Raw genomic sequence first — 57,671 nt, forward strand, 5'->3', positions numbered from 1 at the left:
CGGAGCCGGTCGATGAGGGCGACGATGACTTCCGCACCAAGGTCACCCGCGATATCGACGAGTCGGTCAAGGTAGGCCAGTTGGATTTGCTCGTCGACGGTGTGGAAGGAGACTGTCTCCTCGTCCGGGCACTGGTAGACGGTGTCGTCGACCTCTAAGGTCCACCGCGGCATCCGGTGGGTTGGATCCGTGATTGTTCGGTCGTCGGTGATGACGGCTGTCCCGAGTAACGCTACGCCTGCGAGGGTCGTTCGCTCCTCGATGTATCCCGGCGTGAACTGGGCTTGGTCGTCTTGGGCTAGCCGCGGACCAGTGCGGCCTTGGTCAGGATCAACGAGTTTCGTGTCATAGATTACGCCCATGACCGCGTGTTCCGTGCCATCGATGACTTTCTTGATGAACACGGGTTGCCCGAACTCGCGCTCGTGGAGCTCTGGCGGCCGGTCACAGTCACGCTCTTTGAAAATCTCGACGACGTAGTCGAGATGGCTGTTCGAGGAAACGATGCTCCCAATCCGGACACACGAATCGAGATCCGGGCTGTCCGAGTCTGTCGCTGATTCTGTCATAGGGTCACCTCCGTAGTGCTGCGTGGTGGTCGAGCGAGCGGTGCGTCAGTCGTCTTGATGGTGATCTCGTTTGTCATCGGCGGCGGAGTTCCTTGCTCAGTGCTTTGGCGTTCCATTCCAACGGGACATCGTTCGATTCGGCCCAGCGCTGTACGACTCGGTGGAACTGCTGGCGGTCCTGGTGATCCAGCACCGCATCGCTGTCCACCTGCTGGAGAATTTCCGGGTAACCGCGCCCGATACCGGCCTCTGCGCGGACGATCTCGACGGTGTACTCGTACATCGACTCGTACTCGCCCGGGCCGTCGCTTCGACACAGCCACCCAGGGAACTCGATACGGTCAAGCCCAGCGCCTGGCGGCACATTCAGGTACGAGAACAAGATGTCATCGCGGAACTCGTACGACTCACCCTCGTAGGTTGCCTGTAAGGCGTCGATACTCCCGTCGCGTTTCGAAATGAACGGGAGTGTCGTGTCACCCCAGGGGCTCATCAACTCTGTCAGCACGTGCGCGTCTGGGATGACGCGATCATCTTCAAACTCCTCACGCCAGAGGAGCCGCGTCATCTTCACCAGCTCCGTTGCGCTCGACCCAGCAACGTACCCCACCAGCGGGATTTCGTGGTGCTGACTCGCGGCAATCACTCGACTCAGCGTCGAGAGGTATCGTTCTCGGGTTTCGGGCTTCAACGGATTTGCAAACGACGCGATCAACGGCCCGTCGTAGAACACGACTGGCGTGTGTTCGATATCGCCCGCATCTCGGGCAGCAGCCAGATCCGACAACTTCTCGATCAGGAGCTGTCCCTCGTGTTCGTAGCGATGATGGCCGACGAGTTGTGAGTCGACAAACCGATAGTCTCCATCCTCCGATTCCTGCGACACTTCGTTGGGTGTGAGCAGTCGCCCCTCGACACCTCGGTCGAGTCGGCCTTCCGAATGATGATGATTCACCGCCCACGCCGACTGGACGTACGCGAGAGGCACGTTGAACTGCGTCGTCGGCGGTAGCTGCGATCCGTCGACGGCCATCACGGGGATGTCGCGGACGATGTTACGTGCCCACTCGTTGACCTCCTCGTGATTCTCCCACCCGTCACTCTCTTCGTGCGGGACGATGATGCTGGCCGCGTCATCGAACGCATCTGTCGGGTACGCGCCCGGATACGACACGTCTTGTAAGGCCGCTCGTATCTCCTCGCTCGTCCACTCCTCCGGGAGGCGCTGGAACGCGTCTTGGTAGCGTTCGACGATTCCAGAGTCGTCTTCCAGGTACGCTTCTATCGTCTCGACGTTGGCCTCTAACTCAGTGGCGACCCCGCGTTTGTCAATCGGCATTAATTCACCGTCACCTCCGACGTCTGCCGGTCTTTCGTCACCGAGATGGTGTAGTCCGTCATCGAATCGAACGTCTCGTCGTGACTGATGACGGTGAGCTGCTCGAAACTATCCAGTTGCTTCAGCTGCGAGACCAGGTTTCGTTTCTTCTCCCGGTCGAGGTTCGCCGTCGGTTCGTCCAGGAACGCGACACCGACGGACGCGAGTTGTTCGAGGATAGCGAGTCGTACGGCGAGCGCGGCTGCCATCTTCTCACCGCCGCTCAGCGTCGAGAACGATTTCGTCACGTCCGCGTCGTGAACGACGATCTCGTAGTCGCTTGTCCACTCAAGCGTCTCGGCAGACGCACCGCGGATCGTCCGGAACAACTCGTTGGCCCGCGCCCCGATCCGGTCGGTGATGATCTCCCGCATCTTCGGCCCGGCCTCCCGAACGTTCTCCCGGACCCAGTCCGCGAACTGCTGATCAGCTTTCAGCTCCTTCAACTGTTGGAGCGTCTCCTGCCGCTCCTCTAACTTCGCCTCCAGACGCTCGATCTCCCCGCGTGCCTCGCGGAGGCTCTCTTTCTTCTCACCCAGGGATCCTTTCGCCCGCTGTATCTCGCCTTTGAGGTCATCGATGTCCGACTCAAGCGTCTGAAGCCGCTCCTCGTCGAACGCTGCTCTCGTCTCTTCGAGTTCGGCTTCCGTCTCGTCGAGAGCCTCTTTGAGCTCGGCCAGTTCCGCTTCCGTCTCGTCAACGGCCTGTTGCCGCTCCTCTACCTGAGACGCCTGTTGCTTGTGCTCGATGTACGTCTGATGCGCCGACTCGGTCTCCTCCAGTGTCTCTTTGACCTCAGACAGTTTCTCGTCCAGCCCTTCGTATTCAGCCAACTCGTCGTTGATTTCCTGCAACTGCGAGTTGGCAGCCTCAAGCTCTGCGCGCTTCTCCTCTAATTCGTCAGGGACGTCCGCGTGCTCCTGCACTCGGAACTCCGCAGTCTCGTATTCGTCATGCGCTTCCTGCAGTTCCTCTCGCTCTGCTTCGAGCTCAGGCAGTTCCGCCAGTTCCTCTTCGAGGCCCTCTAGCGTCTCCTCCGTCTCCGACTTCTCTGACTGGAGGTCCTCGATCTCTGCTTCCAACGACTCGATCTTCTCACGGTGAACCGGGAGCTTGTCGGCGCGGCGCTTGACGTCTCGCGCTTCCTCCCGACGGTCACGCAGATCGGAGAGTTCCTCGCTGAACTCCGCACGTTCTGTGGCGATGGCTTCGATCCGCTCTTCGCGCTGGTCGATTGCGTCCGACCGGTGTTCTTCCTTCAGGGGCCGGTCACACGTTGGACACGGCGCATCCACATCCGTATCTCGTAACCGCTCCAACTGCTCTTCGAGCCGTTCCCGTTCGTTCTGCAGTTGCTGTCGCCGCGCCTTCCGCTGGTTAATCTCGTCGTCGAGTTCTTCCGGATGCGTCGTCGCCTCCCACTCTTCCTCGATGGCTTCGACTTTCGCTTCGAGCGACTCGACCTTCTCTTGCTTCTCGTCGATGTCCCCGGCGAACTCGTCGATTTGGTCCTGCAGTTCCTCGACCTCGTCCTCACGTTGCTGTAGCGAGTTGATCTTCTCGTCGAGTTCTTCGTATCGCTGTTTCTCGTCCTCGCGCTCCTCCAGCGTCTCTTGGGCCGATTGCAGCGTCTCTAAGTCGTCTTCGAGCTGGTTCACCTCGAATTCGACCGATGAGACCTCTTGTTTCTGTTCGGCTTTCTGCTCAGCAAGCGCGTCTCGTTCGCTCTCTCGTTCCTCTAGCTCGTCCAGCCGCTCGCTCGCTTCCTCGTGCCGCTGATAGCCCTCACGGTTCTCCTCACACTTCTCTTGTGCCTTCTGAGCGGCGTGAAGCTCCTTCTCTGCAGTGTCCAGCTCTCCCTCGGTCGCCTCGATCTCTTGCTCCTGTGACCGGACTTCCTGTTCGAGGTTTTCGATTTCGTCCTGGACGGCCTCTAACTCTTCGTGCTCCGCTTCTTTCTCAGCCAGCTCGTCGGTCTTCCGATCAATCTCGGCTTCGATTGATTCGACCTCATCAGCCAGCGATTCCGCTTTCGCCCGCTCGTCTGGCAGGTCCTGCACCGTACTCGTGAGCCCTGCTATCTCCTCACGGAGCTTCTGCTCCTCCCGTTCAATCGCGTCCGGAATGTCCTTGAGACGATTCCAGGACTCTTCGTACGCGTCGAGGTTCAGCAGCGCATCGAACGTCGCTTTCCGACTGGCGGGTCGCTGCGCGAAGTCAGAGAGGAACCGCGTCTGCGGAACGCCGATACACGACTCCCACAGGCTCTGCAGTTCGTCTTTGTCTTCAACGCCGAACTGGGCGCACAACCACTTGACGAGCTGGGATTTGGAATCGATGTCCTGGTTAATCCACTCGTCGTTCTCGGCATCGTGGCGGTGTACACCGTAGCTCGAACGCCCTGCAGAGCGCGTCACACGGAAGCGTTTCCGGCCTCCCGAGGTCTCTTGTTCAAAGGTGACCTCGACAGTTCCGGAGCTCGCGCCCTCGCGCACGAAGTCCTTGTTGTTGAACGGCAGCGAATCGAACAGCGCGAAGCCAATCGCTTCCTGAATCGTCGATTTCCCTGCGCCGTTCTCACCGAGAATCGCCGTCACACCACCCTCAATCGGCACGACTGTCCGTCCCTCGTATGACTTGATGTCCTCCAACGCAACCTCGGTGATTTTCATTGTTGCATCACCTCCGCCTCATCGTCGGCTTCTCCGCTCGGTTCACCATCACCCGATTCCTCGCCGTCAGTATCCGTGTTCGAGAACGGATCCTCATCGATGTCGAGTACCACATCGTCAGCCAGCTCCGGGAATAACTCTCGCCGTGCGGAACTCACGGAATCACGGATGTCTTCGATGGCCTCTTCGGCCTGCGCCATCTGGTGTGCGTTCCCTAGGACCTCGGCGACATCTTCGGCTTGCTTGTCGTAGATGGATTCCTTCGCTATCGTCTCGAACACGCGGTGTTCCAGCGCCGCCGTGTTCAACCGGCCATCCTGAAAGACCTCGTCCTCGTCGATCTCCGAGATCAGTTGCTGGACGTCCGCCGTCCGGATCCCAGTGTTCACCTGCACGTACAGGGCCCCGCATTCCTCTTTCGCCCACTCCGCGAGTTCATCCGTCCGGAAGTCCCCGCGACTGAATTGTAACGTTCCGCTGAACCGCAGGTCGATGATCGGCGCTCTGGGGTCACCCTGCGCCGTGAACTCCTCTTTTCGACAGTACTCATCAATCCGTGATTGCTCCCCGCGGACGTGGTCCTGGAACCCGGCTTCGAGTTCGCTTGGTGAGTCGTACTCCGTGACATCGAACTCGACTCGGCAGTACGGTCGCCGTTTGGTCGGGTGGTGGTCCACCTCGTACTCGACCGCGTTCTCGGTCTCTTCTTCGGTGGTTGTCAACGCGACCGAATGGTAGCCGTGCTCCCAGTCGTGGTGGCCCTCGCGCGTGTTGTGGGCTTCTGGGGATCCGGGGTTGTAGATCCACCCAGCAGCGTCGTACCGCTTGTGAATGTGCCCGAGTGCGAGGTAATCGACGTGCTCTTTCACGTCGCGGAGTTCGGCGTGGGTCACCGTCCCGCCGAGCGTCGGAACCTCGTCCTCCATGCCGAAGTGCGCCAGTAGCACGGTCGCCGCCGGTTCGCCGTGCTCGGCGTTCGTCGCTTGAATCCCGTGTGCCACCTGTTGCAACGCTTGCCCTGTTCGTGCGCCTCGCCACTGGAGCCCGAACACGCGAACTGGACCGTCGAACTCCGCGACCTCGATGTCGTAGAACCCGGCGTGATCACCGGGATCCTCCGGGTCGTACGGTTCGAAGCGGGCAGTCTCCGAGTCTGCCTTCAGATCCGCCTTCAGAAACACGATGTGGCCGCGCCGGTGGAGGTAATTGAGCCACGTCACCTCGCGCGGGGTTAGGTTCTCGTCGTGGTTCCCCCGGGACACCAGTACCGGCACGTCGTCCGGTACTCGGCTGAGCTCTTGTTCGACCTGGTCGAGGACTTTCGGGCGGAGATCCCGGGAGTGAAACAGGTCCCCGGGAAGTAGGATGGCGTCCGTGTCGCGCTCGCCGACCATCTCTTGCAGTGCCGCGCGTGTCGTTGACACCATGTCGTCTTCTCGTTGTTTCAACCCGTACTGTCGGTGGCCGAGGTGCGTATCCGCGATGTGAGTCAGCGTTAACATGGTGGCTTCCACATACAGTCCATCTAACCAATAGGTTTTAATAGTTTTGCTCAACTTGGATAGTTTGAGGCGTTGGAACTGATGGACCCAGGTAACGACGACGAAGACAAGAAAAACCGCTTCCGAGAAGCCTTCGAACGCGGGCAACAGGGGCGCGTCGGGAGCTACGAAGTCTGGTTGTCCGATCACGAGTTCCAACCAGAGCAAGCTAGCTACGAACGACTCACAGAATACTTCCAAAATCACCCTGAGAAAGCGGTCAATCACGACGACGCGCTGGACGAAATCGGCGAGTACGCGGGCTTTGTAACCCGACAACAGGACGTCTACCACACTCCTGTGATCGGGCCGTCTGGTATCGGGAAGACGCAGTTACTCCACACGGTCGTCTCGTTTCTCACGGAACTTTCCGCAGACATCGATACGAAGCTCATCGACGCGACGGCTCTCGGAAAGAAGGCCGACGACGGATTCTTCCTCGATGAGTTCGCTCACGATCTGACCGAGCTCGAAACCCCAATCGTCTGCATCGATGATTGCGGGCTAGACAAACGAATCGAAACCTCACTCGACGAACTTCGAGGAGCCGTAGACAGCGGCCTGTTCGTAACGACTTGGACGCCCGAACGGTGGGCCGTCAACCGAGGGCGTGTGCAAGATGCGCTCCCGCCCTCGAACGAGATCCACCTCAATGCGTTCCCCCGCAAAGACACCGACGAGACGCTGCGAATCATCTTCGAGGTGCTCTCCGAGAACGAATTTACACTTCCCTCGAAAACCGTGGACCGTATCCACGAGCTAAGCGAGGGGATCCCGCGATTGATTCACACCCTGGCCTTGGAGTCGCTTCAAGAGGCGTTTCGGAAAGAACTGGAGCCAGGAGACGTCGCAGCCACGAACTCGGCTGCCGACCGACTCCACTTGGTCGATGCGAGCGCTCGCGTCCAGAACCTCTCGGAGTCGAAGCTCACGGTGTTGAGACAGATCCTCCAGTTGCCAAATGATCGAGGTGTCCAACCGGGCACGTTGGTCGAGGAACTCCACCGCGACAAATCGACCATCTCTTATCACCTCCGGGAACTCAGCGACGGAGGCTTTGTCGAACGCGACCGAGAGGGTCGGCGCGCGTTCTATCGTGTGACCGAGACGCTGGAACCGTTCATCCAACGACGAATCAACCAGGAGGCCGAGTTCGATGGCTAGCTACAAGATTGTGCCACTACGCGACGAGAGCATCGACACGGAAGCAATCGAAGCCGGAATTGAGGCCACCTCGGCATTCAACTCGGACGCCGACCTTCGCAGCGGAATGCTTCCACAGACGTTCAACGTGGGCGCAGACGGGATCTGCTGGGCAGAATACGGTCGTGAGACGTACTACGACCTGACCACGCTCGAAGGCACGGAGCAAACGAAACGCGCCGACCGGTACGCGGTCCTCTTCCTCCAGAACGGGTACGTGGCCATCGCAAAGGCAACCAAGGAGGTCGAACAGGAGATTCTCACGACACTCGCTGCGGTTCTCGATGAGGACGTAAAATTCGAGACCGTGGAGTTCGACGAGGAGGATCTTCGGACAGTCATCGAGGAATCCAGCCGCGTCCAGCGTGTCGACGTCAGTCCGAGCAAACGCGAACGACCGGACCACGTGTCGGCACAAGACCGGGGCGACCTGCGGGAGACGGACTGGTGGGAGCAGTATTTCGGAGACACGTTCGAACAGGTTCGTGTCGACCTTCCGAACCGGAACATCGAAGTTGAAGTCGGGTTCGACGACACCGGTCGCATCACGCTCTACGGCCGCGAAATCGAGATGGCGATCCAGGCAGAGGCGATGCGATACCTGACCGACGAGATCATCGACCCGTACAGGAGCCCGTCTGACTTCCAGGGTACCCTCGGAGGGTACAAATGACCGGTCAGCACCCGACCAAGCTGGCCTCGCGCGCGACCGTGAGTGGTCACCCAACGATGGTCTCCTGGTCGCGGGGGAAACCCCGACTGTACCTCGCTGACACTGACGGCCCAATCGACCTCGCCGGACTCGTCGGAGAAGAGATTCGCATCGACGTCCAGCCCGGATTCCGTTGCCAGCACTGCGGTGACCGAGCTGACGCCTCTCCGTGTGAGGAGTGCCAGTCGAAGCCACCGTTCCAACAGTGCGTCTACACGCCCGGAACAGCCTGTACGTATCAGGACTGCCCGTTCCCATTGTTTAAACGACGGTCGTGTGCGCACAACTTTGTCGTGTACCTCGTCGCCAAAGACAGCGTGAAAGCCGGCATCACGCAAGCAGATCGTGCCGCGAGTCGCTGGGCGGAACAGGGCGCGACGCACGGCATGATCGTCGCACGAACACCGAACCGCCGCGTCGCCGGCACCGTTGAGGACGCGTTGGAAGCCGTCGTGTCCACAGCATCGACGAAGGAGTGGTACGACCCGCTGGACGAGCCGAAACACGCGCTTACGGAAGCCGTCGAGTCGTGCCGCGATGTCCTCACAGGGCCGCTGGAACCGTTCTCGACGCTCCCCAGTGACGAGACCGCTCTCGAAGACCGAATTGTTCGAATCCCCGCTCACTTCGCCGGGGACGATGCGACCGTCAGCACCCTCCCAGGACTCACCGTGGACGAAGGACTACAGTCAGAGGTGCTCGGTGTCCGGGGTCAGATCCTAGCGACCAAGGACGCTGTTGTGAACTTCGACCAGCTGCAAGGGAAACAGGTCACGGTCGAAGCGCCTGCAGAATGTCTCCCAGCAACGGAGGCCGCACAATGAAACCAGTCAACCTCGACGAGAACTCACTCAACGACGTACCGGTCGGAGACACCTACGCTGTCCGCTTCACCCTCGACACAGTCTTCGAAAACGAAGGTCAGTACCCACGCCGCAACCTGAAATTCACAGACGGCGGCGGCGACGACCGAACCATCACGATGTGGAAGAACTCCGCACCAGTGGAGATCTACGACGAAGACTACGACAGAGGAGCCACGTACCTCATCACCGCTGTCGAGTACGATATCGACGAAGGCAACGACGGGACGAAATACCAGAACCTCACCGTCCAGAGCGATGCTAAACTCCTCGAACTGGAGGGTCCCCCGACCACCGAGGAAGCCCTTGAAGACGGGCTCGCCGAAACCCCCGATACGTCCGCGGACAGCGGCGACCACGGCCTCACGACGTTCCGTGCCACAGATAATCTGCCGGACTACGACGTCTACGAGTACGAACTTGTTCCGAAGCGAGGATACCGGCCCTCAGGGCAGAACACGCTCCGCGCGACGTACAAAGCACGCCGCAAAGTCCGGCAGCAACTCGATGTAACACCGGTCGTCGTCGGCAGCGCGTTCAAGCTCGTGTCCCTGGTGAAGCTCGCGCACGAACGCGTGGACCTGCCTCGCTTCGAGATCAACGAGGTCGGCACTCGACCGGTCGTCTACGCGGACGCGGATGACCGGGAGATCCTCGGCGAAATGCTCGGTGAAGCCCTCAAGGACGCGAAACGCGACCAGTACGATATCCACGGCATCGACAAGATCCTGGAGATCGACCCGGTCATCGAGAAGGAAGGGTTCCGCCTCCACGAGCGGTACAACCTCACCGTAGAGGTACTCCCCTCGCGTGCCGCCTACCTGCACGTCGATTACCGCCACCGGATCCTCTCCGACCGGACGCTCGACCAGCTCGACGACGACGAGATTCACCCGGGACTCCGGGTGACACCCTCCTACCGAGACAGGGGGTTGTACGTCATCGGCGTCGGCCCAGAAACCGTCACCGACAAGCTCCACATCGAGGGCAACAAGAGCCTCGTCCAGTATCACCGCGAAGAGCCCTGGGTCGATCCAGCGAAAGTCAACGATATCGAGAACGCAGACCGAGAAGTCATTTGGACGGTCCGTCAGCGCGGCGATGGAACCGAGATGGCGTTCCCACCGGAACTCCTCGCACTCCAAGGGCACCCTGAGAACCTCTCTCGATTCGCACCGGACTTCGCAGAAAAACAGCGGCTCAATACACGCCTGTCCGCACAGCAGTGCATCTCGAACGCAGAGAGCTTCGTCGAACAGCTCGGCCCACTCCAGTTCGACGGGCACACCATCGAGTTCGAATCTGACGCGCTGCTCGGCGATGAGAACATCTCCGTTCAAGGGCTCTTCGACCCAGAAGCAGACGTGCTCCAGTTCAGTAACGGGCAGACTGGGACGCACCCGAGCGACGTTACCAGCCTCGGCGTGTACGAAGCACCGGATCCCTTCCGCGTGTGCCACATCCGGATGGAAAAACGGGACGACCGGATCCAACGGGGCTGGTCTACGCTCAAAAGCAAGCTCGAACAGATCGGGGCCCCGCCAGACGACGTCGAAGAGGTCACGTTCGACGCGACGATGTCGGCCGACCAGCTCGGCATGGAGATCGCTGCAGAAATCCCGGACGACCACGATTACGACGCCGTGTTCTGCACGCTCCCGCCGAAGAACACCGGGTACTTCGACACGGTTGAACCGGGACGTGTGTACGACGAGGTGAAGAAAGTCCTCGCCACGAAAGACCTCAACAGCCAGTTCGCCCACGAAGCGACGCTCGACGAGCCCTTCACGATCATCAACATCGCCCTCGGACTGGTCGCCGCTGCCGGCGGCATCCCGTTCACTATCGAGCGCGCGTTGCCCGGTGACTCCGAACTCCACCTCGGCATCGACGTCACCCACCAGTACGACGAATCAGCCGACGGGAACCACATCCATCTCGCCGCCGCAACCACCGCAATCCACGCTGACGGGGCCGTCCTCGGGTACACCTCCTCCCGACCGCAGTCCGGGGAGAAGATCCCGCCCAAAGAACTCAAAGAGATCGTCAAACAGGCCGTGATGGGGTTCCGAACCCGGTACGACCGGTACCCGAACCACATCACAATCCACCGGGACGGGTTCGCCAACGAAGACCTCAGCGACGTCGAGACATTCCTCACCGAACTCGATGTCGCGTACGACGTCGTCGAAATCCGAAAGCAAGCCCCAGCCCGCGTCCTGAAATACAGCGGCGCACACTTCGACACGCCACAGAAAGCGACCGCAGCCATCTACGAGGACCTCCCCAAAGCCATCGTCGCCACCTTCGGCGAACCCGAAACCCTCGCCAGCAGAGAAGGCACTGGCCTTCCCCAACCCATCACCGTCGAACGCGTCCACGGCGAGACACCCATCGAGACGTTAGCTGCACAAACGTACCTCCTGTCACAAGCCCACATCGGCGCATCGAACGCCACCGCACGCCTCCCCATCACGACGATGTACGCCGACCTGGCGAGCGCCGCTGCCGCTCGCAAGCACCTCCCACCGACGAACAAACTCCGAGACAAAATCGGGTTCATCTAACAACCACCCATGACAGGCGATACTGACTGGACCACGGACGGCAATACGCCCCTGGAGTTACTGACACTCCCTGCAACGACGCTCGACCGCGTGTCACAGCCCGCAGTCCGGGACGCCGTCCAGTACTTCACTCCGGAACTCATCACGATCCCCGGGCCCCGAACGCCGACCGCAGAAGCCACCGCCCGTGACGCCGCCCCGAACATCCCCGTCTTGCACCCACAACTCGGACGCGGCAGTGACCGCGTCCACCACTACCGGTACTCCCCCGACGCCGGTGTTCACGAAGCCCCCGACGCAGCCCCACCACCCGCGACGATAGACATCCTCGCCGTCCAAACCGGGGACGTTCTCCCCCACCTCCAGACCCAACTGACATCGGGTGAGCGACAGACAGCCTCCGAAGCGGCGACGTTCCTGTTCGTCCCCGAACTCACCGTCGATTGGGATACAACGACCCTCTCGACAACCCTGCCGCACGCCGAGCAATTGGCGGCGATCAGCGCCGCCCTGCCCGAACCAGTCACCGTCCTCGCCGGCGGACAACCAGCAGAGTACTACCACGAATGGGAACTGCCGCACAACCACTCCTCAGTCCACGTTCCGATGTCTGGACTCGGCGCGACGGAGCACGGCGGTGCGATGTTCGCACAGTACACTTGTACGGCTCGCGGCACCATCGCCGCAGAAGCCGTCGACGCCGACCAGTTCGGCCTCAGAGCGTTGAACGGCGTCGGCCAATCAACTGCCCAGCGACTCCGCACACAGGGCTGTCAAACAACCACCGACGTCCAAAACCTCGCACTCAGTACCCTCACCGATCTGCCCGGAATCGGGCAGACAACCGCCGAAAAGATCCACGCTCACGCCGACGTCATCGATACCGGCGAACCAATCGTCCTCACGAACAAGACACCAGTCAAGACCCGCGACGACCGCCCACCGCTCTGCCTCGACATCGAAACCGACGGCCTGTCACCCACGATCATCTGGCAGTTCGGCGTCTACGACCCGGCAACCGACACCCACCAAGCGTTCATCGAGAAGCAACAACCGAAGGATCCGAAACCAGTCCTCGAAGCCTTCATCACCTGGTTCATCGCCAACCACCGAGACCGGACCGTCCTGACGTGGAACGGCCACAACTTCGACTACCGCCACATTACGCAGTTCCTCGAACAGCACCTCCCCGAATACGTCGAAGCCTGGGACGATATCTGGACGTACGACCTGTACAAGTGGGCAGTCCGCGACGGGAACGCCCTGCTACCCGGACGAACCAACAAACTCGATCACGTCGCTCGCGCGCTCGACTACGACTCGGCCGGAACCGGATTAACCGGCGCGCAAACCGCAGCCGCATACCAGGAATTCATGCGGAACCCCGACTCCCCGGCAGCCGAACTGGACTGGGACCGTCACAAGGCTTACTGTGAAGACGACTGCCGAGCGCTCTGGCACGTCTACCAAGCCATCACGAACGCCACACGCCGCGACATGACCGACAGCGGCACTGGCGGCGCAACCGGCCAGCAAGCCGGCCTCACCGACTTCTAACAATGAGTGACCACACCACCTCAACCGACGCGACCGCTCGCACCGACGTTAACGCCGACACCATCATCGACACGTTCCCGCGCGTCAGCCTCACCCCGGACTCAGAGTACATCGAAACCATCGAACTCCCCGCGGAACCCGCAGACACCACCCCGACCGCGGAGATCCTCCGCTCGGAACTCGCTGACCCGTACCCGTACGACCTGTTCAGCCACCAAGCCGACGCCCTCACCGCGCTCGAAACAGGTGACAACGTCGCCGTCACGACCTCCACCTCCAGCGGGAAAACCCACATTTACGGCCTGCAAATCGCGCGGAACCTCCTCGATGCCGGCGTTCTTAACCCCGACGGGACGAGAGCCACCGAACAAAACGACGCCTCCACCGCGCTGTGCGTCTACCCGATGAAGGCGCTCACCAAAGACCAGCAGGAAGCCCTCGACGACCTGTACGAGGAACTCGGGTTAGACATCCGCGTCGAGATCTACGACGGGGACGTCACAGACGGCCGGCGCGCCATCCGCGAGCAAGCTGACGTCATCCTCACGAACTTCGCTGGGCTCAACGTCTACCTCGAACACCACGACAAGTGGAGTCGCTTCTACAGCGCGCTCGACCTCATCGCCATCGATGAATCACACACGTACACCGGCATCGAAGGCATGCACGTCGCGTGGATCCTCCGCCGGATGCAACGCGTCGCCGACTACTGGGGCGGCAACCCACAATACATCCTCACCTCTGCCACAATCGGCAACCCGCGCGACCACTCCGAGAAACTCATCAACGCCCCCGTAACCGTCATCGACGACGACGGCTCACCACACGGCCCCCGCGACGTAATCCTCTGGAACCCCCCGCCACGGGACAAAACCCGAGGCGCCACGCCCGACGAGGAGTCATTCGAGATCGACATCGACGACGGACCCGACTCAGAAGCGGAAGACCACGAGGAGTTCGTCGCCGAGCGCGTTCCGGCCAGCGTCGAAGCGCCGAAAGTCTTCAACCACCTGACCTCCCGTGACATCCGCACGTTACTGTTCTGCGAGAGCCGCAAACTCACCGAACTCAGCATCCAACGCGCCGACGAACATCGGCGGAACAACCCTCGGGAATACGACCGCTCGACCACCGTTGGGCGAGAAGCGTACAACGCCGGGCTCGGTCGCCGCACGCGGCACTCCCGCGAACACCAGTTCAAAACCGGCGTCCTCACCGGGCTCGCCACGACATCCGCGCTCGAACTCGGCATCGACATCGGCAGCCTCGACGCGACCGTTCTCATGGGCTACCCAGGCCAGCGACAATCCTTCTGGCAACGTATTGGTCGCGCCGGCCGCGAAGCCAGCCGCAGCGTCGCCGTCCTCGTCGGCGACCACCGCACCCTCGACCAGTACATCCTCACCCACCCCGAGTACCTCCTCGAAAACGACGTCGAAGACGCCGTCGTCGACACCTCAAACAACTCCGTCTTCGCAACCCACGTCCTCGCCGCCGCCGACGAAATCGCCCTTGACGAATCAGACATCGACACGTTCGCCGACGAAGACCGACTCCGTGCCGCCGTGAAGATGTGGCGCGAAGCTGGGTTCGTAGACGGCTACCTCGACGCCGCCGTCCACTACTCCGGCCCAAGCCGCCCACAGACACGCGTCAACCTGTACGGCACCACCGGGACGGACTACCGCCTCCAACTCGCAGACGACGTCGACCGCGAGAAATGGGGCCTCCCCGACGATCTGGACTTAGAACCAATCGAACAGAACCGCGCGTACCGCGACTACCACGAGGGCGCAGTCCGCCTTCAGAACGGTCAGCAGTTCGAAGTCGTCAACATGGACGAGGACCGTCCGCAACCCATTATCGAACTCAAACCAGTCGATTGCGAGTACTACACTCGCACCCGCAACAAGGTCAACGTCCTTGACGCCGAATCCGAAGCATCCCGCGAGGTCAACGGCTTCACACTCCACTTCGGCCGCGGCACCGTCCTCGTCCACCACCACTCCTACGACCAGCTCTACATCGGCAACAGCGACCCGAAACAACAGGCGATCCCGACGGATACCCCGCCGATCCTGATGGACACGCAGCTTTGCTGGGTCGAAGTCCCCGAATACGTCGAGACCGCCCTCGTCCGGAAATATCAGGACTACGGCGTCGAAACCGGCGTTGATCCAGAAGAGACCGGCATCGCCCACCTCGGGTACATCGCTGGACTCCACGCCGCCGAACACGCTACCATCCAAACCGCGCCGCTCGAACTTCGCGTCGACAAGAACGACCTCGGCGGCCTCGCCACGCTCGTCATGGACACCCACTACAGCCATCCTGAATACGAGGACATCACCGACTCCATCGACGACTCCTTCGAAGCCGCCACGCACGCCCTTGAACAACGCACCCAGGAACTCACCGGCCGCACCGCCTCCGGCTGGTTCATCTACGACGGCGTCGACGGCGGCCTCGGCTTCGCCCGCGCCATCTACGAGAACTTCGAAGCGCTCGCCGAACGCGCCCGCGACCAACTCCGCGACTGCAACTGCGGCCAACCCAACGGCTGCCCCGCCTGCACCTTCGACGAAAACTGCGGCAACGACAACAAACCCCTCCTCCGCGCCTCCGCCATCGACGTCCTCAACCAACTCCTCGGCGCAGAAGATCGAGAAGACCTCGCCGAACACCTCCCCGACGACGAACACGGCGGCGACCGCCGCCCCGTCGTCTTCTACTCTTAATCACCATCTGCTGAATCACTACTCTGGCATATGGCGTGCTACGGAACTAGAATTTCTGTGAGCCCGTTATTTTATCACACCACCTACAGAATCAACGGATAATAATGGCGCTCGACCCGCAATGGAGCGAGCGATTATCTAAAACGGGGCCACCAGAACAGCCACTCCGAGCTGATAGCGTCCGTAATGGAATCGCAAGTACAATTGCACGAGGGATAACTACAGACGTCCGCGCACGAGGACGGTACCTTTCGGGGTTTTGCTGGGCAATGCATCGAGTTTCGACTGCGTCAACGACTGCCGATCTTTCCAGATCAGAAAAGCGACGGCTTCTGAAAGGCTTCGAAGAAATCCTCGCGCTCGCAAGTTATCGACGCCAACAAGTCCATGACGAAGTTCGAGACGGCCTCTCAGGATTAACGGGGAAAACAAACGCCTCAGACGACGATCTGTATGGAGCGGAAAGCATCGACCTCTCTTCTTTCTCGCTGTTGGACAAGAGCCAGTACGCAATTCGTGGATTCCAGTCCAATCTCGGGAACTTCTCGTTAAAAGAGGGGGAGTTCGCCCTCACGGCTGCTGGACGGTCACTCGCAGAGAGTTTGGATATCGTCGCGGGCGAATATTTCGACCAGATACTTGAAGCAATTCAGACCGGGGAAGTCTCGCTTGATCTACTTGATGAACTGGCAGATGCATTCACTCACCAGGGATGCTTCACTGGCTCAGACAACCAGTCAGAACGGGATTCTCTACAGCGCGTAGTTCTCGGACTCCTCGCCTGGGAAGAACGAGAACAGACTGTATCACTCGCCGAGTGGCCTTCTCAACTCGACATCCCCATCGGAGATCACTATCGCTACCTCATTTCTGAAGAACGGCATTCAAACGATTTGAAGGATGCTGTCGTCGGGGGGGTTCACTACTTCCGACGTGCTTGGTGCCTATCGATTTTGAGGGCTCACCAGTTACTGCAAGGTAACACCGACCAAGAGGTGCTCCAATATGACGACGTTGACGCTGAGCGATTTCAACCCTTCCGTCCAATCGGACGCGCCTACTTCCTTCAAGTACTGTTGGCCCACGCACTCCGATCTCAGCTATGGGGTCTGTCTGCTCACCTAGAACGCGAAGCTCCTGGCGGCACGTCCCGCTCGGAACTCCTTTCCGGGCTGAAAGAACCTTTACTCGTCGATGAGGCAAACGCGGTTCTCCAGACCGAAACCATACTTAATGGTGGACGCATGAGTCAGTCTGCAGTTACGAAGGAATTGCTTCTTGCAGGCCGCGTGAAACCCACTATCTACGAGACCACTGTTCCGGAGACAACCACAATAATCGGCACGACGCTCGGAGAAATCCAAGAGTGGTTGGACTCAAATCTCGCTGGCGAATGGCGACCAACGACAGACAATACAGTAAATTGTTGGACGCTGCTACACGCGACTGAGCACAGTTTTACGGGAATTGAAGCTGCCTCCTCGCCATCCGAAGCGTTTGACGCAATGAGCACCCTCGTCGCTCGGAGTTTAGTTCAACTTCTCGCGGTCGTCCGGCAGTACAACCACTTGACCGCCCATAATGACCTCTTCAACCGATATATGCAGGCCCAATACGGGCGTAGACCCTCTTCAATCGTCCGTACCGCTCAGTACGTGGGTAGCATTCCTCCAGACACGCCACTCATCACTGTTGCACGCGAGGTGTTGGCGGATCGGGTTATCGACGTTCACAACCAAGTGATCCATGATCGGCTTGGAAGCGGACCGATTTCGCTTGTGTTCGGTGTCGGGGCAGATTCTGGTGAGGAAACAACGGGGTACAGTGATGACACACTCTACGCCGCAGGAGGGACGAAACAACCCGGAACCCAAACCCTCCGTTACAATGACCTCCGTCGGCTCATGCGGGATGCTGGGTTGTTGACGTACAATGAGAACCGAGACCTCTGGGTGCCGACGCAAGATGGAGAGATCATCCTTGACCGGTTCCGAGGTGAATACGAGTGAATCTTATCGATGCCCTTGGTGGTGCAGACGTAGAATACGCAGTCTGCACCACGTTCCCATTTGAGCCGCTTTTCTTCGGGAACTACGCAATTGACCCACTACAAGACGCGGGCGTCGTCACACCGGTCGTCCTCATGGACGGGCAGAAATACGAACAGTTAGCCCGTCGAAATCAGCTGTCGAGTCGCGCAATCGGCAACCACTACTACCTAGAGCCAATCAGCGTCAGCGGCACATTCCATCCAAAAGTCAATTTCCTCGCCGGAGAGGAGGTATGTCACGTGGGAGTCTCCTCGGCCAATCTTACCCTTGGGGAATATTCGACGGCAGCACAACTGGGACAAACGATAACGGTTTCAAAGGAGTTGGACGACGACGAGGACTCACGTCCCCCAGAAGCGATTCACGTGGCGAAAGATGTACGCCGGTTTATACAACATCTTGCCGCCGATCACGTCTCAGGACACGACGTTCGGACGCAAATCGACCGGGCAGTGAATACGACCGAGTGGCTGGAAGATCTCGACCGACCGACTGAGGTTTCCGGTGGCTTCTTCCACAACCTCGAAGAGCCGATTCTCCAGCAGGTCATCGATGAGTTAGGTGACGTCACTACCGCAGTATTCTTTGCGCCATTCTTTGGAAGTGAAAAGACACTATCCAACATCGAGACGGTAATTGAAGCCGATCAGTACGAACTGCTCGTCTCTGATGGGAATACACACCTCAACCCTAACGATGCAGTCGCAGTGTTTGGTGAAAGCGTCACGTTTCGACCGCTTGAACACGATACTTCCCGCTGGATTCACGCCAAAGGACTACTGCTCGAAGGCCCCTGGGGCAGAGCAACGCTCTATGGAAGCCCAAACATCACCGGTCGTGCTCTCCTCGATACAGCGTCATCCGGGAATCTTGAAGCCGCCCTGCTCTCGGTAACCAACGAAACGCACGGTGAATCATCGCTATGGCATCAATCGAGTTTCTCCGCACACCCGGGGCAGCAGCGCAACCCTGACTCGTTCGACTTTGCCGAATACACGCCGGCCAGCCGGGAGAATTCGACAGCCACGCTAACTCTCCACGACGCACGTGTCGAACGCTTCGAAAGCGAGGTCATTACAGCACGGTTCGTCGCACCAGAAATCGACGACGGAGATACTGTCATTCTCGAATCGGACGGAGGAGAGACCCTTCAGATCGACTGGCAACGAGATAGTGATGATGAGCAAGAAGGCGTTACTGTCTCGGTTCCAGAAGCGTGGGCCCAGTCAATCGTTCGCCTCCGTCTCTCCGATGAGAGACACTCGAATTTCCGTCAAATCACGACGGAACCGACCGAGGGGACCCGAGAAGTAACCGAATTGCTACGGAGCGACGGCCGGGAGGGGATCCAGTCGCTCGTAGATGAGGCCCTCTTTTTTGACGTCGGAGTTGCGACCGCAGCCATCTCCCAAGCAACATCTAAACTCACAGAAAGATACCAGCAGCGACAGGACAACTCAGATGACCCTATAGCTAATCAAGACGCCGGGGAAGGAAGCTGGGCAACTGGCGGCACTCGAATCACAACAAAGCGACGAAAACCGCATTTGGAGCTCAAAGACGGGATGGACTACGCACAGAAGCGAATTGAAACGCTTCTCGAAGAACCACCAACTGTCCGCTCAGTCGAAGAACTCCTCGATCACTTCGACAACCTCTGGTACTACGTCATTAAAGGATTAATTCGGTCTGCGCTCTCTCCGCAACTTCAGGCGGGCGACGAACCCTACGAAACCGAGTTGAACGTCGAGCGGCTCCACTCGATCTGTGTAAATCGCATTCAGACGATCATCTCCTCTCAATTCTTGGTACGCAGTAGAATTCGTCTCAACCAAATCCGTCAAATCGAACCGGACATGACCGCTGACGTGCTCGACAGAGACCAGCTGACAGGCGTATTCGCCGTCCACCCGGCGACCCTTCTATCCCTGATGGAATGGCACGATGACGCCTTCGTTGAGCGGTTCGGGTTCCTCCGACACTACCACGAAGCCCTCACAGTAGCTGATCCGCTCATTGGAGAGCTTCTAATTAACGGTGAACACATTTCACGACGGATGTCTGAATTTGAACGCACCTTAGAAGACCAACTTTCTGCATTTGGCGACCGAGTTGACCGTGACCTCTCCTTACCGGGAGACCTCGATACCGGACTCGAATTATTGTTCTACGGGTTCTGGTATCGAGAACTCTCACAACAACGCGACACGGACCTATTCGACAATCCCGCCATCTTCGAACACTACAATTCTGCTGGACTGGCCGAAATGGCACGTATCGCGCTTAGGGGAAAGCAGAGAGTCGAAGACAGACGGGAGTACGAGGCTCTACGAAAAGGGACGTTCGACCCAATCGTTCGGCTAATGGAAGGAGCGAACGATCCAACACCACAGTTGGAATCGATCATTAGCCACACCGAGTCGATACAGAGACATTAGCATCAAGTCTATATCTAGCTGACCCTGCTCTCTGCACAAGAGTCCCCGTTTGAACAGTTAGATTGATTCTCGGACAGCCCAGTTTAATGATGACCGGTTGAGAAGGGCTGTAGCAATGGCAGCTACTCTCACCGAGCCCACCGTTCTCGCTGCCGCGAAGGACACTCTCTACCCTGATCTCGATACGAGCCCAGACCATTACGCTGTCACGGAAACCCAGTTCACCAAGCCGACGTGGGGCGGCTGGGAGATCCCGGACGATCTGCGTCGTCGTCTCGCACCATACAACACGATTCGTCTTGCTGACGGAGAACCTGACCTCCTCGGTGTGGGGATGCCTGCTCTCGAAGTCCTGAATGCTGACGCCGCGACGACCCCTGTCGCCGTCATCGAAGCGAAAGGCCACAACACCGACCCGAGCGCAGCCAACGTCAAAACCGGAATCAACCAGGCGCACGGCCACCTCTCCGAAGTCAACATCGGGTACGTCGCCGCCCCCATCCAGAGCATCTCTGACCAGGCACGCGCTCTCGCCCGCGATCTCAACATCGGCGTCATCGGCGTCGAAAGCCCGCACGACGCAACGCTCGTTGAACCTGCCCGTATCACCGGCGTCGGTGACTTCTCAACCACTATCGACGCCATCCGATTTCAGGCCACGACGCACCGACTCACCGAAGGCAGCTTCCCGGTAAACCATCCGAAGAACTACCTCGGCTACGCACTCGCCCTCGCTGCAGATGGCGACACCGCTGACATCTACTCCGAACATGTGATCAACAGCGTGTCCGGTGGTCGCCGCGGAGCAATCCTTCTCGGTCTCGTCGACAATCAGCCCGGTGGAGAGACGCTCACCCATCTTGGTGCAGAAGTCGTCCGCTTCGCGCGTTCCCAACACGGGACCGTTGCTGCCGCACTCAACGAATTCGCCTCGTGGAAAGGACGGTCAACTCGATTCACGATGCTCGCTCCCCGCTGGGCGCAACTCGCCCGCTCAGTCGCCATCCAGTACGAGCCAACGCAGCTCATCATCGAAGCACTCGAACGCCTCCACCAACGCGGCATCAACCCCGCAACCATCGACGCCGTCGCCCGAGAAGCCTCCCGCATCAACCAACCCCTCACTGTCGAAGTGTTCTTCACCCAATCCCGGCGCGAAGACGTCCTCACAGCTGACGGCGAAATCAACGAATCAGTCCTTACGGATCCGACCGTGTACAAATCAGGGATTCACTTCCAGTTCAAATACCACCTCCGTCACATCGGACTCCTCACAGAAGGCGGAACAGACGACAAGGACGAGGTTCTATCGAACGAGTGGGCGCTAAATCAGGCAGTCGGGCTCTGACTGGCTCACTATTCGCCTGACTTACTCACCTCGGTGATGAGATTCCCGAACCGTCGGAGCAGGACTTCTGCATTCTCCTTGGTTGTTGTCGGCTGGTATTGCCCCTCTTTGTACTCTGCCAGTTGGATGCTTGGGTGAGCTAATAGGTTGAGTGACTGTTCAATGACGTGTTGCTCCGGAACGCGCTCCTCATTGTACATGCCTTTCAAAATCAAGCGGAGCCGGTTGGCGGTTCCTTCCTCTGGGTCTGCTCGTTGAAGCGCTTCCATCACGGCCAACAAGTCCTCAGTACCGCCAAGCCGAGTCCGGAGTTCATCATCGATCTGATCAAGCCGGTCATCTTGGAACGCCCCCGGTTCGGTGAGATACGTTGAGAGTGCTTCCGGCGGAATCCCATAGGCATCACGCCGTTCCAAGAGCGCCTGGAGGTGATCGGTCGCAAGGAGGACAATCCCTTGTCTGTCGGCATCTTCAATTGCTGCCGGAGTGAAGCCAGGCGCAACAACAATCGCTTGGTCAGCCGAGTGCCGCTCCTTATGCCCCTGGATTCGTGTCGCATCCGGCGAGGCCAACGTCCCACTGCTTCGCGCCTTCACCTCGATGACCGCGTGAATCGGAGCCGTGATTTCAACGTCCGTATCATCTCCCCCTTCAATCCAACGCGCTTCAAACCCCAACCGAGAGAACGCCTTGGCGACCAGTTCCTCCAACTCCTCATATTGGTCACCATCCCGACTCGCCGCAACAATACGCTCTCCCAGATCCAGTTCTTGTACCTCTTCAGATTCCTCCTGCGACGGCTCCTCATCGAACTCATGAACCCGGACACCGCTCCCTGTCAACTCATTAACCGCGGTTTCGACGGACTCATACGCATCCTCTATGTCGCGGATACGCGAATCAGACACACGACTGAATCCCTGCGGGATATAATTGTCTTGGTACCCCGCAAGTTCGTTGAACGACTCAACGTCCACATCAATCTCCTCCACCCCAGTCAAGAACACCAAATACCGCCACGGACTTTCAGGATCCCACGGATTCCCCTCCGTCCGCCAGAGATGCTCAGCCAGGTCAAGATCTTCACGTGTCCGCACAACCGTTGCCTGCGCGATGTACCTCCCATCCCGGTAGATTAACGCGATGTCCCCACCCTCCACGAACTGCCACTTCGAGTCAACTGATGTCCCCCACAGATGCACTTTCCCCGTCTCCGAATCAGTAACCGCGTCAACTTCGGCATCAGAAAGATACTCCTCAAACTCTGCCGGGTCATGCCCTTCCTTCACAGACTGCAAATAATCCTGATAGGCGTCCTCCCGTCCAGCTGTAATAATGGCAATCCCCGTCATTCGTGTGTAACAGAATCACTACTTGGCCAGGAGAAAAATCAAAGGGGTAGACACTCACCGAACCTTCCGTTCTCGCTTACACTGTCACCGAAACCCCAATTCACTAAACGAAGGTTAGTCTGTGAGCGTTACCTCCGCTGCGTAGTCCAAGTGCGGGGTCTGACGGTCGCGGTGTCTGGCGACCGCGTCGTATAACGCCTCTTTCGAGATGTCTCGGATGGTCGCTTCCACGTCATCACTCACGTCGTAGTTGACATAGTTCTCGATGAACTGCGTTGTTGCCCGCTCTGCCTCAATTGACAGAGCCTCCTCTTCGTGCGCGGTCCACGCGGTGTGGTCCATCCACCCGGCTATCCCTTCGTATAACCGTTCTCTCACGACGTGGTCTGCGCCGGTTTCCCACTCTGTCACGAGGAGTTCCGCGACATCCTCGGCGTGCCGAACAAGCGCGGTAAACGGTTCCACGGGCCGCCCGACCGCGTCGTGACTGTCAATGGCGGCAAGCGCTTCGTTACAGATCCGGTTTGCAACCTGGTCTTGGTCCAGTTCCACCACGTCCAACGCCAGCGTTTCACCGTGACTGTCCACCGCGATCCCGGTGTCGCCGCCAGGCTCTGCCCACGTTCGAATCGCCATCCATTCTTCCTCAGTCCTGATGAGATGGTGCGTCACGCCATTGTTATCGCACTCCCGGTTGTGCGCGCGAACGGTAACAGCACAACTCTCCAGAGGATCATCGTGCGTAAGTGCTTCTCTGGCTTTCTCTACTATCGTTTGGAACTGCTGGCGGTCATTCTCCTGCGCTGTGCAGTCGTCATCTTCAGTCGAGTGTTCTCGCGCCATTGGTATCACATGCTAGCCGCTGTTCGCACAGCGAGCATGCGACGTCCGATGACGCGCTGGCACCGCGCCGGCACAGTGCTAGGATACCAGGGTTTGAGGTATCGGTGGGTCTGCCAGAGATATTTACGCATCGTCCGGTGTACAGATGCAAGGGTGATCTCGGGCGTCGCGTAACCCGAATTATTACTGAGTCACGTATAAACACTCGCCCTCAGATAGGGCAAACAACAGCCCCGCTACTCCACCTGTACGCCTCACTCAGAGCCACGCAAGCGATGAATTGTGCTGCGTGACGTACTGCGGGTTCAGGCTCTCTTCTTGAATCGAGATTCGCTCCCCTTCGCGGTCAATAATCGTCCGCTGTAACACGTCACTCTCAGTCTCGAACTCAGGATTTACGCGCAGTCGGTAGTCCTGGTCAATCGTGAACAGCTCCCGGTCGAACGCCGCGTGATGCGTCTTACTGAGCGCCAGCACGTTCGAGAGATCGGCCCTGTACTCCGGGTAGTCACTCCACGACAGGACATGCGCCACGTCCAACAGGCCGGGATGATCCACCCCGGACACCGGGCACGTCCGGCCATGACGAGACAACACAGTCGCGCGGAACTCCGGATCGACCGACCGTGCGTGGGCAGTCGTTTCGTACGTCCCGGCCTGACTCCCAGCATCGCTCACCGATGGCGTCCAGTCAGAATCCGCCCACTCCTCCACCGCGCTCTCAACGAACTGTAGACCGTCATCCGTCAACGCGTACTCGTCGCCACGCTTCTCAACGAGTCCCATGCTCCGCAGCCAATTCACCCGCTGCTTCGCCATGTCCGTCTCGCCACGGCTCCACCCTAACTCCGGGTGGGTATCGAGTTGCTGCTCACTCACCTCCGCCATCGTCATCGGCCCAGCAACCAACGCATACAGAAGACTCCGAAGCCCGACGTTCCGATCACACATAATTCGAAGCAACGTCGCCACATCGCCCTGCTCAATGTACTCCCGACCAGCATCACCGAGTTCCCAGTGGTCATTCGTCTGATGGAGGAATCCGACCTGCTGTAGATAGCTCACCCGCCGAATAATCGAGTCCCGACTAGAAACATTCTGGAACGAACCACGGTGCCACCCGACAAGTTCGTCCGTCGTCGGCTGATGCGCTTCAACGAACTCAAGAATCGTATCCAACGTCTCAACATACCGAGTCCCACCACCAAACATCGGGACGATACTACGGAGCCGATCCGGAGGCATGAAGAAACAGTGACAGAGCCAGATGATGATCCTTTCCCCAGTAGATCTGTCCTGGAACTGGTCGAGAGCTGCCGAGGTCTATGCTTGTGAGGCGTCGTCGACTGGTGGTCGCAAGTCACGCCACCGGAAATCAACCGTCTCACCTGAATCAAATGCGACCCGGTAGAGCTGCGCATCCCGCTCGTCAGCAGTAACCGAATCCGCATCATCACTCAACACGGCAACGACCTGCCCGTGTTCGCCGTGATACTCCTGATGATCGGGATCCGTCTCATCAGGAATATCGATCCGGACGCGATCTCCCTCAGAGAAGCGCTGCATTATCGGATCAGACGACAGCGATGGTTATCAGCACTCGGTATTCAGTAGCATTCACGTCCATATTGAGGGAGTTTGATGAAACGCGTTCAACAGACCTAGCTGGTCAAATTGTTCTCAATACGTCCGCTACTTGTTCAATATCAGTAATAGGGACTACACGATATCCCATCTGTTTGAGTCGGGTCCGCTTTTGCTCGTCGTCTTCTTTGACGTAATCCTTCTCGTGGGCAGGCCCATCTACGAATACAGCGATAGATCTTCCTGACCGCTCGTAGAAGAAATCCGGCTTTGCGACTGGCTCATCTCCGTCATAGATGACTTTCTGGGCATCGTCGGGTAGCTCGAACCCTTGATCTCGGATGGTATGAAGCACTTCACGCTCAAAGCTGGATTCACAAGCCTCCAGTAGCTTATCGAAGTTCCCCTTGTCCTCACCACCACTTCCTCCGGGCAGTTCCGTCAGCGTCCCAGATTCCATATTCTCTAACCACGACTCAACGAGTGTTCTGTCAAGGAACTCGTGTTCTGGCTGATTGTAGAAAGACAGGAGGCATTCATAGCACGCTCGCTCACAACCATCGTCATCGGGATCTCCGTGAAGGACGGTCTGTGCCTCTCGAACTGCCTTTCTGAAGCGTGCCTCGTCCATCAGCGAGTGGAGCACACCTGCGCCACCCTCACTGGTTTCGTAGATTACGATGGTAACCTGTCCGTATTCCCCTGTTCCTGGTTTGACGAACGTGTCGATCTCCTCCTCGTCCAAATCGAACGCAACCAGAATGCCCTGATAGACGGTTTCCTTGAGGGTTCGATAGAATTCCTCAGTCTGTTCTGGCTCCAGATCGCTGGGGAGTGGCGTAGTCAGTGTCACCGTGTCGTGTTGCCCCTCAGAGAACAACTCGATTTCACGCTTGATCGCCTCCTCTGACGCATTAGCGTAGCAGTCCGGATCGTCTTCGTCGACGTGACTCTCGATTTGGTCCTCGCTCGTCAGCCAGCGGTTACACTCCATACAGAGGGCGAATCCGTTGAGGTCGTCTTCGTCAGCATCTCGAAGCCCGCTATTGACTAAGACAATATTCGCACTCCCTTCGTATGTCACTCGGGCCTCGATCCCGTTTCCTTCTAAGTCGTATGCTTGGGGGTCGGACCGTTCGTAGTAGCTGTTGATGTCGTAGCCCTGTCGACGGCGTTCCTCCTCGTCGCTGGTGATGTACTCTTCCGGTCGAGCGTGTTGGTTCGGGAGCTCCATCGCATTCGGATTCGGATGGGTCCCATCGAAGGAGGTCTCACAGGAGGGACACGCTGCGGCCTCCTGAGCATCCTCTCCCATCAGGATGGTTTCGCACTCCGGACAGACACGGAGATGTCGAGTGACTGGCTCCGAATCTTTCGTCCGAGGCCGAGCATACCGAACAGCAAACCGCTCTCCAGCGTAGTAAACGTGGTTTCCAGGTGCGAATTCGCTGATAGCCCTTGTCTGATCTCGCTGAATGTCGTCCTCTCGGGAAGTGAACGTTAGCGTCGTACTCTGTCTGGGGAATCCGTAGTTCGGCAAGAATCCCTGTGAGCGGAGGTACTGATACGTGTAGAAGCGTTTCTTCCCCGAACGCATATCCTCTAGGCGGTCCTCGATGGCGTTGCGCTCGATCCGATCCTGATACGATCCTCCTTCTGTGGCGAGGAGTTGGTTCAACCGCCGCAGTTCACGGCTCAGTCGGGTGTACTCACGCCGCCATGGATCGAATGCCGCATCGAGATTCTCGACGAAGTTGTCCACCTGGCGCTCGATGAAGGCATCAGTGAACCACTCCCCGACGGTATCCTGTTCACGCTCACGGGCGAACGCTTGCTTCACCGCTTGAATAATCTTCTGTCGGTTGTTCTTGACGGCATTCTCCAGATCTGCCCGATAATCGGGCATAATCTCGTAGTCGCTTCCCTCCTCGATGACCAGCATCTGGCGGGGCTTGCTCTGGAACTTCAGTTCGATCTGTTCGAGAACGAGGGCGTTGATGTGCGCCTCAACCAAATCCTGATTGTTGAGCAGGAACGTTGGCGGACTGATCTCCCCAGCGATAATCCGTTCCGGATTTCGGTAGAAGTACTGGTCGTGGGAGCCACGTCCGAACCCACGGCCACAGAACGTCGTGACGAGTGACGGTTGGTTTTGTCGCCCGGCTCGCCCGGAACGTTGGGCGTAGTTACTCGGGTTCGGCGGGACGTTTCGCATATAGACGTTCGAGAGGTCACCGATGTCGATCCCGAGTTCCATTGTCGGCGTCGAGACGATGGTGTTTACCTTCTCGCCTTCTCGGAAGTCCGACTCCAGCTGCTTCCGCTTCTCGTTCTCAACCTGACCGCTGTGTTCGCCGGCGATGATGTCGACGGCGTCGTCGAACGATTCGGTATAGAGATCGTAAAAGTAGGACGATTCGAGATCCGTCTCCTCGGGCGTAATCGAGTCGCAACTGTAGTTCAGACAGACGTCGAGTTCATCCCGAGTCGTCGGTGTTCCACACTTCGGGCAGACTCGCACGTCCTCAGGATCGGCCTGCGTGACCCGAATCGCACTGTGGTTGAGCATATACACCTTCCCGGTGTACTTCAGCGACTCCTGCGTCAACAGTTTGAGTACCTCGTCGTCGCTGATGAGGTCGATGACGCTGTTGATGATCGCTTTCGCAGTATCGGTGTCGACGTCTAACGCACGGGCTGTCCAACGGACGTGTCGAGAACGGGGGTGTGTGAGTCGACGGACACGGTGTCTCCCACTGGTACTTGCCGTATCGCTGTATCCGACTGGGAAGTTGAAGAACTCCTGTCCGTGGAAATGGACCTCTTCGTCGAGTTGGTTGATGACGTTCCGCTTGAAGTCGGCGAAGTTCGTGGTGCTTTCGTGGTCTATCGCAATGCTCCGGCGGAAGATGTCTAAGAATCCGTGGACGTATTCCTCCCGCACCGTCGGATTTGCATTCGAAAGCACGGGGATCGAGTCCCAAACGTCGTCGACGTCCGCCAGCTTGTCGAGGTTCTCGTATTCGACGTCGATCAACCCGACGTCTTCGAGACTCTGCTGGGTGCGTTGCTGTTCACGACCGAGTTCGAGAATGACGTTGAACAGCAGGTAGTCGCTGTAGTTCTGACGGTCCTCTGCCGACGGCCCGAACATTCCCGTGTCGATGGCTGGCGGAAGGGCTTCCTCGTCATCAAGGAGGTCGAAGACGTCGTTCCCGAGCGTGGTGAGGCTAACGTCGTCGCCCTCTGCGAGAGTATGGTACAGCGAGCGTCTGAATCGAACCCGCTGGTAGAGGTTGTTGAGGTGAGCCGCTTGTAGCGCAGTGTCCTGTCGATTGTCGGAGAAGGCGATAGTCTTCTGCTGGTCGTCGGGGAGATTCCGCATCGTGTTTCCGATAAGAACGTCCGTCGCCGTCGAACGACCGACCGTCCCGAACGTGAACAGCTTGTTGAACTCGTTCTTGACCCGACGAGTGTAGTGAACCCCGCAGTTCGGGCAGAACAGGAACGGCTGGTTGACTCGCATCACCTCGACGCCCTGTGCAGCGAAGCATCCGCATTCGAGCTGCCCCTGTTCCACTCGTCCGGGGGTAAGCTGGTCGCATTCCGGGCAGTAGGTAGCTGGTCGGGGTTCGGCCTCAACGTAGGTGTCTCGAAGCTGGCCGTTCTCATTTAGCCACTCATCGGGGAGGGGAGCGGTTTCTCGGTCCCAATCGCCCCGCATCAGGTACGCCTCTTCTTCGTCCTCTTCGGTGTCTACGAAGGTACTCAGCGCACCCTGTGTGACGGTGTTCTCTTGATCGACGACCGTGGTGTAGTACTCCTGACCGCATCCCCGACAGAACGAGAGCGGGTAGGCAGTCCGGGTACGGTCGTGTTCTTGGGCGCACGTACGACACTCGATGTCGCCGGCGTCACTCAGGTGGGGATCGTCGTCCTCAAAGGATTCCTCGGTGAGACAGGAGACGAGACCACTCCCTTGACTGAAGAAGGTGTGGAGCTTCGGGATGAAGATCGGTTGTTCCTCGCCCTGTATCTCGGTCGTTCCAACCGTTCCGACGAGCAGAGCGGCCTGAAGTTCTTGCTCGATGTCGTACCGAGATGCATCGGGTCGGTACTGTTCCTGATAGCTACTGACGAGATCCTTCCCGTCTTCGCTTTCGTCGTCCTCGCCGGCGAAGATCTGCTGGCTCTGGGTGCTGAGCTCTTCGTCGAGGAACTTGATCGTGGGATGATTCTCCAGTGTGTTTCCGAGTGCTGACGCATCGGTCGTTTCCGCCGGCATTAGATCCCGGTCGAGGAGCTTCTCGGTGAGGTCCTGTGCGGCTTCGAGACTCCCATCGAAGGTTGCGATATCGCCCTCGGTGACTTCAATATCGTTGGGGAGTGGTTCGTCGTCAGAGAGGGGCAGCGGATAGTGGGACTCCCGAACGACGTTGTCGGCGTCGACTTCCTCGCCGAAGATCTTCCCTGTAAACTCGGCGATCTCGTCATTGGCGTCGATTCCCTCGTCACTCTGGACCGTCGCAGAGGTACCGACACAGACGAGTTCCTCTCCGGCGTCGGTGTTCTGCTTCAGCCGGCGGACGAGTGCGGCGACGTCGGCTCCCTGATGGCCGGTGTAGGTGTGGATCTCGTCGAGAACCAGATACTGCAAGGCTCCTTCGTGCATCTCTGGGAAGAGCTTCTTGTCGTCATGCCTGGTAAGGATGAGGTCGAGCATGACGTAGTTCGTCATCAGGATGTCCGGCGGGTCGTTCTGCATTTCTTCCCGAGAGACAACTTCGGAGTCGAACGCCTCCTCACGGCCGAACTGCCGGAGGAACTCAGGTGCTTCGTCAGGGTTGTGAGGCGTGTCCCCTGTGTAGAGCCCCAGTCGGAGCCCCGTCCCTTCGAGCCGCTCCGCGAAGTCCTCGTACTGGGAGTTCGCCAGAGCGTTCATCGGATAGATGATGACCGCCTTGATCCCGTCCTCATCCCGCTCCTTGGCTTCGAGACAATGGCTGACGATGGGGATCCCGAAAGCGAAGCTCTTCCCCGATCCCGTTCCCGTGGAAACGATGGTGTTGTTCCCGGACTGGATAGACTGAATCGCCTCTGTCTGATGTTTGTACGGCTCGATGGGATCGCCGCCAGCACCGGTGAACACGTCCAGAATACCCTCGTGGAGCTTATCGTCTGCAACAAACTCTTCGAGGGTATCGCCGTACTGGAAGCGCTGATTCAGTTGGACGAACGGTTCCTTCCACAGTACCTTTCCCGTCTCGATGCGATTCTCAATCCAGGCGTTGATCGTCTCGTCGTCGACGTTCTGGAATGTCTCGACGTAGGAGCGATAAGATGATTGGACGTTATCGAGGGCGTCGAAAGGATTGAGACGAGTGGCCATTACATTGTCAGATGGCCAAGTGCGACAAAATGCTTGTGCTGAGTTAGTCTAGAATGCCCCATTCAGATAATTCGCTAATTAAATCCCGGAATAGTTGTTCTGCGCCATCAATAGTTGATGTGCCTGTAATCACAACTTTTCCACTAGCAAATATAAGGTATACTGCTTGGGAATTGATTGCTCGATAAATTAATCCAGGAAATTGTTCCGGCTCATATTCTATCTGTTCAAGGCCGGCTTCAATAGCAATACGTTCAAGATTGAGGTTTTGCTTTATTTCTCCAACACAAACTAAATTTTTGACTTCTAAAGTAGGACTTTCCCGTATAACGGGACTCATACTATCTATGATTCTCTCAGAGATCTCATTCAATTTTTGAATTGAATTACAACCCACTATTGCACAAGTTCCAGAACGATAGAACGCCACATATTTTGACTCATTATCTATTTTGAACCTGGTTTGAAGCCAGTGGTTCTCTGCTGGTGAATAATTTACTTCAGATACCGTATCTGTGGACTCCAATAAGTCGGCAACAGCTTTTAGATCGAGCTCTCGATGAAAATCGAGAACACCCACAATATTGGCTATAGTAACTTCGGTCACACTTGTTGCTCTTCAGTAAAAGAACGGTCGGGATAATTGTATTGTTAATCTCGGCAGACGGAGAATATAGCTGAGATGAATAGTGATGGTTCAATAGGTGGCTAACTCTTTTACTTTATAAACAAGAACTCAGACTAATGTCTGGGAACAGTTATTCAGTGGAAAATGGTCATCCTGCCCTTGGCAAATTAGAAGACGGGACCAAACTACGGCATAAATATAGACGAGGAGATCAAGCGGGCGAGATGATTAAAGCAACAGTTCGGGAGGGGCACGTCGTGTACCAAAATGAAAAATACTCCCCGACAGGAGCCGCTCGCCAAGCCAATCTGGATGCTACTGGGAAAGAATACGAGGTTAATGGATGGCGGTGGTGGGATTATTATAATGAGGAAGACGATGAGTGGAAACAACTGAAGACCTTACGTGGGAACGAAGAATAGATACACCACTTATTCCCTCAACTTAATATCATCATATGTATTGAGGCAATCTTTCTTTTGTTTATAATCTCCATGGAGACTTACTTGCTGTTTCTTTAATATATCGAAGGAATCTAATACAAATTCAAAGTCTGATCTGTTCAGTCCGTATAGCTTTGCTATTACCGCATCAATTTCGGCTCTCAATTGTTCTCTTTCTTGAGTGTCCCACTCATAAGGGCCAGAACTTATGTCGAGATCTTCCCCAAGAGGATCCAGAGAATGAGAAGTCCACATCAACTTTAAACCTCTCTTATACAGAAATTCTTTCAGTGAAACTGATCTCCCCTCATATTCAACTTCGAACTTGTTGAGGTATGTCGGCTCAGGCATGGGAAGTTGTTTTAAAATGTAGAGATTTATGGAAGCACCACTCAGAGATTGTCTAAGAGCAAAATCAAAGGTGAAAGACGTGAATAAAGTTGTGAAACACACCGCTTCCTCAGCATCGACCCAGTCTTCAAACGTTAGGAATGGGGCTTTGTTGCTGAAAGGGTAAAACGGAGTAATAGTTCCCATAGCAGTACGTCGATCACTAGTGACTCTCGCAACATCTCGAAATGCGAAAACCCACTCTTGATCCCATTCTAAATTCTCGATATCTTCTCTGAAATCGTCTTCTGCCACCCAATATCGAGGGATTATTTCGTAGTCTACATCCTTCTTCTGTTGGTCTGTGAGATCCCTAGTGCTTGCTCGCCTTTTGAATCGGTCTTCTTTTGGGATCCCCTCGAAAGTACCGTATCTGTGGTCAAACTGGTGTATATACTTCGCTTCATAGAGAGGAAGATACGTCTCAGAACCTTTTTTGAATATTCCGTCTTTACCCAATGAGAACCCATCATCCTCAAGTGATTCTTTTGTGTTTTCATCGAACACATCAGAGTCATTCGTCATGTGATATAGCGTGTGGTAAGTTATTCCCCAAGGATTCGTGTTTTCGACGTCATTAATTAGGACAGGGAATTTATTGTAAATAGACACGGCAATATCCCTTACTCTCTGATTTTCAAAAGTTGGGGCTCCTTTCGTATTCGGATTAATCTTTGCCAGCTGATCAGCTGTCAATGTGTATCTTCGCTCCTCATCCCTCAACATCTCTATATTTGTGTTATAAAATGATAACGAGAAATTGTCTATATTGATCTGAGAACCACATGTCGTTAATAAACAGAACCGTTCATTTGGATGAACATCTGGGAAGAGACCTTCACTATTTACAAAGCTGAACAGGGACACTATGGAATTGCTGTCAACAAGATCAGCAAATAAATCTTGAGTGCCGAAATCAGTAGCAATACCTGTTTTAACAACCATCCCCATTTGACCTTTTGGTGCAGTCAACTCCTTGTGTCCTAATTCAGCGAATATTGGGTATGTGTTTATCTCACCCCTGCCAGATAAGGGAAAACGACCCGATTCTCGTATAAACTTCGATGTTTGAGCCGCTCTCTTGGATGCAAGTTTCCAAGAATCATAGATCTCTTTATTAGAGTTCGATAATTCTTCAATTAGTTGTGTTCGTTTACGTTTCGACTCTTTCTCTGCTATTTCATTTACTCTGCCTGCGAACCATTCGCGTTCTTCCACTTTCACCTTATCCCAAGGAGGATTACCGAGGATACAATCAAACCCCGGTGAAATACCTCCAAATATCTCCGGGAATTCTAGCTCCCAGTGGAAGAACAGTTGTTGTTCTGCAATCTTCGTAGCTCGCTCTATCAGATCCTGGAGTGCGTCATCATCTGGATTCGGATTCCGGCGAACCTTTTCGATGGTGGATGGAGACGGATATTCTTTCGTAGAGCCATCCATTGGCCAGTAAAACGCTGCTGTCCAGATATCGTATGCTAGCTTCTCTTGCTGGTACGCTTCTGTCTGTTGCAGTTCGTTGTACAGCTCTCTCTTCTTCTCAATATCTTCAGTATCTTCCTCTTCAATCTCATCAAGTCGTTCAGCAATATCCACGTACTCCTCTTTACCCGCTCCCCATTGTTGTAGCGACGACTCGGAAGAACCCTTAGACCGCTCTTTGTTTTCGCTCCTGACTCGCTTTCGGATCTCGTTCCCGAGATGCCAGTCACGTCCTCCGGAGGTTTCGTAGGCGTCTATGGGGAACTCGCCTTCGACAAGCTCCGAGTTGGCTCCAATTAGGGAGTTCCCGCATTTGATGTGATGGTCAAGGAAGTTCAGCGGTTTGTCCTCCACAGCGGAGTTGATCCACAGACTGACCTTGGCCAGTTCGACGGCCATCGGATTGAGGTCGACAGCATAGATGCAATGTTGAAGGACGTCTCGACGGGCCTCTCGAATCTGCTCTTCAGGCGGATAGTCGCTGTCAGACCGAATGCGAGCGAGGCGCTGTGCGAGGAAGTTGTTTGCAGCAATCAGGAACGCCCCACTTCCGCTTGCTGGGTCACAGACCGAGATATCGAGGAGAGCATCTTCTTTTTCGTCAGTTGTGGCAGCATCTTCGAGGCGGTCCTCTACGACGGGCTTGAGCGAACTCTGAACGAGTTCTTGTACCAGTCCGGGATCGGTGTAGTAGCTCCCGGTCTCCTTTCGCTCCGTACCTCGATCATCAAGATAGAATTCACCGTGAGAGACCGTTCGGTCTTCTAGCTCGACAACCTCGGTTGCAAGCTTCGGTGTGAATTCGAGAAGGCTCTCGTAGACGGAACCGATCTCCTCAACGCCGAGGTCGGCGTACGAGATGCGCTGGCGAGTTCCTTCGTGTTCGATGAGCGTTAGATCCTCTATTGCGTCCAAGAGGTCGTCGTTGTAGCACTCGCTTTCTGACACCCATTCGAGCCGATCCGAGTCGAAGAGCATCCCGTTGTAACAAGGGACACCCAGTTCATCATCGCCCTTCTCGACGAGACGAAATGTGGACTGCAATCCGTGCCACAGGTCGCTGTTCCGGTCACTACTGTTCGTGCGTGTTTCCGCCTTCTCACGGAGGTTTGTGATGCTGTACTCGTCGGTGTACAGACTATCACGGGAAGCCATCATTCCCCGCTGCTCCGCATACATCAGGAAGAGCAGGCGATACACCAAGAGCAGAACCTCCTGATAGTACTCCTTGGCCTCTTCTTCTCCACCTTCTTCGAGGTATTCTCGAATCTCCTGATTGAGTAGCCCCGTTCCCAGCGTCTCGATGGCGCTTACGACGTTGGACTGGAGGTCTTTGCCAACCTTGACCCCAGTAGACAGAGCGACCTGATACAGCTGCTCCAGCGGAGTCTCGATGTCATCGTCTTCATCGTCGGCGACGACCGGCTCGATGAACCGTGTAGCGTGGCAGAGCCGGTAGAGTGCCCGGAAGTCCCCATAGTTCCGGCTCGTGAACATATTCTCCAGATCGAACTCCACGTACCCACGGGTATACGTGTGATAGAAGTCACGAAGAATCCGGAGCGTCAGTCCGTTTGTTACGACTGCCCAGTCGTGTTCGTCGCTGGCGTTCAGGAACTCCTGGAGTGTGTCGTGGGGACTCTTGGCACCACGGGGAGCATCCTCCGGTTTCTCGTCCAGCTTCTGTTCTGGTTCGACGGTATGGATAATCGGAGCCGTCCGCCCCTCCATCTCACCGTAGCTTTCGATCTCGCCGTCGGGCCACCCCTTGTGTGAGAGGTTCGCCTCGATGCCGCCCGCTTCGAGATTCTCCCGCTGGAAGACCGGCTCGAACCCGAGATTCTGGAACAACTTGAGGATCCACTTCGTACGAGCGTCCGAGACGTCCATATGGAACAGCGTCTCGTCCATCGTGAGCTCGTCCCACCGCTCTCGAAGCGTGTCCCACGTATCCCCGATCTCCGCTTCGACGTCGGCCTCTTCGGGCGGCTCTGTGTTCGGTAACGCAAAGGTCTCCGGTCGGACGGCGGACTCCCCGCAATGACGCTGGCGGAGCTTGCTCACCAGTTCGTCCGTGAGCAAACCGCCGCTGGTGTTGATGAACGTCGTCGATCCGGTTCGTGGCGTACTGGAACTCGATTCGGCTTCGGCGTCGGTAGAGGGTGTATCGATACTCATCGTTAGTTGCTCCCGTAGTAGACGGTGACAGTCAGCAGATCTTTGCTCGCAATCTCGACGTCGTCAATCCCGGACAGCCAGCTTCCACTTCCGGACTTCTCAAGCTCCGCTCGCATCTCAGTCCGCTGTTCGACGATCTTGTCCCGCCGCTGTTCTGCTCGCCGTTGTAGCGTCTGCTCGAACGCCTCGTGTCCGAGTGCTGCTTCGAGATCGTCTTCCTTCTCCATCTGTGTCAGCTGAACCGGTTTGGCTTCGCTTTCCTCCAGCGCCTCGACGATGTCCTGATCGAGGGGCTCGTCCCTGTAGATCGGCAACCCGACCTGCACCAACTCCTCCATAATCGTTGGGTCAGGCTCGGTGTCCGCCACGTACCGAACCAGTGCTGTATACACTGCCGTCGGCTCACTCACCTCATCGGTTCCCCGTATGGCAGTTCGCCCATAGCGATCCTCGTCGGTCAACGCAGTTTCTTTGACGGCTTCGATGAGCCGCTGTACGAGCGGATGGGCGATGTCGAGCATCACCGTGTCCGAGGACTGGGACGCCTCGTTCGGATCGAACGTCACGTCCTCGTACTCTCGGTCGATATCCGGTCCTTGAAGCCGGTCAGCGGTGATCTTGATGTCGAGGTGGCCTTGGACGTTCATCTCGTACGAGCAGCTGAACAAGTCCAAAGCGCTCTTCACGAACTGTTCCAGGGTTCCCTGACCGCCGATCCGCTGGTGCGTCTCTTCTTGGCGCTTCTGAACCTCTTGCAGTCCGACTTCGGTGTGTCCGTAGAAGGACTCGGACTTAATCCGGTCGAGTGTCTCGTCGTCGAAGACGCTTGCACTCTCACGCTCTGCTGGTGCGGAACCGCCTCCGAACTCTTCGAGTGTCGCCTGTGGAACGCCGGCGTCGATCCCCTCGTCTTTGAGGAGTTCGAGGATACCCTCGTCGTCACCGAAGTACGGCGGTGAGAAGCCGTACTCCTGCCTGATGTTGTTCGCTTTCTGGACGAGCTTTTCGAGGATGGCGACGTCCATCTGGTCCTCGACCACCATCGTCCGGATGACGACCTCGTCGTTCTTTTGACCATACCGGTCGATTCGGCCGTTCCGTTGCTCCAGACGATTGGGGTTCCACGGCAGCTCGTAGTGGATGATCTGGTTCGCCGCGTGCTGGAGGTTCATGCCCTCCGATATCACGTCGGTGGCGATGAGAACGCCCCGTGTAGAGTCCTCAAACTCTTTGAACCGTTCCTTCCGCTGGGCTTCGTTCAGCGATCCGTGAAGCGTGAAGACCTCTGTTTCGTCGCTCTGCGAGTCCTTGATCTGCTCTTCGAGGTACTCCAGCGTGTCCACGTACTTCGTGAAGATGATGACACGGGGGTACTGGAACCGATTGGGAAGTGTCTCGTCGAGAAGCCGCTGAAGCTTTGCGTCACGGGTTTTGGTGACTCGCTCCGCCTTCTCTGCGACGTCTTCGAGAACGTCCAGCTCCTGTTCGATGGCGGCTTTGTCACCCGTGACGACTCGCTCGACTCGTTCCCCGACCTCCTCCTCGCTGTACTCTTCACCGGGGTCGTCGTCGAGTGCATTTGCCTGTGCCATCGACTCAGAGATCCCGGCTGTTTCCTCGATTACAGTCTGGGTGTCTTCCTCGTCAAGATCCTCCAACCGACCTTCGAGTTTGTCCTGGCGGTTCTTCAGAGATCGTCGGAGGGCTTCGGGACTGCTCAGCGCTCGCTTGAGGAAGTGAATAACGGACCAGCGTGCCAGTGTCTGGCTCTTGGAACTGGAACGCTGTGCGGAGGACATCAGCAGTTCACCGTACTCCCGAACGGCGTCGTACGTCTCCTTCTCGTACTCCGTGGGTGTGACCCGAACCTCGTCTTGGTCACGCTCCGGGAAGGGACTCTTCCCCTCGCTATCGGAGAACCACTGCTTGACGTCATCTCGCCGGCGTTGAACCACGTGCTTTCGGGCAACGTCTCGATGAATAGTGGGATCGTGTCGAGGCCCGGAGACAGCGTCGACGTCGAGCATCCGGATCAGACTGGCGAACGAATCCGTGTACCCGTTGTGAGGCGTAGCCGTCAGGAGGAGACAGTGTTCGGCGTGGTCGGTGATCTCGGTCGCAAAGTCCCAGCGCTGCATATCGACCGTTTCGTTCGCCCCGGATTCGTGGGGCTTCGCCGCTTGGTGCGCCTCGTCAATGATGACGAGGTCCCAATCTTGATCGAGAATCTCGTGCCGGACGCTATTCTGCTTCGCATAGTCGATGCTGACGATGAGCTTCGAGAAGTGTTCCCACGGACTGGTTCCTGGCGGGATCTCCTTTTCCATCGCCTTTCGGTGGCGTCGACTGATGATGTCCGCATCGATGTGGAAGAAGTAATTGAACGCCTCACGCCATTGTTCCCGAAGATTCGCAGGCGTGATGATGAGGATTCGATCCGCCTTGTTGCGAGCCATGAGCTCGCTGGTAATGAGCCCTGCCTCAATGGTTTTCCCGAGACCGACGTCGTCCGCCAGTAGCATCCGAACACGAGGCATATCGAGTGCCATCACCACTGGAGTGAGCTGGTACTCGGTCGGGATTACCCTTGAACGCTGAAGGCTCACAAGCGGGGCTGTCCCGTGGAGCATCGAAAGGCGGTACGCTCGATTCAGTAGGCGTTGAAACTCGGGATTGCCGAGCTTCTCTGAGTCCGGGGGTTCTAAGCTCCCCTCTCTGATGTTCTCGACAGGGGTATAGAACCGGTGCCTGTCAGCTGTATTCCCGTCTAGAGGGGTTGCCGTGACCACGTTTCCATCAACGGCGTCAACCCTCCAGAGTCTATTGCGGTTTTCTACGACGGTTCCAGGTTGGATATTCGAAGGGAGTTTTGAACTCATTTGTTAGAGGTTAGTATGGTCTCGCGTTAGCTGCTGAAGATGCTTGTTACCTGCAAAGAGAACGCACTTATCTCTACCGGGGACATTTCGCTGTTCGGTGATTATGTGAACTATTCGTCCCGTTCCCAGAGAAGAGAATTTCCGACCTTTCGGCTTCGGATTTCTCCTTCGTCTTCGAGCGTTTTCAATTTGAGATAGGCCGTTCGACGATCACAGCCAATGTAGTCTGAAATATCCGTCGTCCCACTCGGACCTAGCTCAGACAAAGCTTCTAAGAACTCTTGGAGAGGGTATTCCTCTGTAAATTTCCCACTTTCTTCGTCCCGATCCCGGTCGCCCATAGTAGTGGTGTGAGTGCCATTTCACATATGACTGCTGGGAACGATGCCATTAGTCGGTCGTCCAAAGGTTTATGCCAATAGACGCTCGACTAATGGCTGGGAACGCAGCCGCTGGGCACTAATCAACAGAAGTGCCCGGGTGTTGCAGCACCCAGGCTGGGTTCCAAATACGGTCTGAGAACCCATGAAGAACTCAAAATTGGAAACACAAGAAGGCGGCGACAGACCACTAATTGAAGACATACATCAAATAAATAAAGTTTCGCTCGGGGAAGGGGCCGCGACGTATCAAGTGTGCGGTTCTTCTCTTCGGGAGGGTGATTCGGTTGTTGTGTACGTGTTTCGACCGGCTGGGGAGGTGATGTTTCAGGTCGGGTATGTAGTGTGCGGTGACGAGGAACATGAGCTCCCGAGGGAGTACACGCTGGGTGTGCGTGAACTGGTGGTTGAGGGTCGTGTTGGATGGTGTTCTGATGGCGCGACCCAGTCGTCGTGGCCGGTGTTGCTCTCACCGGAAGTTGTGGCGGTGAGTGCGGCGGCGACGAAGTCCGTCCGTCTGGTCTTAGATGGTGGCTCGGTTGCAAACGTTGTATCTGACGTTGAGACGCCGGAAACGACCAAGTCGTCGGCGGAGGTGTCTTTGGGTGAGACGAAGCGTCGTGCGGGTCGTTCAGATGGCGGCGTGGTTCGTGGGTTGTTCTGGGGTGGTGAGCGATGACGTCGAACGAGCCAGCGCTCGTGGATTCGCATCTCGATGTCGAGCTGGACCTGCCGCGGTCGGTAGAGGAGATGTTGCTGCCGGACGTGTACGTGGGGCTTGAAATCGATCTGCTGTCCCCAGGAGACGGGATCGTGACGGACCGGCATCATGCGTCGGCGGATCGGTATGAGGCGGATGATCCGATGAATCAGATCGAAGGACAAATCAGCCCGTTCACGCTGTCGGGCTGGCTGCGGCACGGTTGTGAGCAGGTGCTCCAGGTTGCTGGGTCGACGGCGTGTCATCCGGGTGAGCCGAATGCGGATTACATGCGGGCCGAGACGTACGAGCGTGACCTGGAGTCGGGTTACCACGAGAAGGGTGCGTGCCTCGACGAACACGACGAGAGGTGCGTTATTTACGACCTGTTCGGCGGGTTCGGCTCTCAGCCCGGTAAGCTGCTGCGTCGGCCAGTGTCGTTTTCACCGATTCGCCGGAACGTCGATGTCCTCAAGGGTGAGGCGGAGGCGCATTACCGGCAGGTGTCGTCGCAGGTGCGGTCGCGGAACGAGTCGGATGGTGGGCAACCGCTTCGCCAGGCGGATCGTGATGTCCTTGGGAACGTCGAGGGAACGTGGAAGTTGACGCTCCGAGAGTTGAAGCTGGAGTTCGTTGGGCTGTTGCTAGAAGCCGTGTCGTTCCTGGATGCGCACGCGGACGAGTTCACGTTCCAGCTCGGTGGGGCGCGGAACTTCGGTGCTGGTATCGCTGACGTCTGGGTGATTAATCCGCTATACAATGAGCGGGAGGTGCGGCGGGTGTTTAATCGGGCGCAGGCGGTGACGCAGGCGATGGAGGAGAAGGATGAGGTGTGGGCGTCTGAGTGTCGTCCGGCGTTCGTGCGGGCGTTGCAGGTGCGTGTGGCGGCGCGTGATGGGGACGTTGCGATGCCGGGAGGTGGGTCGGCGTGACGGATCCTGGTGAATCAGGTGGGGAGTCGTTGCAGCCGCCGTCGGAGTCGATCCGCCCGTTCGTGTCGAAGCAGGAGTCGGGTGACTCGGGTGTGGGTCCGATGGTCGCGGTGTACAGGCACGATATCCACAAGGCGCGGATGCGTGGGCACGAGCACGCTGAAGACTCGTTCTGGGGGATTCGGGTGAACGAGCAGGTGCCGTTGGGTGCGGATCGGGATGCGGCGTTACTCAGCCGGCCGCGCGGAGAACCAGAACAGATGTTGGATGCGCACGAGTCGTGGTTCAGGGTGTCGTTGCTGACCGGGAAGGTGGCGTCGACGGTGGAGCCGGTCGCTGATGTCGGCGGGTCGTTAACTGAACTGATCAGTATCGAGGATCCGGAGGCGTTGCATGCGGCGTGGTTGGATTCGGTGGTGACGTCGTTGTTCAGTGAGTCACCATACTACCCGTATACGTCGTTGAAGTACCACACGGTGCTGGCGGCGGCCCTGTTGGATAATTACCGGTCGGGGGTTGAGTTCGATGAGTTGTTCCTCGCGGTCACGCCGCCCGGCGCTGACCCGGTGGTTGTGCCGCATCGGACGGTGCTGGTGACGTCGGGGTTTGCGTTGCACGTGACTGGTGAGCCGGGTGATCGGCCGGCAGCGCGGCTTGGTGGTGCGCCGTCGCGGTCGTTTGCGGATGTGTGGGCGCGGTTGCCGGCGGTCCCGTTCGATGTGGATGGGGAGCGTCGGTGGCGGGTGCTCGATGCACAACTACGACGGATCCGGTCGTGGTCGGCGGCGCTCCAGTTCATCGAAGAGTACGTCGCGGCGTTGGATCCAGTGGCTGCTGGTGCAGGAGGTGATGGGCGTGATGCGTGACGTGTGTACCGTGTTCGATGACGAGAGCCGGTCTCGCGCCCGTGGCACTGGAAACGAGGCGTGTGAGGACACTGGAAATGGGGTGTGTGTCGAGTCGCGGCGAGTGGTGAAAGACATTGGAAACAGGGTGTGGGGGGTCCGGACACGCACCGGTCGAGATCGTCGTGCCCAGGTTCGATGGTTCGCTAGCTACAGCCGCTGTCCCGGTCGTGACGCTGGAAAGAGCGTGTGTGTCCCGTGGGGTGTCGTCGAAGTTGTGTCGCGTCGTATCAGTGTGTGGACTGGAAACACGGGGGGTTGTGCATGACGCGGCTCCAGCAGGTGTTGTTCGAGCTGGATGGGCAGTACCTCGGGCATCCGTACTTCGTGACGGGGAACGCGTTGTTCAACGCTGTTGCGCGGCGGGTTGATGCTGAGACGCGTCGGTCGCTGCACGTGAGTCACGGCGTGTTCCTACCGGGCGAGTACGGAGAGTACCCAGAGCAACACTCCAAAGACGGGTACGCGGGGAAGCTCGGGCAGTCGCTGCCTGACGTTACCTCGTACGAGGATTTGTTCGTGTTCCGTGACCCGGCGCAGCGATGGTTGCTGGCGTCACGGCCGCGAGACGCGCACAACGCGCACGACATCCAGTTGCACGGTGACCGGGTCGCGTTCGACGGGACGTGTTGGTTTGGGCGACCGAGCGGTCAACGGAATCGGCGACGGTCGGTGTCGTGGTACGTTCACTGCTACCTGCACGCTGGCCGGGGTGACGACGGGGTTGTGCCGGTCGATGAGGATGTGCTTGACGGGCTGCAGGTCGGCGGGGCGCGGAACTACGGGTTCGGTGAACTGTCGCTCGTCGACACGCAAGTCGTTGACCTGGAGGCGCTGGACTACTCGCGGCTGGAGGCAGCGCAGTCAAGCGCGGAGTCGTGCCGGATCGAGTTGGTGTCGCCGTACGTGCTGGAGTCCGAACATCCGAGTGGCGATTCGCAGAGCGTCCCGTGGTGGTGGCGTGTCGACACGGAGGAGACGAATGCCGCGTCATCGACCGGGTTGCGTCGTCGGGAGACGCGGCTCGTGGACGGTGATGAGACGTACGCGGTACAGACAGTAGATCACGGACAGGTCGTCCGGTATGTTGGTGATGACCCGGTGGAGACGGCGAAGAATGGAGTGCTGCGTGTCGGGACGCATTCCCGATTCGGGTTCGGTGAGTTCCGTGTTCGCCCAGCAGGTGAGGATCGGGTCCCGGAGCGCGGCGCTGCTGCGGCAGGGGGTGAGGTGTAGTGGTGTTGGAGCAGGTGGCGTTCGATATTGAGACGACCGGATTCGACGTCGAGGACGAAGTGACGGTGGTCGGGTTCGGGCTGTCGATGGGGGTGCGCGTGTTCGTGCAGACGGCCGGTCGGCCGCCCAGTGACGTGACGAGTGAGGTGGAGGAAGCGACGGATGCGCTGGTGAATGTGTCGACGCACGCGTCTGAGGAAGAACTGCTCGTGGCCGTGAAGGAGTTCGTTGCGGAGCGGCTCTGCGGATCGGACGTGTTGCTGGTCGCGTATAATGGGGAGCGGTGGCGCGGCGGGTTTGACGTGCCGTTCCTCCGCACGCGGTACGCACGGCTCGGGGTGGCGTGGCCGTTCGCTGATGTGCCGTACGCGGATGTGATGTCGGTCGTCGCCGACCGGTTCAACACGACCGTTGACGGCGAGGAGCATCGAGACCTGGCTGGTGTGTACGAGGTGCTGTGTGATGGCGAGTACGGTGCTGTGGATCCGTTCGATGGGAGTGAGGCGGCTGTGGCAGCGTTCGAGAACGGGTGGTTCGCAGAGCTCGCCCTACACAACGTAGCGGATGTGCTGCGGACCCGGGCGCTCGGCCGGGTCGCTGAGCGGTACTGTAGCAAGTCGGATTTCGGTGTGAAGTCGTTGACACCGACGAGGGCTGGCGAATGAGAGGGAGGCTGACGAGGTTGGTTGTGGATGCGTGAGTTTGAAATCTGGGGGTGTCCGGACCGGTTACGGTCGGCGGGGAACGAGTCGCCAGAGCACCTGTGGGCAAAATTCGCGTTAGACCGGCGGAAACGTGAGAAGCGAGACCCGTGGTTCCCGGGGGAGTACCGGTTTGAGCGGACGGTCGCGGATCGGGTGCCGGACTGTATGATTCTCGGTGAAGGGGTGAATCGGTGGATTGAGTTCGTGGCGGGGTCGGAGCAACCGTACCGGGAGAAGACGCGGGAGGCACTCCGGTTAGGGTTCGTGATTCACTGGGTGTTCCACAAGGACCACGACGACCAGCGACGGGCAGCACGGCAAGCACTCGAACCTGAGTTAGCGGAGCCGTTCGAACTCGGCGTGTACGACCCGTGGGGAGACGTGTTGGAGTTGAAGACACCGATCACGTACAAGAACTACGAATTCCCCGTCGAAAGTATGGCCGAGTTCCGTCCGAAGCTGATTCTCGGGTATCGAGCTGGTGCGGCTCACATCGGCCGGCTCAACGACGGGCTGGATCTCGGGATGTTCGAGATCGCCGGGTGTCAACGCCGCCTCATCACGAACGGCTACGGGTCGCATTTCCGCGCGATTGCGCCGAATCAGCAAGTGGAGGAAGCACCGTGGGGATGGCCGACCCGCGACGGGCTGAAACGACTCGTGGAGGCCGGTCGAGTGCGACGACTCGGGCCAGTCGGGAGTGGCGACTGATCGGGTTCAGGCCGTTCTGTCCTTTGCCCCGAATCAACAGAGTTTCTCTTTTTCACCGTTCGGCTCTGTTGAATGCCTTAGCGTCAGAACTCGGCTATGCTCAGACAGTCCAGGAAATGAATTCGGAGGGATTGTTGTGGTTCAGTCCGTGTTTTGGTACAGCCGGAAGCCGCTGACAGCGCACCCGAGGAAGGCAATTCCTTCCCAGACTAGAATCTCGATTAGTCCGGTGGTGACAGCTCGTCGCACAGAGGTGATTCCCCAGAGAGCGGTAGTTCGGTGTAGACTTATCGCTCCAACTGTTTTGATGGCTTCTACCGGTGAGACGCCGAGGAGTGCTGATCCGGCGAGGGTGAGTACTACGAGAAGACTTAGTTGCTGGCGGCCGAACTGGAAGAAGTTACCGACGGCACTACTGAGATAGGTATTGATGACGTATCGGATCGACCCGAACACACCCACCATTTCTTACCTATTCATTTTCATATAAACGCATAAACTTTCTCACTAATCCGGGATTCTATTGGCCGCCGATTCCTCGCTTACGTGCGATCCAGAGGATCAATGATTCAGGTGGGTACTGAATCCGGAGACGGATCTTGCGAAGGAGTCCAGCATCTGATTCCTCCTTAACCTCGTCGAATACGGACCGGTACTGTGACCGTCCAATCTTGGAGATAGCAAAGAGCTCGGCCAGTGCCTCATCGATCCAGCAAACGGCTGCAAACGGAAGCATGGCAGCGACGGTGATCCCAATCCCTACAACAAGATACGCAGGTACCATAACTGTGGAAGGTGCGAACTGGAAGGCTGCAACGAGGGTTTGTGGTAAGGCTATTATCCCGGCGAGGAGGAGCAAGCCGAATGTTGGGTAGAATGCCCAGAATAGGGTCCTTCCGATGAATCCCATCTGGTCGTGACCGACCTCGTGGAGGAAGACGTAGTCGACGACGTCTTCTGAGAAGTCCTCCTTGGCTTGCTCGTTCAGTAATAGGGTTCCAAACGGAGAGTAGTCACCCATCCGTTTGCTCTCGTCGTGGAACCAGTACACGGTCCGTGAGATCCCGCTGGCAGAGTATTCTCCGGTATCTGTGACCCCTCCCCGGTTCCATGCGTAAAGTCGAGTTAGCCCGGACTGCATTTTTCCGAACATGACCACGTAGCACCGTCTTTGCCGGCATATACGATTAACTGATATTTAAGCGGAGTGATGGTTGGGGTCATCGGAGTCCTGAACCAGTTGTCTATGGAAGCGGACCACCGTTGACATAGCAGTATTTAGAGGAGTTACCTACTTGCGCGCTCCATTCAGCACGACTGCTGGAACCGATCATCAATATAGGGTTTCAACAAGGCCACCCCTTCGTTTTCGGCGGTGGTCTCGTACAACAGGTTCCTGATGGGCACTGGGAGAGTCGGTCGCGGGATAACCAGGTCTATATGATACATCACGACAAGCCGTTCGTATGGCGGTTTTGAAGGAATATGCTGATTCGAATGAGAAGGACGGGTATTACGTTCACGCACGGGTTTCTGGTCGGAGTCATCCGATTCCGTTGCAGGCACCGGAGGTCACGGAGGAGATCTACCGGCAAATCGGGTACAAACCAACGAAGAAAGGACCGAGCGGTGGGGTTCAAGTCCCGAAAGACCTGACGTGGACGCTGTACGACGTCGGACTGCACTGGACGGAGAAATCAGGGCCGCAGGGAGACCCGTCAGACCTCGACCCCGACGACCTCCGCGATGCGGCAGGCCCAGGCTTGACAGAGGACGACATTGATGAGATTTTGGGCTTCACTGAGGACTACCGAGGGCAGTACCAGTCCCGGGTCAAGAATCTCCGCGAGAAGTTCACCGACACGTCTGGTGATGACTCCAGCGGGACCACACCCCCTTCGATCACGAGCCTGTTGGAGGAACTGTCGGACAAGCCCAGCTTCAGCGATGACGTAGAGGAACGATTGGATGCGTGGGAACCCGAGAGCATCAAAGACGACGACTACGACCCAGACGAAGATGGTGGACTGTTTGATCTGCACTACACGACCCGGTCTGAGTATCGAGAGTCTCTTTCCCTTGTTCCCGATCTACAGACTCGTCTGCAGGAATACGACGACCACCCATGGGAGGTAGCAGAGGTGAAGGCTGCGAGTGGGGACACGAGCGATGATAGCAATGGGTTACGCGTCTCGTTCCACACGACCGGAACACCAGAGCTGAATGAGTGGCGTATCGCAGATTACCGGGGAACTGGGGACGGGCGCGAGTTCACGATCTCTACCGGGATTGGGAGTCGAAGCTACGAGTTCGAGATTGAGGAGAACTTCGTCAGCGATTTCGACATGACGATCACGTACGAGTCGGTCGGGAAATTCGATATTCCGCCTGAGGACTTCTGGGGGTATGAGGTTGAGGAGCAGAATCCGAACGAGATGATGCATGCCTTGATCGCTGATTTCCACCATCTCATCACGGTTATTGAGGAGTTCTTCGACGGGCTCACGTCGTTTGAATTGGAGTCGATGAATCCGTCGGACTATTCGGTCTACCTTCCCTGACCCCCGCCGTGTGAGATTGGGGTGGCTGCATAAGGTAATTAGTTCTACACTGGGTTGGCGTAGATATGCAGTTCTTCACAGCGGACGACGTGTTATCTCATAGTACAGCCGCGTCGCCGGATGACCCAGTGACGGTCGATATCGACGATTCGATTCAGACTGCGTTGGAGATAATGTTGGAGAATGATTTTGACCAGCTCCCGGTGGAGAGTGAGTACGGGATCGAGGGTGTTGTGACGTACAAGTCGATTGCAAGGTACGTGAAATCGATGGAGGATGTGAGTGTCGAGGAGACGTCGGTGAAGATTGCGTTGAATACGTCGCCGAGGTTTGTCGATCCTGACCACGATATTTTCGAGCTGTTCAAGACATTTGCTGAGGACGATTTTGTCCTCATTGGTGATTCGGATAGCTTAGAAGGGATTCTGACGCGGTATGATATCCTGTATTTCCTTGAACTCCAAGTCGATCCGTTCCTGAAGATTGGTGAGATTGAGGAGAGCCTTCGACATATCTTCCGGGAGTCTGTCGATGATTTAGACCAGTGCATGGAGGAGGCGTTCGCTCCTCGTGCCGAGAATGACGACCGATACGATCCCCCAGAACGGCTTGAAGATTTCTCGTTCGACGAGTACCGACTGTTTATCACGAGGAATGTAGACCAGCTTCCATCCCGATTGTCGCAGGAACGCTCAATGGTGGAAGATCTACTTGAGGATATCCGGGATACCCGGAACGCGCTATTCCACTTCCGTGCGGAAGCCGATGAAGTTGATCGGGATCAATTGGACATCGCTCATTCGTACTTCACTGGTATCGCCAACACAGTATAGCCAGTGTTCGCTGCTTCTCTGAATAGTCGAGAGGCGAGACCAAGAGAAGGCACTGACGAGTGTGGTTTGTGGTCATACAGCATTCCACCATAATGCTAATGCCCCATAAGAATATATTTTGTAGTAGTTATGCTTAAAGGGCATTTTCAGTCGGCGGGGGCGAGTATCGAGCACGGGGAGGCGAGTATGCTCTTTCCCGTTGAGGAGCTTGATGCGACGGTACTTCAGCGTCGAGATGCGGAGCTCGCGCTTGCCGACGCTGACGGAGAGAACGTCATCGTCATCGCTCCGACAAGCCAGGCGAGCAGTTACTTTCTCACGCAGCACGCCCTCACCGCAATCCCCGTCGACGAGCTTTCACCCGGAGTCCGGTCGAAGCTCGCCGATGGGCTTGACACCCCGATTGAGACGTTTGAACTCATCCAGATCGGCAAGTGGGTCACCGATAGTCTCGACCATTCACTCGCCGAATACACGGACGCGTGACCGGCAGTATGGACGACGAATCGGAGACGAACACCGCGGCACGACCATCCTTTCACGATGACTGACTCGCTTAGGGACGACTACCCGGAGGCTGCCCCGTTCATTCAGCGAGCGGTTGAGGAGCACGGTGAAGAGTGGGTGCTGGAGCACTACTACGAGCAACTGTACCCGCTTGGGCGAGTGATGGCGATGCCTGACAAGGACGAACTCCCGTTCTACGACCCGGAGGAGCACGACACGATGACAGAGGATGAGAAGGTGGAGATGTATCAAGCGTGGTCGGAATACAGAGAGAATCTCCGCACGGGAACGAAACCCGACGAGTGACTGTCGCCCTACATTTTTCTCAGCGGTAGTCGTTGAGTGAGGTATGGATTCGGATCGAGCCCGTGGGATTCTTCTGGGGTTGGCGTGTGGGGATGCGCTTGGCCGACCAGTGGAGTTCAAGTCTGCATCGAAAATCAGCGCTGAACACGGGCGGCTCGACGAGATGATTGGGCACGGCACATGGAACCAGCCCGCTGGGACAATCACTGACGATACCGAACAGGCACTGTGTATCGCTCATAGTCTCGTCGAACAGCAAACGTTCGATCCGGCGGATGTCGCTGATCGGTTCGTTGCGTGGTACGACACTGGCCCGTTCGACATTGGAGGGATGACAAGGCGGGCGCTCACCCGGCTCAAACGCGGTGACGAGTGGGACAAGGCCGGTCAGCAGGTCTGGGAGCAAAGTCCGGAAGGCCAGAACGCAGGGAACGGGAGTGTGATGCGGTGCGCGCCGCTCGCTATCCCATACGCGACAGACTGGGAGCGACTCGCCGAAGTGAGTCGGCAGTCCTCGCAGATCACACACGCGGACTCGCGGTGTATGTACGGGTGTGCAGTTCTGAATCTCACCATCGCTGGCCTGCTCGACGACGCAGCAACGCCGTTGAGAGACGCCCTTGACTACGTCGGTTCCAACGCACCTGACGAACTCGTAGCAGCGCTCGAACCACTCGCCCGCGGTGAATCTCCCGGTACGTTAGAGACGTCAGGCTACGTCGTCCATTCGCTGCAAACAGCACTCCACGATGGGTTATTCGCCGAGAGTGCTGAGGAGGCGATTGTGACCGCTGTCAATCGCGGCGGCGACACCGATACGATTGGCGCGGTAGCGGGCGCGGTCGCCGGTGCACGGTTTGGAGCATCAACGCTTTCAGACCGATGGCTTGCTGCTCTTGATGAGGCCGAGGAACTCGAATCATTAGCCGACCAACTTACTTGATTCCGTCTCCGTGGGGACTCAGGAGTTGCTTGAAACACTAACAGCCAGGCCCGGTAGTATCTTCTAAATCAAAGTCGGAATCAGAGTGCTTTGGATGGCCGTGGATACCAACACGGTGATTTGAGCGAAGCCATTTCACGAACGGTGCTACTTTCTCGCTACCTCTCTCGGTGCGGCCTGAGTTTCGACCGTTGTGGTCACCGGAGCCTGGAACGACCAAGTCGGCGATTTCCTGAGGCACGGTAACCGGATTCTCCCCGAAATAATAGAACTCACTTGAAATGAGAACCTTCTCCCGATTTCCTTGCTTCTCAACATCTGTCGAGTAATTCGATAGGTCGTGATATCCCGAATGGAGTTGGAAGTAGTCTCCTCCCTGGTGAGTATAGCATAGCTCCCCGTCAATCTCGCCTCGTTCATAGCGCGTTCCGGCCGTCGCTCCAGAACTCTCTGGGAGTTCGGATCCGTCTACGATGGAGATCTCTTCTACCGCAGGACGAGGAGCATAGATGTTATCTCCAGCGCGATTACTATTCTCGGAGAGCGGTTTCCGGGCGTGGAATCGTGGATCAGAATAGTAGTCATCCATCTCGGTAACATACTCTGTTCTAAAAGCGTACACCAATTCACGTCGAGTTGGGTAGTACCGATTACCGACAGCAAACACCCAGTCTCCTGGTTTCGTTGAACTCCGAACCTGCGGAGCACAAGTCGCCAAGGAAATTAGCCCTTGATGCACGTGCGGTGCGAACCCAGTATCTGTAGCGATGACGTATCCTCTCGACGTTGAAGACTCGGAAGCTTGACCCGAACCTGCTTTCTCTCCGTCAGAGAGATAATGCTTCGGCGGCTTCGCACGAGACTGAACCTCATACAAAACATCACCCTCCAACCACGATCTGATTTCGTCTGGCTTCCCACGCAGCTTCTTGGGCATAGACCGTTTGAGATCGGTAGCGTTGATGCCGAGCAAAGTATTCGGCGTCGAGAGTGGTCGGTACTTGCTGTACCACAGTCCAGAGCCAGAGACGGTCGGAGAGGTCAACGGAACCGCACGCTCCAGCAATTCACTCCGGTCTGGGTCGCCACTTACGATTATTGGATAGCTGTCTCGACCAGGGGTTTTACTCTCTGGTGACAACTGTTCCCGCTTGATATGCGCATTGTTCGGGTATTTCTCCAAGACTCCAGCGCGCTCCTCGGGCGTTAGTTCCTCCAGATCGTAAACGGACTCCACGGTGAAGTAGCCGATAATGTACAGCCTGATTGATCCAAGTCCGTTCGAGGGCTCCAGGCTTGAATAGAACACCAGCAAATCGCCATTTGACAGTTTCCGTAACGACTGCCGTTTCTTTTTCCCTACTTCGCCATATGTGTACGTCTCAAACTCGGGGTCATAGTGTAGCGTAGTGGTTCCATCTCGTGTCGTATGCTCAGACGCAGTTGACCCTATTCTACTCGAAAACGAATTGTACGTCGTCTCTTCTGTAGTATCCGCATCTTCGGGAATCGGGATATAGTCAAACCGCCCATCGTTGTCTATCGGACTATGGCCACCACCACCAATCTCTCCAGAATCCAGCCCTACTCGAATCAGATATCCTGACATTATCGCAACCAGTGTTCCAACGGAGTAAATAGGTTCACCAAACTGAGCTGGTCGCCACTGGGGAGAGACGGTTCGTCGGTCGTTGCGGTCCAGATGTTCATACCTCGTGGCAAGGTGTTGTTCTGGTACGTGACGGCGTCACTTTGATTTTCGTCGTGGGAGACTGAAGCGTATGAGTCGAAGTATCGCAACGGAACTGACGAAGATACAGCGGCGACTTGCCGCGCTCCCAGAAGCCGAGGAGCCTCCACCGACCACGCTACAGGTACTTGGTCGGAGCACACAAGAGCGTGACTGGCAGCAGTTCCTCGTTCATTTTCTGACGCCCGACGCCTCACACGGACTCGACCACGCTGTCTTGGAGCACGTACTCGCTGCGCTGTCTGCCCGTGATGATTCTGGGTATGCGTTTTCGCGGTTTGACATCGATGAGATACAGATCGCACAAGAGGTGCCCACGTCCGATGGCGTTCCAGACGTCGTGATGTGGGCGTCCGACGAGTGGTTCATCTGCTGGGAGTTGAAAGTGCACGCATCAGAAGGAGAAGACCAGACAGATCGGTACGTTGGCGTCGATTCGTTCGACGGGATCGGGCTTGACAAAGCCGACGTACCCACTGACGGCCAGCACTACGTGTTTTTGGCCCCTGAGTCGGCGTCGTCGCCGGCTGCAGACGAATTTGTGCATATCTCGTGGGAGTGGCTGGCGGCCGAGCTTCAGTCGTTCTTGATGGAGAGTTACGATGAGTACCCGGCGCGAACCACGGCGCAGTTGAAAGACTTCGTCGATACGATTCGGAGTGAACTCACGATGACCGAATACCAAGAGAACCAGCAAGAGATGGTTGAACTGTACGTCGAAAACTACGGTGTGATCTCGGATCTGGAGGAGGCGTTTGAGGAGGAGTGGTCGGAGTTCGAATCGACGTGGGGCGACCGGCTGGCACAATCCCTGGCGGGCGCTGAACGTACCGAGGATACAGAGGTGCCCGCAGAGTATGCCGCGGTCCAGATAGAGATGGAGTCTGGTGAGCGTCGGTGGACGTTCCGTCAGGGAAAATCCGACTGGTCATGGCTATTCCCTCGGGAGTGGTGGACGAAACTGGATGAAGACCTGGCGGTTTCGGATGCGACGAAACCGAACGCGAGAGTCGGGCTGGTCCACCGGCTTGACCGGCATCAAACGGAGGCCGTCCGGGATCACACGTTGGTTGTCCACCTTCGAAACGCACCGTCAGGCCACGATAGCTTCTATGACAATTTCGCAGCGCGGTTCAGTGACGCCCGCACGGAGATCGAGGAGGCAATTGACGGAACGAAGTTCACGATTACGGGTAACAAGTCGAATCTCCTCCGTGCCGAGTACCCCATCAACGTTGATGCCCACGATGATTTCTTCGACGCGTACGTCGAAGCATTAGCACAGGCTATCCGCGAGGCTACTATCGAGAATCCCGAGTTGGTCGAGAAGATCGACCGGTTGTATGAGACGACGGTTGCGGAGGACGTCTCAGTGTGAGCTGTAGAGGCGTTTGTCCGGGCGTGTCTGTGAGACTCAGTCCGGTGTGAATCCGATTGGAACAGTGAGGGTGTCGGCGTCGTCGCCCCATGCTAAGTACCGATACTGTCGGTAGCGAGATCCCTGCCGTGGATCCAGGCCAGAGTAGTCGATTACCGGGGACGGCTCTTCCCGGTCTTCTCCGCCCTCCTCGTCGTCCGGGTACGTCAGCAGCGCCGCACGGATTGACGCACGCCGGTTCACATCCAACTGCTCGGGTTCAAGCAGGTACTCGTGCGATTGCAGCACCTCGTATTGGGACGAGGTGAGTGAGTCCCGCGTCGGCCGGTCTTCGGTAATCGCGTAGCGTACCTCTCGACTAAGGCGCTCGACTTCGTTGACAACGGTCTCAAAGGTGTCCCTGTTTCTGGGCTCGGTGGATTGGTGCGTTTCAAGCAGGTTCTCTGGGAACCGGGATTCGAGTAATTGACTCTCGTATCCACGTAGCTGCTGGTATCCTGCGGCTGGGGTTGTACTACTGTGTGTTCGGAGTGGGGCACCAATAAGCGGCGCGCGTATGAGCGCCCGTATCTCCGACCACTCGTAGAGGAAGTCGGAGTCGATACGATGGTACGCGCGTGGCTCCGAGTATCGCGGTTCGGTTTTGTCTTTGAGGTAAACCGATGAGAATGTCGGGCTGGATCCGTGTACTGGTACCCAGAACGCGGTGTACTCGTGCAGGTCGTCCTGGTGTTTTGGGAGTGTAGCGAGTCCTTCGACGTCGAGGAAGACAGTCGCGTTTAGCACGTCGCCGAGGCCGGTGAGATCAGTGACGACTGGGAGGGCATAGAACGTGAGTCCGGGGAGTGGGGCGCGGCCGAGTAGTGTTTTGGCCTGTTGGCCGTTGAACGGGAATTTAACTGCTGTTTGCGGGTGACCGGGATCGAAGGTGCGGTCGTCGATTTCACTATAGACGGCCTTGTACTGGAGTTCGAGGCGTGATGCGGTACTGAATTCAATGTCGTAGCCGCCCTCGGCTTCCTCATGCTGCGTCGGGACGATAGCGACCCCCGCATCAAAGTCACCCTTTGCTAGCTGTTGCTGCGTCGCATTCACCAGAAGCGACGACTCAGAGGGGTAGTCAGTCATATCTCGACCGTGGACTCTTAGTGTGATTATTCTTCGGCTGAAACGTTCTGTGACGAGTATTGTTTTGTCCAGCTGGGCGAAGAGGCAAAACGGTTAGACTTTGAGTAGATGGTCGTAGACCCTCTCAGTCGTCTGAATACTTCGGTGACGAAGCCGATTGCGGACATCGTATAGTGTGTTCCCGTCTTCTTCGTTCATCATTCGATAAGCAACGCCGTGCCGTAGTGCGTGAGGTGTGACGTCGCTTGGGTCGCCTCTACTCCCATCGAGTTTGTAGGGACGAATCCCGGCTTCCTCCGCGATCTTGTGAAGCATATTCCTCACGCCTTGTTCGCTAATTCGTTCGGAGGATCGAGACGGGAAGAGGGATGGCGTGTCTTTCCATCGGTTCGTGAGGTACGCTGAGAGCAATCTTGTCGTGTCGCCAGCGAGTTCGAGGGTCACCGGTGGCGGAGAACTCTCATTGGGGTAGTCCTTCTGCAGTTCCGTGGGAAGGTAGAGCTCCGAGTTGTTGTTCCGCAGGAGTTCGATGTCGACCTGGACGAGCTCGCCTACCCGGAGCCCAGTATCGTACATCGTCGTGACAATTGCTTCATTTCGCTGTTGGAGATACTCTGCGCCAGTCGCGTAACATGCCGACCGGAGGGATTCGACTTCGTCGGGGGTCACCCACACTTTCGCCCGAACTTGGGAATTTGCATAGTCACCCATTTTGAAGAATCCTCTTTATAAATAGTACTGTGCCACAACCACTTGAACTTTGGAGTCCACAAGTAGACTCCAAAGTTGATGGATGCCAGAGCAATCAAACGCTTCAGAAATACCACCAGTACGAAATGGTATTAAATAGACGCCCAATCTTCTCTACGTAGTGAAGGGGCGAATTCAGAACTTCGTCGACAATCATGACTGGACCGATCTGCTCTTAGGCGCAGTGATCGGGGCAGTGATTGGATTGTTGCTGACCTCGTTTGCCACTCCGTTTCTAAACCCACATGTAACACGGTTCTACGAGGATACTGGGTACTACTCTGCTCCTCCAGTATCGGTCGAAATTCAGGAGACTGGGGAATACCACCCGATCAACAGTTCTGTGCAGGATTTCGATGGTTTACAATGGCAAAGTGACTACTCGGTCTATCGGATTCAAATACGGAATGATGGACAGAAGGCAGTTGATCAACTAGAATTCACGTGGCGAGCACCAGGTTGCGTCGTCTATTCGAATACTGACGGTCCCACTGCTGGTGGGCAGTTCACACTCGACGATAGGGGTACCTACGGAATTTTCTCAAATGTGTCATTGGACACAGACCGCTACCAGTGCACGAAGGTCATTCAGGTCATAGAGGGTGAGCTCTCACCGGATGAGTCCTTGGCCGTTGAATTTGTTACCACATCTGACTTTGACCGATGTGATGTGCTTATCGACCTGAACCCAAGGAATCAGCATCTCCTTGAATACAGTTGGGAAAAGAATGGGATTCGATTCGATGAGCAGCGCCCTGTGCATCCTACCCATCTGAAGTCATCGTATCAAGAGGTTCAGAATGTAACTTTCGTAGGGACGCGAGAGAGCCTCACCATGTCCTCTGGTGAGCATATCCACAGCTTTGCTGTTGGCGTACGAGGTGACGACCTACAAGACGCGGTCAAGAAGTGTTCGAATGCCTCTAAGTGACTGGTTCGGCACCTGGGTAGACAATAGAGGGGTCGCAGGCGGGATCAGCATCATCTGGAAGGGTTGAGTAGTCCCCTGAAGATTCGCGTGCTGTTAGGGCGAGGATGGCGGCATCGAGGACGTCGTCGACGCGGCCAGACTGGATTCGGTGGTGCCATTGGCTGTTTGCTCGTCGCTCGTCAGCCAGGTCGAGCACTGGTTTGAAAGATTCGCCGCCGTTCTTGATGAGACACTCTTTCCGGGCTTCGAAACCGGCGTCGCTCTTCTTTGACGGGAGATCATCGCCATTGTACGCTTTGAAACATACCTCTGGATGGCTTTCGTAGACCGTCTCACCTGCAGTCTCGACTTCATCCAGCAATGCGTTTACTTCTCGGATTCGCGGAATGAGGCCCCAGCTGTGGCTTCCCAGCCCCCGAGAATTCTTCGTTACGGCCTCGTCATAATCCCTTGCTGTCACTGCGTCTCTGTTCGGTGTCCAGAAGACAGTGCTGCCACGAGAACCAAGTAGGTCCTTAGCTTTTTGATCACACTCTCGGTTCTCTTCACTTTCCAAGTGAACTGGGATGTCCACGAGGATCTCGCTCGCCTGATCTCCATACTCGTGCCAGACGTTCAGTAACGAGGGTTCTGCACCGACGCTGGTGGTCTCTGTGGTCGCTTCGACAACGACCCATGATCCGCTTGCCCAATCCACGCCGACGTGTGAATCCATAGAGGAGAGAACTGCCAGTCACACTTAGTTTCCAGTTACTCTATGGGCCTTGTTTAGACTCTGTGTACGCTGAGCGGTTACAAGGACAACTTTCACCGAGCGGTCTCCCAACGGGTACCTTTATTTATGACTGGATTTAGAGTCTATGTAGGCTGAGCGGCTATGGGGTCAACAAACGAGGAGGAGACTCAACGGAAGAGCCTGTCGGCGCGTGAGTCGCAGGCACTGTCCCGGCTCGCAAGTGAGGGCCGACAGGTCATCAGCATTAGTGACATCACGGACGCGCTTGACATCCCGCGGAAGTCGGCTAAGGACATGGCGTATGCCCTCAAGGAGAAAGGCTGGCTTGAGCGGATCGCACACGGGAAGTACCTCATTCTGCCGCTCGCTGCGGGCGAGAATGCCGTGTATACTGAACACGAGTTCGTGATTGCGTCTGCACTCGTAGAGCCGATGTACATCGGGTACTGGAGTGCACTGAACCATCACGGACTGACAGAGCAGCTGTCCCGCACTGTGTACGTCGTGACGACAGAACGTGCCCAAGAGCGTGAAATCCACGGGGTCACGTATCGACCCGTGACCGTCACTGAGCAGAAATTCTTCGGCTATCAACCGACTGCAGTCGGGCCGAACCAGGTGAATATTTCGAGTATCGAGAAGACGCTGGTCGATTGTGCCGACCATCCGGAGTTCTGCGGGGGTATCAGCGAGCTTGCGAAGGCAATGCAGAACGCTGTCGACACGCGCTGTTCGTGGGAACGCGTCGTTGAGTACCTGCGGAGAGTTGGGAACGGTGCCGCAACGAAACGACTCGTGTATCTCGCCGACCAGTTGGACATCTCCCTGCCAGAGTACGAGGCCCTCGTCGAAGACTTCACGACCGGGTACCCGCTGCTCGATCCAACGCGAGAAGCGACGGGAATCCGGGACAGCACGTACCAACTTCGTCTGAACGTCAGCCCCGAATCATTCCTCCCGGATGACTCCTCATGATTTCTGAAGCGCAACTTCGACGGCTGGCCAGAGAGTTAGATGTCCGCCTCGGCTATGCGGAGAAGAACTACGTCAATTCGTGGATCCTCTGGGCGATCTACACGAGCTCCTACGGCGACAACCTGCTGTTCAAAGGAGGCACTGCACTCAGCAAGCTGTACTTCCCGGAGACGTGGCGCTACTCGGAAGACCTTGATTTCGGTGTTGAGGGCGAGTACCACGGAAGCGAAGCGGAGTTGCAAGGCGCATTGGAAGACGCTGCCCGAGCCTCTGGTATCAACTTCGAGGTGACCAAACACCGTGAACTACAGAAAGAAGCGTATCCGACGCACTACGTCGATATCGACATCCAGTATAATGGTGTGCTCGGTCACAAGAACACGACGAGTCTCGACGTTATGATCGATGAATACGTTGCGTTCGATTCAGTGAATCATCACCACAGCTACGAGGACGTTCCCGAATTCGAGTTGACTGCATACAGTCTGGAGGAGATTTTC

At 57.0% G+C, this 57,671-nt stretch carries 43 protein-coding genes (2 of these 43 cut by a window edge); 25 read left to right on the plus strand and 18 right to left on the minus strand.

The features are described from left to right. The 4 genes from U5911_RS00315 to U5911_RS00330 form a co-directional block, all read right to left on the minus strand. Nucleotides 1–569 carry the 5' portion of a DUF8166 family protein gene (locus U5911_RS00315; protein WP_336034308.1) on the minus strand. Its footprint begins 97 nt before the window's first position, so 569 of the gene's 666 nt are visible here — the first part of the coding sequence; it begins with the start codon at nt 567–569; its stop codon lies off the left edge, out of view. A gap of 73 nt (nt 570–642) precedes the next feature. Next, the gene (locus tag U5911_RS00320; RefSeq protein WP_336034310.1) at nt 643–1,908 is read right to left on the minus strand and encodes a DNA double-strand break repair nuclease NurA; all 1,266 of its coding nucleotides are present in this window, start codon (nt 1,906–1,908) and stop codon (nt 643–645) included. Further along, nucleotides 1,908–4,619: an SMC family ATPase gene (locus tag U5911_RS00325; protein WP_336034312.1), complete on the minus strand. Its 2,712-nt coding sequence runs from the start codon at nt 4,617–4,619 to the stop codon at nt 1,908–1,910. Before U5911_RS00325 ends, U5911_RS00320 begins: the two co-directional genes overlap by 1 nt. After that, complete coding sequence (locus U5911_RS00330; protein ID WP_336034314.1) at nt 4,616–6,133, minus strand: metallophosphoesterase family protein; 1,518 nt, start codon at nt 6,131–6,133, stop codon at nt 4,616–4,618. Before U5911_RS00330 ends, U5911_RS00325 begins: the two co-directional genes overlap by 4 nt. 60 nt (nt 6,134–6,193) lie before the next feature. On the opposite strand from U5911_RS00330, the gene U5911_RS00335 reads away from it, so the two are divergent. From U5911_RS00335 to U5911_RS00375, 9 genes are all read left to right on the plus strand, one after another. After that, nucleotides 6,194–7,324: an ArsR/SmtB family transcription factor gene (locus U5911_RS00335; protein WP_472779955.1), complete on the plus strand. Its 1,131-nt coding sequence runs from the start codon at nt 6,194–6,196 to the stop codon at nt 7,322–7,324. Beyond that, entirely contained in the window at nt 7,317–8,036 is a 720-nt protein-coding gene (locus U5911_RS00340) for a hypothetical protein (protein WP_336034315.1), read from the plus strand. Before U5911_RS00335 ends, U5911_RS00340 begins: the two co-directional genes overlap by 8 nt. 56 nt (nt 8,037–8,092) lie before the next feature. Further along, nucleotides 8,093–8,899 carry a DUF2797 domain-containing protein gene (locus U5911_RS00345; protein WP_336035863.1) on the plus strand — a complete coding sequence of 269 codons (807 nt, stop codon included), beginning with the start codon at nt 8,093–8,095 and terminating at the stop codon, nt 8,897–8,899. Beyond that, nucleotides 8,896–11,505: a Piwi domain-containing protein gene (locus U5911_RS00350; RefSeq protein ID WP_336034316.1), complete on the plus strand. Its 2,610-nt coding sequence runs from the start codon at nt 8,896–8,898 to the stop codon at nt 11,503–11,505. The genes U5911_RS00345 and U5911_RS00350 overlap by 4 nt, the downstream gene beginning before the upstream one ends. Before the next feature lie 9 nt (nt 11,506–11,514). Beyond that, a complete protein-coding gene (locus U5911_RS00355) occupies nt 11,515–13,062 on the plus strand; it encodes a ribonuclease H-like domain-containing protein (RefSeq protein ID WP_336034317.1) in 1,548 nt (515 codons plus the stop codon). Between the two features lie 2 nt (nt 13,063–13,064). Beyond that, nucleotides 13,065–15,800, plus strand: coding sequence for a DEAD/DEAH box helicase (locus U5911_RS00360; protein WP_336034318.1), 2,736 nt, complete (start codon nt 13,065–13,067; stop codon nt 15,798–15,800). Nucleotides 15,801–16,069: 269 nt separating this feature from the next. Further along, nucleotides 16,070–17,809 carry a hypothetical protein gene (locus U5911_RS00365; RefSeq protein WP_336034319.1) on the plus strand — a complete coding sequence of 580 codons (1,740 nt, stop codon included), beginning with the start codon at nt 16,070–16,072 and terminating at the stop codon, nt 17,807–17,809. Continuing rightward, the gene (locus U5911_RS00370; RefSeq protein WP_336034320.1) at nt 17,806–20,289 is read left to right on the plus strand and encodes a phospholipase D-like domain-containing protein; all 2,484 of its coding nucleotides are present in this window, start codon (nt 17,806–17,808) and stop codon (nt 20,287–20,289) included. The genes U5911_RS00365 and U5911_RS00370 overlap by 4 nt, the downstream gene beginning before the upstream one ends. A gap of 115 nt (nt 20,290–20,404) precedes the next feature. Continuing rightward, a complete protein-coding gene (locus U5911_RS00375) occupies nt 20,405–21,637 on the plus strand; it encodes a hypothetical protein (protein WP_336034321.1) in 1,233 nt (410 codons plus the stop codon). 8 nt (nt 21,638–21,645) lie between these two features. Here U5911_RS00375 and U5911_RS00380 read toward each other — a convergent pair whose 3' ends face one another. The 6 genes from U5911_RS00380 to U5911_RS00405 all read right to left on the minus strand — a co-directional run bounded on the left by U5911_RS00380 (nt 21,646) and on the right by U5911_RS00405 (nt 31,412). Beyond that, the gene (locus U5911_RS00380; RefSeq protein ID WP_336034322.1) at nt 21,646–22,989 is read right to left on the minus strand and encodes a restriction endonuclease; all 1,344 of its coding nucleotides are present in this window, start codon (nt 22,987–22,989) and stop codon (nt 21,646–21,648) included. A gap of 114 nt (nt 22,990–23,103) precedes the next feature. Next, nucleotides 23,104–23,832 carry a hypothetical protein gene (locus U5911_RS00385; RefSeq protein ID WP_336034323.1) on the minus strand — a complete coding sequence of 243 codons (729 nt, stop codon included), beginning with the start codon at nt 23,830–23,832 and terminating at the stop codon, nt 23,104–23,106. 258 nt (nt 23,833–24,090) lie between these two features. Beyond that, nucleotides 24,091–25,044, minus strand: coding sequence for an HNH endonuclease (locus tag U5911_RS00390; protein ID WP_418771515.1), 954 nt, complete (start codon nt 25,042–25,044; stop codon nt 24,091–24,093). Nucleotides 25,045–25,155: 111 nt separating this feature from the next. Beyond that, a complete protein-coding gene (locus U5911_RS00395; RefSeq protein ID WP_336034325.1) occupies nt 25,156–25,398 on the minus strand; it encodes a DUF8139 family protein in 243 nt (80 codons plus the stop codon). 103 nt (nt 25,399–25,501) lie between these two features. After that, a complete protein-coding gene (locus U5911_RS00400; RefSeq protein ID WP_336034326.1) occupies nt 25,502–30,805 on the minus strand; it encodes a DEAD/DEAH box helicase in 5,304 nt (1,767 codons plus the stop codon). 43 nt (nt 30,806–30,848) lie between these two features. Next, entirely contained in the window at nt 30,849–31,412 is a 564-nt protein-coding gene (locus U5911_RS00405; RefSeq protein WP_336034327.1) for a hypothetical protein, read from the minus strand. Between the two features lie 137 nt (nt 31,413–31,549). On the opposite strand from U5911_RS00405, the gene U5911_RS00410 reads away from it, so the two are divergent. Beyond that, nucleotides 31,550–31,855: a hypothetical protein gene (locus U5911_RS00410; RefSeq protein ID WP_336034329.1), complete on the plus strand. Its 306-nt coding sequence runs from the start codon at nt 31,550–31,552 to the stop codon at nt 31,853–31,855. Between the two features lie 9 nt (nt 31,856–31,864). On the opposite strand, the gene U5911_RS00415 is transcribed toward U5911_RS00410, so the two are convergent. Further along, nucleotides 31,865–35,926: an Eco57I restriction-modification methylase domain-containing protein gene (locus U5911_RS00415; RefSeq protein WP_336034331.1), complete on the minus strand. Its 4,062-nt coding sequence runs from the start codon at nt 35,924–35,926 to the stop codon at nt 31,865–31,867. Between the two features lie 2 nt (nt 35,927–35,928). Continuing rightward, a complete protein-coding gene (locus U5911_RS00420) occupies nt 35,929–38,805 on the minus strand; it encodes a helicase-related protein (protein ID WP_336034333.1) in 2,877 nt (958 codons plus the stop codon). 525 nt (nt 38,806–39,330) lie between these two features. On the opposite strand from U5911_RS00420, the gene U5911_RS00425 reads away from it, so the two are divergent. The 6 genes from U5911_RS00425 (at nt 39,331) to U5911_RS00450 (ending at nt 44,373) form a co-directional block, all read left to right on the plus strand. Then, nucleotides 39,331–39,864 carry a DUF8112 family protein gene (locus U5911_RS00425; RefSeq protein ID WP_336034335.1) on the plus strand — a complete coding sequence of 178 codons (534 nt, stop codon included), beginning with the start codon at nt 39,331–39,333 and terminating at the stop codon, nt 39,862–39,864. Next, nucleotides 39,861–40,817 carry a hypothetical protein gene (locus U5911_RS00430; protein WP_336034336.1) on the plus strand — a complete coding sequence of 319 codons (957 nt, stop codon included), beginning with the start codon at nt 39,861–39,863 and terminating at the stop codon, nt 40,815–40,817. The genes U5911_RS00425 and U5911_RS00430 overlap by 4 nt, the downstream gene beginning before the upstream one ends. Nucleotides 40,818–40,918: 101 nt before the next feature. Beyond that, nucleotides 40,919–41,683, plus strand: coding sequence for a DUF8168 family protein (locus U5911_RS00435; protein WP_418771516.1), 765 nt, complete (start codon nt 40,919–40,921; stop codon nt 41,681–41,683). Between the two features lie 303 nt (nt 41,684–41,986). Further along, entirely contained in the window at nt 41,987–42,958 is a 972-nt protein-coding gene (locus U5911_RS00440) for a hypothetical protein (RefSeq protein ID WP_336034340.1), read from the plus strand. After that, complete coding sequence (locus U5911_RS00445) at nt 42,958–43,623, plus strand: hypothetical protein (protein ID WP_336034341.1); 666 nt, start codon at nt 42,958–42,960, stop codon at nt 43,621–43,623. Before U5911_RS00440 ends, U5911_RS00445 begins: the two co-directional genes overlap by 1 nt. 27 nt (nt 43,624–43,650) lie before the next feature. After that, the gene (locus U5911_RS00450; RefSeq protein WP_336034343.1) at nt 43,651–44,373 is read left to right on the plus strand and encodes a hypothetical protein; all 723 of its coding nucleotides are present in this window, start codon (nt 43,651–43,653) and stop codon (nt 44,371–44,373) included. A gap of 141 nt (nt 44,374–44,514) precedes the next feature. On the opposite strand, the gene U5911_RS00455 is transcribed toward U5911_RS00450, so the two are convergent. Beyond that, nucleotides 44,515–44,838 (minus strand): hypothetical protein, encoded by a 324-nt coding sequence (locus U5911_RS00455; protein ID WP_336034345.1) that lies wholly within the window; start codon nt 44,836–44,838, stop codon nt 44,515–44,517. Nucleotides 44,839–44,893: 55 nt separating this feature from the next. Continuing rightward, the gene (locus U5911_RS00460; protein WP_336034346.1) at nt 44,894–45,526 is read right to left on the minus strand and encodes a hypothetical protein; all 633 of its coding nucleotides are present in this window, start codon (nt 45,524–45,526) and stop codon (nt 44,894–44,896) included. 313 nt (nt 45,527–45,839) lie between these two features. Here U5911_RS00460 and U5911_RS00465 point away from each other — a divergent pair, with 313 nt between their 5' ends. The 5 genes from U5911_RS00465 (at nt 45,840) to U5911_RS00485 (ending at nt 49,523) form a co-directional block, all read left to right on the plus strand. Beyond that, nucleotides 45,840–46,934, plus strand: coding sequence for a hypothetical protein (locus tag U5911_RS00465; protein ID WP_336034348.1), 1,095 nt, complete (start codon nt 45,840–45,842; stop codon nt 46,932–46,934). A gap of 65 nt (nt 46,935–46,999) precedes the next feature. After that, nucleotides 47,000–47,767, plus strand: a complete 768-nt coding sequence (locus tag U5911_RS00470; protein ID WP_336034350.1) for a CBS domain-containing protein — start codon at nt 47,000–47,002, stop codon at nt 47,765–47,767. Between the two features lie 129 nt (nt 47,768–47,896). Then, the gene (locus U5911_RS00475; protein WP_418771475.1) at nt 47,897–48,253 is read left to right on the plus strand and encodes a DUF8165 family protein; all 357 of its coding nucleotides are present in this window, start codon (nt 47,897–47,899) and stop codon (nt 48,251–48,253) included. Nucleotides 48,254–48,310: 57 nt separating this feature from the next. Further along, nucleotides 48,311–48,580 (plus strand): DUF8110 family protein, encoded by a 270-nt coding sequence (locus U5911_RS00480; RefSeq protein WP_336034352.1) that lies wholly within the window; start codon nt 48,311–48,313, stop codon nt 48,578–48,580. Nucleotides 48,581–48,623: 43 nt separating this feature from the next. Continuing rightward, a complete protein-coding gene (locus U5911_RS00485) occupies nt 48,624–49,523 on the plus strand; it encodes an ADP-ribosylglycohydrolase family protein (RefSeq protein ID WP_336034353.1) in 900 nt (299 codons plus the stop codon). A 37-nt stretch (nt 49,524–49,560) separates the two neighbouring features. On the opposite strand, the gene U5911_RS00490 is transcribed toward U5911_RS00485, so the two are convergent. Then, nucleotides 49,561–51,132, minus strand: coding sequence for an Nmad2 family putative nucleotide modification protein (locus U5911_RS00490; RefSeq protein ID WP_336034354.1), 1,572 nt, complete (start codon nt 51,130–51,132; stop codon nt 49,561–49,563). A gap of 172 nt (nt 51,133–51,304) precedes the next feature. On the opposite strand from U5911_RS00490, the gene U5911_RS00495 reads away from it, so the two are divergent. Further along, nucleotides 51,305–52,651, plus strand: coding sequence for a PD-(D/E)XK nuclease family protein (locus tag U5911_RS00495; RefSeq protein WP_336034356.1), 1,347 nt, complete (start codon nt 51,305–51,307; stop codon nt 52,649–52,651). Between the two features lie 36 nt (nt 52,652–52,687). Here the strand turns inward: U5911_RS00495 and U5911_RS00500 are convergent, their stop codons facing one another. Together U5911_RS00500 and U5911_RS00505 are read right to left on the minus strand one after the other, a co-directional pair. Beyond that, nucleotides 52,688–53,779 carry a hypothetical protein gene (locus tag U5911_RS00500; protein ID WP_336034357.1) on the minus strand — a complete coding sequence of 364 codons (1,092 nt, stop codon included), beginning with the start codon at nt 53,777–53,779 and terminating at the stop codon, nt 52,688–52,690. Nucleotides 53,780–53,872: 93 nt separating this feature from the next. Beyond that, nucleotides 53,873–54,490 (minus strand): tyrosine-type recombinase/integrase, encoded by a 618-nt coding sequence (locus U5911_RS00505; protein WP_336034359.1) that lies wholly within the window; start codon nt 54,488–54,490, stop codon nt 53,873–53,875. A gap of 160 nt (nt 54,491–54,650) precedes the next feature. Here U5911_RS00505 and U5911_RS00510 point away from each other — a divergent pair, with 160 nt between their 5' ends. Next, complete coding sequence (locus U5911_RS00510) at nt 54,651–55,460, plus strand: hypothetical protein (RefSeq protein WP_336034360.1); 810 nt, start codon at nt 54,651–54,653, stop codon at nt 55,458–55,460. Here the strand turns inward: U5911_RS00510 and U5911_RS00515 are convergent. Further along, entirely contained in the window at nt 55,453–56,175 is a 723-nt protein-coding gene (locus U5911_RS00515) for a DUF429 domain-containing protein (RefSeq protein ID WP_336034361.1), read from the minus strand. The genes U5911_RS00510 and U5911_RS00515 overlap by 8 nt on opposite strands. Before the next feature lie 162 nt (nt 56,176–56,337). Between U5911_RS00515 and U5911_RS00520 the strand changes: the two genes are divergently transcribed. Both U5911_RS00520 and U5911_RS00525 read left to right on the plus strand, forming a co-directional pair. Then, nucleotides 56,338–57,171 (plus strand): type IV toxin-antitoxin system AbiEi family antitoxin domain-containing protein, encoded by an 834-nt coding sequence (locus U5911_RS00520; protein ID WP_336034362.1) that lies wholly within the window; start codon nt 56,338–56,340, stop codon nt 57,169–57,171. Further along, nucleotides 57,168–57,671, plus strand: the 5' portion of a protein-coding gene (locus tag U5911_RS00525; protein WP_336034363.1) for a nucleotidyl transferase AbiEii/AbiGii toxin family protein. Its footprint extends 294 nt past the window's final position; 504 of the gene's 798 nt are visible here — the first part of the coding sequence; its start codon is at nt 57,168–57,170; the stop codon falls past the right edge of the window. Before U5911_RS00520 ends, U5911_RS00525 begins: the two co-directional genes overlap by 4 nt.

The sequence above is a fragment of the Halobacterium yunchengense genome (genome assembly GCF_037031165.1).
In the GTDB taxonomy this organism is placed as follows: Archaea; Halobacteriota; Halobacteria; order Halobacteriales; family Halobacteriaceae; genus Halobacterium; species Halobacterium yunchengense.

Bases quoted from the DNA above. Each gene is read 5' to 3' on its own strand.
- U5911_RS00320 (WP_336034310.1), bottom strand. From the start codon at position 1,908: ATGCCGATTGACAAACGCGGGGTCGCCACTGAGTTAGAGGCCAACGTC.
- U5911_RS00325 (WP_336034312.1), bottom strand. From the start codon at position 4,619: ATGAAAATCACCGAGGTTGCGTTGGAGGACATCAAGTCATACGAGGGA.
- U5911_RS00340 (WP_336034315.1), top strand. From the start codon at position 7,317: ATGGCTAGCTACAAGATTGTGCCACTACGCGACGAGAGCATCGACACG.
- U5911_RS00345 (WP_336035863.1), top strand. From the start codon at position 8,093: ATGGTCTCCTGGTCGCGGGGGAAACCCCGACTGTACCTCGCTGACACT.
- U5911_RS00350 (WP_336034316.1), top strand. From the start codon at position 8,896: ATGAAACCAGTCAACCTCGACGAGAACTCACTCAACGACGTACCGGTC.
- U5911_RS00355 (WP_336034317.1), top strand. From the start codon at position 11,515: ATGACAGGCGATACTGACTGGACCACGGACGGCAATACGCCCCTGGAG.
- U5911_RS00360 (WP_336034318.1), top strand. From the start codon at position 13,065: ATGAGTGACCACACCACCTCAACCGACGCGACCGCTCGCACCGACGTT.
- U5911_RS00365 (WP_336034319.1), top strand. From the start codon at position 16,070: ATGCATCGAGTTTCGACTGCGTCAACGACTGCCGATCTTTCCAGATCA.
- U5911_RS00375 (WP_336034321.1), top strand. From the start codon at position 20,405: ATGGCAGCTACTCTCACCGAGCCCACCGTTCTCGCTGCCGCGAAGGAC.
- U5911_RS00380 (WP_336034322.1), bottom strand. From the start codon at position 22,989: ATGACGGGGATTGCCATTATTACAGCTGGACGGGAGGACGCCTATCAG.
- U5911_RS00385 (WP_336034323.1), bottom strand. From the start codon at position 23,832: ATGGCGCGAGAACACTCGACTGAAGATGACGACTGCACAGCGCAGGAG.
- U5911_RS00390 (WP_418771515.1), bottom strand. From the start codon at position 25,044: ATGTTTGGTGGTGGGACTCGGTATGTTGAGACGTTGGATACGATTCTT.
- U5911_RS00395 (WP_336034325.1), bottom strand. From the start codon at position 25,398: ATGCAGCGCTTCTCTGAGGGAGATCGCGTCCGGATCGATATTCCTGAT.
- U5911_RS00400 (WP_336034326.1), bottom strand. From the start codon at position 30,805: ATGGCCACTCGTCTCAATCCTTTCGACGCCCTCGATAACGTCCAATCA.
- U5911_RS00410 (WP_336034329.1), top strand. From the start codon at position 31,550: ATGTCTGGGAACAGTTATTCAGTGGAAAATGGTCATCCTGCCCTTGGC.
- U5911_RS00415 (WP_336034331.1), bottom strand. From the start codon at position 35,926: ATGAGTATCGATACACCCTCTACCGACGCCGAAGCCGAATCGAGTTCC.
- U5911_RS00420 (WP_336034333.1), bottom strand. From the start codon at position 38,805: ATGAGTTCAAAACTCCCTTCGAATATCCAACCTGGAACCGTCGTAGAA.
- U5911_RS00425 (WP_336034335.1), top strand. From the start codon at position 39,331: ATGAAGAACTCAAAATTGGAAACACAAGAAGGCGGCGACAGACCACTA.
- U5911_RS00430 (WP_336034336.1), top strand. From the start codon at position 39,861: ATGACGTCGAACGAGCCAGCGCTCGTGGATTCGCATCTCGATGTCGAG.
- U5911_RS00435 (WP_418771516.1), top strand. From the start codon at position 40,919: ATGGTCGCGGTGTACAGGCACGATATCCACAAGGCGCGGATGCGTGGG.
- U5911_RS00440 (WP_336034340.1), top strand. From the start codon at position 41,987: ATGACGCGGCTCCAGCAGGTGTTGTTCGAGCTGGATGGGCAGTACCTC.
- U5911_RS00450 (WP_336034343.1), top strand. From the start codon at position 43,651: ATGCGTGAGTTTGAAATCTGGGGGTGTCCGGACCGGTTACGGTCGGCG.
- U5911_RS00455 (WP_336034345.1), bottom strand. From the start codon at position 44,838: ATGGTGGGTGTGTTCGGGTCGATCCGATACGTCATCAATACCTATCTC.
- U5911_RS00460 (WP_336034346.1), bottom strand. From the start codon at position 45,526: ATGTTCGGAAAAATGCAGTCCGGGCTAACTCGACTTTACGCATGGAAC.
- U5911_RS00465 (WP_336034348.1), top strand. From the start codon at position 45,840: ATGGCGGTTTTGAAGGAATATGCTGATTCGAATGAGAAGGACGGGTAT.
- U5911_RS00470 (WP_336034350.1), top strand. From the start codon at position 47,000: ATGCAGTTCTTCACAGCGGACGACGTGTTATCTCATAGTACAGCCGCG.
- U5911_RS00475 (WP_418771475.1), top strand. From the start codon at position 47,897: ATGCTTAAAGGGCATTTTCAGTCGGCGGGGGCGAGTATCGAGCACGGG.
- U5911_RS00480 (WP_336034352.1), top strand. From the start codon at position 48,311: ATGACTGACTCGCTTAGGGACGACTACCCGGAGGCTGCCCCGTTCATT.
- U5911_RS00485 (WP_336034353.1), top strand. From the start codon at position 48,624: ATGGATTCGGATCGAGCCCGTGGGATTCTTCTGGGGTTGGCGTGTGGG.
- U5911_RS00490 (WP_336034354.1), bottom strand. From the start codon at position 51,132: ATGTCAGGATATCTGATTCGAGTAGGGCTGGATTCTGGAGAGATTGGT.
- U5911_RS00495 (WP_336034356.1), top strand. From the start codon at position 51,305: ATGAGTCGAAGTATCGCAACGGAACTGACGAAGATACAGCGGCGACTT.
- U5911_RS00500 (WP_336034357.1), bottom strand. From the start codon at position 53,779: ATGACTGACTACCCCTCTGAGTCGTCGCTTCTGGTGAATGCGACGCAG.
- U5911_RS00505 (WP_336034359.1), bottom strand. From the start codon at position 54,490: ATGGGTGACTATGCAAATTCCCAAGTTCGGGCGAAAGTGTGGGTGACC.
- U5911_RS00515 (WP_336034361.1), bottom strand. From the start codon at position 56,175: ATGGATTCACACGTCGGCGTGGATTGGGCAAGCGGATCATGGGTCGTT.
- U5911_RS00520 (WP_336034362.1), top strand. From the start codon at position 56,338: ATGGGGTCAACAAACGAGGAGGAGACTCAACGGAAGAGCCTGTCGGCG.